The organism is Pseudomonas sp. NPDC087626 (genome assembly GCF_044743405.1).
GTDB lineage: Bacteria > Pseudomonadota > Gammaproteobacteria > Pseudomonadales > Pseudomonadaceae > Aquipseudomonas.
This window is the reverse complement of the sequence record NZ_JBIUWJ010000043.1, coordinates 1-48196: the sequence shown is the minus strand read 5'-3', so window position 1 is coordinate 48196 and position 48196 is coordinate 1. Positions and strand designations below refer to the sequence as shown.

General features: G+C 58.9%; 41 protein-coding genes and 2 pseudogenes. 16 read left to right on the top strand and 27 right to left on the bottom strand.

The window, feature by feature from the left end:
- Positions 1–269: 269 nt before the first annotated feature.
- The 4 genes from ACIOVD_RS25480 to ACIOVD_RS25465 form a co-directional block, all read right to left on the bottom strand.
- Entirely contained in the window at positions 270–1283 is a 1014-nt protein-coding gene (locus ACIOVD_RS25480) for an AI-2E family transporter (protein WP_095169528.1), read from the bottom strand.
- Positions 1284–1410: 127 nt separating this feature from the next.
- Positions 1411–1716 (bottom strand): PsiF family protein, encoded by a 306-nt coding sequence (locus ACIOVD_RS25475; protein WP_095169529.1) that lies wholly within the window; start codon positions 1714–1716, stop codon positions 1411–1413.
- Between the two features lie 134 nt (positions 1717–1850).
- A complete protein-coding gene (locus ACIOVD_RS25470; RefSeq protein ID WP_401130908.1) occupies positions 1851–6179 on the bottom strand; it encodes a dermonecrotic toxin domain-containing protein in 4329 nt (1442 codons plus the stop codon).
- A 247-nt stretch (positions 6180–6426) separates the two neighbouring features.
- Entirely contained in the window at positions 6427–7209 is a 783-nt protein-coding gene (locus ACIOVD_RS25465) for a helix-turn-helix transcriptional regulator (RefSeq protein WP_095169531.1), read from the bottom strand.
- A gap of 96 nt (positions 7210–7305) precedes the next feature.
- On the opposite strand from ACIOVD_RS25465, the gene ACIOVD_RS25460 reads away from it, so the two are divergent.
- A complete protein-coding gene (locus ACIOVD_RS25460) occupies positions 7306–8181 on the top strand; it encodes a DMT family transporter (RefSeq protein ID WP_320333528.1) in 876 nt (291 codons plus the stop codon).
- A 10-nt stretch (positions 8182–8191) separates the two neighbouring features.
- On the opposite strand, the gene ACIOVD_RS25455 is transcribed toward ACIOVD_RS25460, so the two are convergent.
- Entirely contained in the window at positions 8192–9082 is an 891-nt protein-coding gene (locus ACIOVD_RS25455; protein ID WP_159993477.1) for a triacylglycerol lipase, read from the bottom strand.
- Between the two features lie 238 nt (positions 9083–9320).
- Here ACIOVD_RS25455 and ACIOVD_RS25450 point away from each other — a divergent pair, with 238 nt between their 5' ends.
- Positions 9321–9851, top strand: a complete 531-nt coding sequence (locus ACIOVD_RS25450; RefSeq protein ID WP_320333527.1) for a ferritin-like domain-containing protein — start codon at positions 9321–9323, stop codon at positions 9849–9851.
- Positions 9852–9916: 65 nt separating this feature from the next.
- Here the strand turns inward: ACIOVD_RS25450 and ACIOVD_RS25445 are convergent, their stop codons facing one another.
- Entirely contained in the window at positions 9917–11986 is a 2070-nt protein-coding gene (locus tag ACIOVD_RS25445) for an AsmA family protein (RefSeq protein WP_401130905.1), read from the bottom strand.
- 388 nt (positions 11987–12374) lie between these two features.
- Here ACIOVD_RS25445 and ACIOVD_RS25440 point away from each other — a divergent pair, with 388 nt between their 5' ends.
- The 7 genes from ACIOVD_RS25440 to ACIOVD_RS25410 all read left to right on the top strand — a co-directional run bounded on the left by ACIOVD_RS25440 (position 12375) and on the right by ACIOVD_RS25410 (position 17414).
- Positions 12375–12716 (top strand): hypothetical protein, encoded by a 342-nt coding sequence (locus tag ACIOVD_RS25440; RefSeq protein WP_401130903.1) that lies wholly within the window; start codon positions 12375–12377, stop codon positions 12714–12716.
- 168 nt (positions 12717–12884) lie between these two features.
- Positions 12885–13517, top strand: coding sequence for a TetR family transcriptional regulator (locus ACIOVD_RS25435; protein WP_095169537.1), 633 nt, complete (start codon positions 12885–12887; stop codon positions 13515–13517).
- A gap of 201 nt (positions 13518–13718) precedes the next feature.
- Positions 13719–14219 carry an urease accessory protein UreE gene (gene ureE / locus ACIOVD_RS25430; protein ID WP_159993473.1) on the top strand — a complete coding sequence of 167 codons (501 nt, stop codon included), beginning with the start codon at positions 13719–13721 and terminating at the stop codon, positions 14217–14219.
- Entirely contained in the window at positions 14216–14890 is a 675-nt protein-coding gene (locus ACIOVD_RS25425; RefSeq protein WP_159993471.1) for an urease accessory protein UreF, read from the top strand. Before ureE ends, ACIOVD_RS25425 begins: the two co-directional genes overlap by 4 nt.
- Before the next feature lie 23 nt (positions 14891–14913).
- Positions 14914–15528: an urease accessory protein UreG gene (gene ureG, locus ACIOVD_RS25420; protein ID WP_095169540.1), complete on the top strand. Its 615-nt coding sequence runs from the start codon at positions 14914–14916 to the stop codon at positions 15526–15528.
- A 37-nt stretch (positions 15529–15565) separates the two neighbouring features.
- The gene (locus tag ACIOVD_RS25415) at positions 15566–16138 is read left to right on the top strand and encodes a HupE/UreJ family protein (RefSeq protein ID WP_095169541.1); all 573 of its coding nucleotides are present in this window, start codon (positions 15566–15568) and stop codon (positions 16136–16138) included.
- A gap of 142 nt (positions 16139–16280) precedes the next feature.
- Entirely contained in the window at positions 16281–17414 is a 1134-nt protein-coding gene (locus tag ACIOVD_RS25410) for an AGE family epimerase/isomerase (protein ID WP_401130900.1), read from the top strand.
- 36 nt (positions 17415–17450) lie between these two features.
- Here ACIOVD_RS25410 and ACIOVD_RS25405 read toward each other — a convergent pair whose 3' ends face one another.
- The 9 genes from ACIOVD_RS25405 to ACIOVD_RS25365 form a co-directional block, all read right to left on the bottom strand.
- Positions 17451–18359, bottom strand: a complete 909-nt coding sequence (locus ACIOVD_RS25405) for a cation diffusion facilitator family transporter (protein WP_401130898.1) — start codon at positions 18357–18359, stop codon at positions 17451–17453.
- Between the two features lie 98 nt (positions 18360–18457).
- On the bottom strand, positions 18458–19225 hold the full coding sequence (locus ACIOVD_RS25400) for an SDR family oxidoreductase (RefSeq protein ID WP_095169544.1): 768 nt from the start codon (positions 19223–19225) through the stop codon (positions 18458–18460).
- Between the two features lie 751 nt (positions 19226–19976).
- Positions 19977–20693, bottom strand: coding sequence for an ABC transporter ATP-binding protein (locus ACIOVD_RS25395; RefSeq protein ID WP_095169545.1), 717 nt, complete (start codon positions 20691–20693; stop codon positions 19977–19979).
- Positions 20690–21562 carry an ATP-binding cassette domain-containing protein gene (locus tag ACIOVD_RS25390; protein ID WP_320333522.1) on the bottom strand — a complete coding sequence of 291 codons (873 nt, stop codon included), beginning with the start codon at positions 21560–21562 and terminating at the stop codon, positions 20690–20692. The genes ACIOVD_RS25395 and ACIOVD_RS25390 overlap by 4 nt, the downstream gene beginning before the upstream one ends.
- Entirely contained in the window at positions 21555–22862 is a 1308-nt protein-coding gene (gene livM / locus ACIOVD_RS25385) for a high-affinity branched-chain amino acid ABC transporter permease LivM (RefSeq protein WP_095169547.1), read from the bottom strand. Before livM ends, ACIOVD_RS25390 begins: the two co-directional genes overlap by 8 nt.
- A 3-nt stretch (positions 22863–22865) precedes the next feature.
- A complete protein-coding gene (locus ACIOVD_RS25380; protein WP_095169548.1) occupies positions 22866–23780 on the bottom strand; it encodes an ABC transporter permease subunit in 915 nt (304 codons plus the stop codon).
- Positions 23781–24009: 229 nt separating this feature from the next.
- A complete protein-coding gene (locus tag ACIOVD_RS25375; RefSeq protein WP_095169549.1) occupies positions 24010–25143 on the bottom strand; it encodes a branched-chain amino acid ABC transporter substrate-binding protein in 1134 nt (377 codons plus the stop codon).
- A gap of 363 nt (positions 25144–25506) precedes the next feature.
- Positions 25507–26790: an FAD-binding oxidoreductase gene (locus ACIOVD_RS25370; protein WP_095169550.1), complete on the bottom strand. Its 1284-nt coding sequence runs from the start codon at positions 26788–26790 to the stop codon at positions 25507–25509.
- A gap of 89 nt (positions 26791–26879) precedes the next feature.
- Complete coding sequence (locus ACIOVD_RS25365) at positions 26880–28370, bottom strand: aldehyde dehydrogenase family protein (RefSeq protein WP_166589851.1); 1491 nt, start codon at positions 28368–28370, stop codon at positions 26880–26882.
- Positions 28371–28534: 164 nt separating this feature from the next.
- Between ACIOVD_RS25365 and ACIOVD_RS25360 the strand changes: the two genes are divergently transcribed.
- The 3 genes from ACIOVD_RS25360 (at position 28535) to nadE (ending at position 31628) form a co-directional block, all read left to right on the top strand.
- On the top strand, positions 28535–29440 hold the full coding sequence (locus ACIOVD_RS25360) for a LysR family transcriptional regulator (protein ID WP_159993467.1): 906 nt from the start codon (positions 28535–28537) through the stop codon (positions 29438–29440).
- Between the two features lie 129 nt (positions 29441–29569).
- Positions 29570–30796: a nicotinate phosphoribosyltransferase gene (pncB, locus tag ACIOVD_RS25355; RefSeq protein ID WP_095169553.1), complete on the top strand. Its 1227-nt coding sequence runs from the start codon at positions 29570–29572 to the stop codon at positions 30794–30796.
- Between the two features lie 4 nt (positions 30797–30800).
- Positions 30801–31628: an ammonia-dependent NAD(+) synthetase gene (nadE, locus tag ACIOVD_RS25350; RefSeq protein ID WP_320333520.1), complete on the top strand. Its 828-nt coding sequence runs from the start codon at positions 30801–30803 to the stop codon at positions 31626–31628.
- An 80-nt stretch (positions 31629–31708) separates the two neighbouring features.
- Here the strand turns inward: nadE and aepX are convergent, their stop codons facing one another.
- From aepX to ACIOVD_RS25315, 7 genes are all read right to left on the bottom strand, one after another.
- Positions 31709–32617, bottom strand: coding sequence for a phosphoenolpyruvate mutase (aepX, locus tag ACIOVD_RS25345; protein WP_401130892.1), 909 nt, complete (start codon positions 32615–32617; stop codon positions 31709–31711).
- Positions 32618–32649: 32 nt separating this feature from the next.
- The gene (locus ACIOVD_RS25340) at positions 32650–33531 is read right to left on the bottom strand and encodes a hypothetical protein (RefSeq protein ID WP_401130890.1); all 882 of its coding nucleotides are present in this window, start codon (positions 33529–33531) and stop codon (positions 32650–32652) included.
- 271 nt (positions 33532–33802) lie between these two features.
- On the bottom strand, positions 33803–34678 hold the full coding sequence (locus ACIOVD_RS25335) for a fumarylacetoacetate hydrolase family protein (RefSeq protein ID WP_401130888.1): 876 nt from the start codon (positions 34676–34678) through the stop codon (positions 33803–33805).
- A gap of 7 nt (positions 34679–34685) precedes the next feature.
- Complete coding sequence (locus tag ACIOVD_RS25330) at positions 34686–35564, bottom strand: NAD(P)-dependent oxidoreductase (protein WP_401130886.1); 879 nt, start codon at positions 35562–35564, stop codon at positions 34686–34688.
- 30 nt (positions 35565–35594) lie between these two features.
- Positions 35595–36164, bottom strand: coding sequence for a cupin domain-containing protein (locus tag ACIOVD_RS25325; protein ID WP_401130884.1), 570 nt, complete (start codon positions 36162–36164; stop codon positions 35595–35597).
- Positions 36161–36934, bottom strand: coding sequence for a hypothetical protein (locus ACIOVD_RS25320; RefSeq protein ID WP_401130882.1), 774 nt, complete (start codon positions 36932–36934; stop codon positions 36161–36163). The genes ACIOVD_RS25325 and ACIOVD_RS25320 overlap by 4 nt, the downstream gene beginning before the upstream one ends.
- A gap of 31 nt (positions 36935–36965) precedes the next feature.
- Positions 36966–38099 carry a hypothetical protein gene (locus ACIOVD_RS25315; protein WP_401130880.1) on the bottom strand — a complete coding sequence of 378 codons (1134 nt, stop codon included), beginning with the start codon at positions 38097–38099 and terminating at the stop codon, positions 36966–36968.
- 333 nt (positions 38100–38432) lie between these two features.
- On the opposite strand from ACIOVD_RS25315, the pseudogene ACIOVD_RS25310 reads away from it, so the two are divergent.
- A pseudogene (locus tag ACIOVD_RS25310) lies at positions 38433–38504 on the top strand (hypothetical protein); the annotation flags it as partial.
- An 85-nt stretch (positions 38505–38589) separates the two neighbouring features.
- Here ACIOVD_RS25310 and ACIOVD_RS25305 read toward each other — a convergent pair.
- Both ACIOVD_RS25305 and azu read right to left on the bottom strand, forming a co-directional pair.
- Positions 38590–39300, bottom strand: a pseudogene (locus tag ACIOVD_RS25305) (transposase); the annotation flags it as partial.
- Positions 39301–39420: 120 nt separating this feature from the next.
- Positions 39421–39867 (bottom strand): azurin, encoded by a 447-nt coding sequence (gene azu / locus ACIOVD_RS25300; RefSeq protein ID WP_095169555.1) that lies wholly within the window; start codon positions 39865–39867, stop codon positions 39421–39423.
- Positions 39868–40210: 343 nt separating this feature from the next.
- On the opposite strand from azu, the gene ACIOVD_RS25295 reads away from it, so the two are divergent.
- Both ACIOVD_RS25295 and ACIOVD_RS25290 read left to right on the top strand, forming a co-directional pair.
- Positions 40211–40798 carry a TIGR00730 family Rossman fold protein gene (locus tag ACIOVD_RS25295; protein ID WP_401130877.1) on the top strand — a complete coding sequence of 196 codons (588 nt, stop codon included), beginning with the start codon at positions 40211–40213 and terminating at the stop codon, positions 40796–40798.
- A gap of 68 nt (positions 40799–40866) precedes the next feature.
- Entirely contained in the window at positions 40867–41058 is a 192-nt protein-coding gene (locus tag ACIOVD_RS25290; RefSeq protein WP_095169557.1) for a hypothetical protein, read from the top strand.
- A 68-nt stretch (positions 41059–41126) separates the two neighbouring features.
- Here ACIOVD_RS25290 and ACIOVD_RS25285 read toward each other — a convergent pair whose 3' ends face one another.
- Genes ACIOVD_RS25285 through ACIOVD_RS25275 form a run of 3 tightly spaced genes read right to left on the bottom strand, consistent with a single transcriptional unit; the run spans position 41127 to position 47851 of the window.
- Positions 41127–42020, bottom strand: a complete 894-nt coding sequence (locus ACIOVD_RS25285) for a transglutaminase N-terminal domain-containing protein (protein ID WP_401130875.1) — start codon at positions 42018–42020, stop codon at positions 41127–41129.
- Entirely contained in the window at positions 42017–44503 is a 2487-nt protein-coding gene (locus ACIOVD_RS25280; RefSeq protein ID WP_401130873.1) for a circularly permuted type 2 ATP-grasp protein, read from the bottom strand. Before ACIOVD_RS25280 ends, ACIOVD_RS25285 begins: the two co-directional genes overlap by 4 nt.
- Positions 44504–44560: 57 nt before the next feature.
- Positions 44561–47851, bottom strand: a complete 3291-nt coding sequence (locus ACIOVD_RS25275) for a DUF2126 domain-containing protein (RefSeq protein WP_401130871.1) — start codon at positions 47849–47851, stop codon at positions 44561–44563.
- On the opposite strand from ACIOVD_RS25275, the gene ACIOVD_RS25270 reads away from it, so the two are divergent.
- A partial coding sequence (locus ACIOVD_RS25270) for a hypothetical protein (RefSeq protein ID WP_401130869.1) occupies positions 47833–48196 on the top strand: 364 nt, incomplete at its 3' end. The two genes, ACIOVD_RS25275 and ACIOVD_RS25270, sit on opposite strands and share 19 nt — an antisense overlap.

The following is a 48196-nucleotide window of genomic DNA, read 5'->3' as shown; positions in this document are numbered from 1 at the left end:
CGGCGGCCCCCCAAATCAATGTCGGAGTACGGGCATGCCGAGCCTAAGCGAGGCACCGAGTGGTGGGGTAAGAGCGTTTTGCTTACTTTTGCGCTTCTCAAAAGTGAGCCGCCGTCAGGCGGAACCATAGGAGGCCGTTACCGCAAAAATGGATATGTACTCGGTCTAATCCAGCACCCTGGTCGGCCCACAGGTGCAACGTCGCATCACAGCTGTGTAGATACCTATGCCAGCGATGAAGTCAGGTCAGGCAACCCACATCTCGCAGATCAAACCATCCCCGCCTGCTTCAACTCGCTCTTGAGATACGCGTAGTAAATCGGCCCTGCCACCACCCCCGGCAGGCCGAACGCAGCTTCGAATACCAGCATCGCCAGGAGCAACTCCCACGACTTGGCACTGATCTGCCCGCCGACGATCCGTGCGTTGAGGAAGTACTCCAGCTTGTGGATGAAAATCAGGTAGCCCAGCGCCGCCATCGCCACCCAGATCGACAGCGATAAGCCGACGATGGTGATCAGGGTGTTGGACATCAGGTTGCCAATCACCGGTAGCAAGCCCAGCAGGAAGGTCAACACGATCAGGGTCTTGGTCAGCGGCAGGTGAATCCCGAACATCGGCAGGATCACCGCCAGGAAGATCCCGGTGAAGAAGGTGTTGAGCAGGGAAATCTTGATCTGCGCAAAAACGATGTTGCGAAAGGCCTGGACCAGCAGGTGCAGGCGGTCGAACAGCGCGGCAGCCAGGGGTTTGCGCTTGGTCAGGTCCGGCACCCGCTGCAGGGCAATGATTGCCCCCAGCACCATACCGATCAGCAAGGTGACGAACATGTGCGCCGCGTCCTTGCCCACCAATTGCAGGTCGCTCAGGTGCTTGCTCAGCCATTCACCGATGGCCACGCGGAATTCGGCGGCACTGGCCGGCAAATAGGCGTCAACGAACGGCGGTAGCTGGCCGCGCGCCTTATCGACCACGCCCATGAATTTATCCAGCGACGCCCCGGGATTTTCCGCTTCATGCAACAGGAAGCTGAAGGCGCCGGCAAAGATCAGCGCCAGCACACTGACCACCAGGGTGCCCAGCAAGGCCACCGCCAACCAGCGCGCACGCCGCCCTTCGATCAGCCGTTGCAGTTGGGGGGTGAGCATGTTGACCAGTTCGTACACCAACAACCCGGCCAGCAGACTGGGCAACAGCCGCAAGGGCAGGACCAGCAGCAAACCACCAAAAATGATCACCCAACTGACTACCAGCAACACGTGACGCTGAGAAAACGTTGGCATACAGCCTCAAAACAAACGGCGTTAAAGGATTGGCAGTCTGCCAGCGTTCGGCCCTTGAAGCGAGCGGATGGCCGATATCGATCGGCACCACTGGCTTGAACGCTGGCCGCCAATTTGCCCTGGTAGTTTATTTTTTCTTCAGGCAATCACTCATGAAGGTTTTACGTGCCTCGCCGGTCAGCGCCTGGGTGGCTGCGGTGGCGTTGCAGGTTTTCATCTTCTCTTGTTGTGGGGTCAGGGCCTTGGCGTCATTGGCTGCCGGCTGCGCTTTGAGGCAATCGCTCATGAAGGCTTTGCGCTCGTCGCCCTTGAGGGCCTTGGTGGTGGCGTCGGCGTTGCAGGTGGTCATTTTGTTCTGTTGCGCCGTGGCGGCAAAACCCTGGGAGCAGAGCAGCAAGCCGACCATCAACAACGGGATACGCAGCATCTTCATGGAGACTTCTCCTGGTTGCTGCGCCGAGGGGCGCAGCTTGAACTGCAGTGTAGACAACAGCTGTTACAGGTTCATCCAGGAGCAGCAAACGTCAGGGCGCGATTAACCCACCCCGGTCCCGGCTTCGCAGCTCGTCAGACGGGGCCAATCGCCTGTACGTATTCCTCATAAGCCTTTATTCGGCGCTCAATGAGCGCGGCGCGAAAGCGTTCGAAAGACACCGGCTGCCCGCCCGGCTCACGATAGGTAGCGCCCAGTGCATTCGATGAGGTCCATTGGGCGTAAGAGCCTTTCTGATGCAACTTCGCAACCTTGATTGAACGCAAGGTCGAGTCATCGGTGCCCCGCGCGGGTAACGTTGGAGGACCTGGTGGCGTGTCATTGATAAAGCTGTACTCGGCAATCGCCGGCCCGGGCTCCAGGCTGATCACGGGATCAGGATCAAAGCCGAAGCAACCCTCCTGGGCCAGGTGTGCAGCGGGCAGTTCTGGCCAGGAGTCAGCGACCACCAACTCGGCGGGCTTGCTCAGGTCACCGATGAGCACGTATTGGTGGTCAAAATCGCTGGCCCTGACAATATGCACCGCAGCAGATCTTGGCTGGCTGGCCAGAATCGAAAAGGTCACCTTGGAGTTTTCCGAGCAGTTGCCGCCCATGATTTTTATCGCGGCCTGAGCTGCCTCGCCGATGGTCAGTTCGGCGGTGGCCTGGCCGGTCGCCAGGTCGATCTTCCTGAGGTTTTTCAGTTTGGCGATGGCCGAACCGCCTTTTTCCCAGATGCTCGGCCTTTGATTGCCGGACAGGGGCAGCAGCTCCTTGCTCCGGGCGACGGTTCGTTGTGCCAACTGCAGATTGGCCATGGTTGGCGCGTCCACTTCAATCACTCTGCCTGGCTGCACCGGCAGATCGAAAAGCTGCGCATAGCTAAACAGGTCTGCTGCGGTATCTGACCGAGCTCCCTCGGCCGTCGTCGACTGCGCCAGCGCATCGTACTCACTGGAACGCCCGGTTTGCTTCAGATAACGCGCGGTCATGGCCAACTCCCGCTGAGCAGTGGACAGTTCCCCTCGTTGCTCGCTGAACGCATTGTCCAACACGCTGGAAAACTGTTCAGGCGTCAACAGCCCGTTCAATTCGGGTAAAAGCTCGATACTTTGCCTGAGTCTTTCTATGGCCAAGGGGCTTTCGCGCGCGTAGTGGAACGCCCATTCAAGCTCCCTTAGCCCCCGCAGCGAATACTGCTCGTCGACAATCCGCAGTCCTTGATCGAAGTTGTCTGTGCTCGCTTGCCCGGCATCGTCATCGGCAATACCCGCCCGCTGCCTTAGGCGCACTTTAGTGCGCAGTAGGTCCTCAAGCGAGTCATCCACAGGGACGTCACCCGGCGCACCACCACGCAGTCGCAGCAAACGCGGGTCAATTGTCGGCGGCACTGGGGCCGGATCAGCGTCCAGGATCGCGGGCAGTTGCTCACGTGCCAGCAGGTGCTGGCTGATCGCCTGTTTCAGTTGCTGAACTTTTCCCCGGCCAAGATTCAAACCCTTGAGCTCGTCGTCCGGGAGTGCCTGGAGAATCGAAGCATAAAAATCAGCCCCGCAATGCAGGACCTGGCCCTGCTCGTCACAGACTTGAAAATCTCCATCGGCAAGCGCCACGATCGTGCGCTTGAGCCTGGCATCCGCGTTGCCGATGCTGTCCATGAGCCGGCCATCCACTTCGTAGCGGCGCACCTGTAGCTGCACATCAACCGGCCAGCCCGGCAGGTTTTCCAGGGAGTGCAGTACCACTTTATCGGTATCAAAGCTCTCGACCGCAGTCAGGTAGATACCTTCATAAGCGCGAGCGACCCTGACCTCTTCCAGCGCCGCTCGGGCCAGCCCATTGAGCCGTGCCGGCACACGCCGCTGGCTGAGCGCTTGCAGTTCCAGCGGGCTGGCAACACTCAGCAGCTCCTGGGCGACACTGCCTGGCAGCCCCGGAAATTGCTCGAGCAGGATTTGCACTTGGGCTGGCCAAGCCGACTCGCTGGCGGCGTAGCGCCGCTCGAACAACGTCGTACGCTGTGCGCTTGCACGTCGCTCGAGCTCGGCCCTGAGTACGCCGGCGTTCGCTTGCGGGGTGCTCACCGCAGCGCCGAGTTCCGACTCCATCAAGCGTCGGGTTTCGGCTTCATTCAGGTGCGACAACAGAGTCTGCAGCAGGTCGCCATTGATCAGGCGGTCCTCGTGGATCCGTGTCGCTGCCAGCGCCGCCGATCCGTTTTCCCAAAGCAGCGTGGTGCCGTCGCGAGCAATCAACTGCAGTCGCCGCTCCCCCGTCAGCAGCCCGTCCAGCAGTTGCAGTTGCATCAGGACATCGGCTTGCAAGTAGTCCGCGGGCAGGTCACTGCCGATCTGCTCAATGAACGTGTGTACCTCTTGATCAATCCGGAACCGGGTCGCCGTATCACTGAGCAGCGGCAATGCTGGCTCATTGTTCCGATACAGCCGCTGCAGGGCCTCTACCGGGGAGCAACTGACCATTTGCATGTCATCAAAGGAGTCTTCCAGGCCTTCGACCGAGGGCCCCAGGCGGGTCATGAGGGTGTGTTTATCCCATTCCTGAGGCCGCTCGCCCTCGATCACGAACGCCCCGCCACCATTGCTCTGCACCATCGGCTGATAGGCGTCCGCCCGGCTCGGGTGTGCTACCCGATGGCTGCCGGCCTGGGTATCCCTGACCAACTCGAAGTGGCGCGAATCCACCCGCAGGATCGACTTGCCCTGGTGCGAGTGCAACCACAGCTCATCCGGCCTGGAGTCCGCAGGCAGGCTCAAATTCTGTTGCTGGTAGGGCTCGAGGTTCTGCCCCCACAGACGTTTCTGACCATTGGCCAGAGTTACCTGACTGGAGCCCTCGATCATCGGCGAGAGTTTGGGAACAAGCTGTCCACCGACGACACCGGCAGCCCCGAAGGCCGCCAATTGCACCAGGCTCTCGGCGAAGCCAATCAGATGATCGGAGGCCTCCAGGTACTGCCCCTCGCTCAAGTCCACGACCCCTTCGATGATTTCGCTGGTCAACTGATACGCGGTGTACGCCAGCATCAGTTCCCCGAGAAACGGCACGAAGGGTGTCACCACCATCAACGCGACATTAAAAATGTCACTGAGCAATTTCTCCAGATGGGACAACGCCGCCCAGCGCGCCCTGCGGTCGGCATCCGCGGTGGAAACCGCCACTTCCCGCGCATCATTGAAGATCTTGTTCAACTGCTCCTCGTACAAGTAGAGCCAGACGTTAGTGCGATAGCGATGTTCGCTATCGTCTTTGAACGGCACGACGCCATAGTGCAGGCGCGGGTTTTGCACCGGTGTTTGCTCCCAACTGGGCAAATCCTCGCCGGGTACCTTGTGGTGCCACGTGGCGTGGGTCAGGCGCTGATTGAGATCTGCGAAGAAATAACTGCGCTGCTGGTGAGCGATGAAGCGACTGAAAAACTGCTGATAGGGTCTCTCGCGCAACTGACGGGTCAATTCGTTGAGCAGCTCCAGCGAGGAGGCATACTCCTTCAGCGGATGCTCAGGGTCATGGGGTACATAGGCAATCACTCCCTGGTCGGCACTGACAGGTACGATCAGCACGATGCCATGCAAGCGCGTGTCCATCATGGTCAAGTGGTAATAGTTGACGGCACTCTCAGATCGCGATTGGCCATTGAGCAGCCCCTGTACCAGCCGATAGGTGTCCACGCCAACATCGCCCTTGACCCGAGCAAGCTCCAGAGCGACGGACAGGCCGGCCTTCAGGCTGGTGATTACCCTGGACTCCAGTACGCCTTTGGCCAGGCCGTCGGCTGGATTTATATAGCCGTCGAGATAGGCAGCATAGCGGGCCCCCAGGTCCAGCTCCCGACAAAGCGCCTGGAACTGCGCGAGCGTCATTTTCTGGCCAGTGTCCTTGATCTGGAAGCGCCCCCGGTTATCGGGCCGGGTTATAAAGTCGGACCCGGACAGATACTCCTGTGAACTCGAGAAGTTGTGCAGCGCCGCATCCAGCAACGAAATCGTATGACTGCTCGCCCCCCCCGTGAAGTCATGGACCCAGGGTGGAATGCTCGCGGGTGAATACAGCCTCAGGAAAGTTTCCCTGACACTTTCCACAACGCCGTACTGTGCGTTCAATGCCTGAAGCAACAGGGGTTCGGCAAATTCGTAGGGGTCTTTCAAGCCGGCGAACATCCTGTCGACCCGGTTCTGCGCAGACCAGCTCTCAGCCATCACCCGCTTGAGGACCCGATGGTCGGCCGCCGAGGCATCCTTTGCCCAGTCCGGGAGGCGGGTAGGCGCGTCCCTCAATTCGCCCAGGCGCTGCGGCCTGGCTTTGGCCAGCCAGCCAGGGATCGCCTCGTTGATGAACGTGTGGTGCACGCTGGTCGGTGTCTCTGGCCCGGGTGAAGTGGTGGTTTGCGATGTCAGTTCCATCTGGCATTTCCTGAGTTCATTGCTGGATTGAAAGTCTGCGTTGAACAAAACAACAGGCGCGGCCGGCCAGCCCGATAGAACCCGACTCGCCAGGGAATCGCGCAGGTTGTTTATTCGTTCAGAGACGGGTTCAACGCAGCGTACAACTCATGCCGACGGGGAGATGGAGTACCGATCTTACATATGCGTATGAAACGTCTGGCTCGTGCGTAAAGACGAAATCTTGTAATCCCGCGCCATCGTAAAATCAAAATCCTTTGTTTCGACGATAGTGTTCCGGCGAACAACCGGCCTGGCGCTGAAACATCGCGGTAAAGGCCGAGGCCGTGCTGTAGCCCATATCGAAGGCGATTTCCTGGATGCTGCGTGAGCTGTCCAGAGCCTCGATCGAGGCCAGAAAACGCAGGCGCTGGCGCCACTCGCCGAAACCCATGCCCAGTTCCCGCAGGCATTGACGCGCCAGCGTCCGCTCGCTGATGTGCACGTGCGCGGCCCATTGCGCCTGCGTGCGGTTGTCACCCGGGGCCGCCTGCAAGGCTTCAAGCACTGCCGACAACGCCGCGCTGCGGGCGTAGGGCAGATAGCCGTTGTGAACCGGCGCCTGGTGCAGTTGATCTATCAGCACTTCGGCCAGGCGCTGATCGGCAGCCAAGGCGGGGATTTTCACATCGCGCGCGGCGAAGTCCTTGAGGATCGCCTTGAGAATGTCGCTGATCGCCAGCGTGCAGGCCTGCGCCGGCAACTCGCGACACACCTGGGGCGCCAGGCACACCGCGCGATAGTTGATTGGCTGATCGCTGTAGAAACTGTGCTCGGTCTGCGGCGGCACCCAGATCGCATACTGGGGCGGTGACATGAAGCGGCTGCCGCCAACTTCCATGTGCAGCACACCATGGGCCGAATACTCCAGCGTGCCCCATGGGTGGCGGTGAGCGGCGGCATACAGGTGCGCGTCGAAATCGGCATAACGAAAGTACACCGGGGCGGGCAGCTCGCTGAAATCCAGCAGATCAATGTGTTTACGGCTCATGCTGTCCGGATTCAAGGGCAGGTTGTCTGAATGCAAGTATAGGCCTTGATCCAGACAGGCGGATAATCCCCCCTCATTAATGCTCTGGTTGTCCTCATGCAATACGCTTATCCCCTGCTGGCCATTTTCATCTGGGCCGGCAACACCGTAATCACCAAAATGTCGGCCGGGGCGATCTCCCCCGCCGAGATCGGCTTTTATCGCTGGCTGCTTGCCGGCCTGCTGTTCACCCCGTTCATGCTCAAGCCAGTGCTGCAGCATTGGCCGCTCATCCGCCCGAACCTGGGCAAGATCTTTGTCCTCGGCGTACTCGGCATGGCGGTGTATCAAAGCCTGGCGTACTTCGCCGCAAGCCTGACCTCGGCCACCAACATGGGCATCATCCTGTCGCTGATGCCGCTGATGTCACTGGCCATGGCCATCATCAGCCTCGGTCAGCGCCTGACCGCCGGGGCGCTGGTCGGAGCGCTGCTGTCATTTTCCGGGGTGCTGGTGGTGGTGTCGTCCGGTAGCCTGGCGACGCTGCTGGAGCATGGACTCAACCTGGGGGATGCAATGATGCTGATCGCCACCCTCGCCTATGCGATCTACAGCACCCTGTTGAAAAAATGGCAACTGCGCCTGCCGCCCCTGGTGCTGCTCTACCTGCAAGTGCTGGTGGCGGTGGTGGTGCTGTTTCCGCTGTTCGTCGCCTCGCCGAAAACCGGCCTGACCCTCCACAATGTGCCCCTGGTGCTGTACGCCTGCCTGCTGGCCTCGATGGTTGCGCCGCTGGCCTGGATGCAGGCCGTGGTGCGCCTGGGGCCAAGCCGGACCACGCAGTTTTTCAACCTGCTGCCGTTGATCACCGCACTGATTGCCGCCGTGGTACTGCACGAACAACTGGCGCTGTACCACCTGGTGGGTGGGGCGCTGACCCTGGGCGGGGTGATTGTGTGCGAACGCTGGACCCGGGTGCTGGGCCGCAGATGATCGGCTGAGGCTAGACGCCCGCCGCCTTCAACCGCTGCGCATGTTCGACAAACAGGCGCACCGGGTCCGCACCCTTGCCCACCAGCCCGAGCGACTGGTTGACGATGTCGAAGTGATCCAGCGGGAAATCATCACCGATGACCGTGCCCAGGTGCGAGCTGTAGCGCCCGACCATGCCATCGCAGTGCCCGGCCTCGCGGACGAAGGTGCGGGCAAACAGCCGGCAACTACGGTTGGTGCCGTCGATCAGGTTGCCGCCACGATCGGTGATACCCGGCTGCAGGGTGCCGGACCACGAGTAATAACGCACACCATTGACCTCCTCGGGCCCCTGCCCGCCCCAAGTCTGCGGCAAGCCCTGTGGATAACATTGGTTGAACAGTGCCACCCCGGCGCTGGTCAGCGAGTTGTGGGAGGCGTGCACATCCACTGGCCATCGGCGCACGTGGTGGCCGGTCTCCAGCAATCCCATCAGCCAGGCGACGCCTTGTAACAGGGCACTCAGCAGCCGACCCTTGGCGCTCTCGGGCGGGTAGTGCTGGTGCAGGTAGTCCGCCAGCTCCGAGCCGTGGTTGGGACCGGCCACCGAGGTCACCGAGGCCACCAGGTCGGGGCGTTTGGCGGCGGCGTAGCGGGCGGTCAACGAGCCTTGGCTATGGCCGATCAGGTTGACCTTGCTGGCGCCGGTTTCCCGCAGGATCGCCTCGATCTGCAGCAACAACTCTTCGCCGCGCACCTCGTTGGAGTTGACCGGCGACACCTGCACCGCAATCACCTTGGCCCCGCCCCGCCGCAGCGCCGGGATGATCGCGTACCAGTACGGATACAGCACCAGGCGAACAAACCCGAGCATTCCCGGGACCAGCACCAAGGGGTAGCGAGTGGCAGTGTCTTGCGACATGGGCAAACATCCTTGTGATCGATGGGAAAGCCCGGGAGGGGATGCAAGACGTCGGCCATCACTATCGCCAGCCAGGATGACGCCTTCACGACCACTCTATGACATTCCCCCGCGCCCGCCTCAACCTCGTCATCGTGGCTCGCAACATCCGATAAAACTTTTCTCGCGGCCCATCACTCACACCTAAGGAGCACGCCAACAGAGCGTGATGCCGAGTGATCCGCCCGAGGAGATAGAGATGAGTGAGCAACAGTTGTCTGATATCAACACCCTGCGCCAGCGGGCGCGCACCCACGTCGAGAACGGCGCCGTGACCGAAGGCTATAGCGCCGACCGCGAGGAGGTGCTGCGCCTGCTCAATGAGTCGTTGGCCACTGAGTTGGTCTGCGTGCTGCGTTACAAACGTCACTACTTCATGGCCGATGGCCTGAAGGCTGCGGTGGCGGCCCAGGAGTTCCTCGAACACGCCACACAGGAAGCCGAGCACGCCGACAAACTTGCCGAGCGCATCGTGCAACTGGGGGGTGAACCGGAATTCAATCCGGACTTGCTATCGAAAAACTCCCATGCGCAATACGTCGCCGGCAATACCCTCAAGGAAATGGTCTACGAGGATTTGGTGGCCGAACGTATCGCCATCGACAGTTATCGCGAAATCATTCAGTACATCGGTGACAAGGACCCCACTACCCGCCGCCTGTTCGAAGATATCCTGGCCCAGGAAGAAGAACATGCCGACGACATGGCGGACTTGCTGAAGGACTTGTAGGCTCGCCTATTCAGCCTTGTTGTGCCGACTCACAACAAGGCTCCAACACTCGTCAAACCCGCAGATCAGTCCTTCACGGTCTTCGGCGCCTTGCCCGACTTCATCTGCTCCAGCAACGGTGCACACTGATTCGGTTCGCCACCACTGGGCGCCACCAGCGCCAGCAAACCGGCCGCCGGGCCGGCAATGACCCCCAGCGCCACCATCCCTGCGCCGCGCAGCATCAACGGCACGCCCTTGACCCCGGCATCCGGCTTGATGAACTTGCCGCGCACGTACAGCGGTGAACGCAAGGAGATCAACCGCCAGCCCTTGGACTCGGGGGTGATGGTCAGGTCCAGTTGTTCGCTGGCCATGTTCGCCGTGCCGTCGATGTAGATGATCGCGTTCTCCGTGTCGAACACAAACAGGCGCGTGGTCGCCAAACCGCTCTTGATCCCGAAGTCGGCAGCCGCACAGTTGATCTTCACTTCCTTGTCGCCAAAGATTTTGCCAACCAGGTAGTTGCCCACGTTCAACCCGGCCAGCTCCATCAGTTCACGGCTGATCGCGCCGTCGTTGATCAGCATCTTCAGATCGCCATTGGCGCTGCCCAGCAACGCCGCCACCGAGTTGCCACGCCCGGTTATGTCGGCATCGCCATTGAGTTCGCCGAAGCTGGTTTTCATCGGTTCAAAGGTCGGGAACAACTGCTTGAGCTTGAAACCCCGCGCGCTCAGTTTGGCCCGGCCTTCCAGCGGCGTGGTCTGGCCGTTGAGGCGGATCTGCGCGTCCAGCTTGCCGCCCGCCACGCCAAAACGCAGTGGCTGCAGGTTGAGCTGGCCGTCATTGAGGATCACGTGGGCATACAGGTCATTGAATGGCAGTTTCTCGCTGTGGACGATGCGCTTGCCGGTGAACTCGACATCAGCGTCCATATCGCGCCAGCGTTCAGTGCGGAACTCCTCCACTGGCAGCACCTTGTCGGCCGGCTGTTTGCTGTCGCCGCCGCGGGCTTTTTGCTTGGCGTTGGAGTCGGCGCCGATCAGGGGCGCGAGGTCGGCGAACAGCAGTTGATTGGAGACCAGTGCACCGCTGAGCTTGGGTCGTGGCTGGCTGGCCACGTAGGCCAGGTTGCCATGGATGTCGCTGCCGCCGATGGTGCCGTTGAAGTCTTCATAGCGGAACTTCGCCCCCTCCGGTGCCCGCAAGTTGGCGATCAAATGACCGTCGGTAGCATAGGGCGAGGAGTCCGGCAGGGTGATGCCGGTCAATGGGTAAAGGTTGCCCAGGCTGCTGCCCGCCAGTTTCAGGCGCAGGTCCAGCGCGCCGAGGTTAAGCGGATCGGTCAGGGTCCCGGCCAGTTCGACCCGAGTATCGGCAATCCGTACCTGGGCCTGCAGTGGAAAGGGTTTGGCGGCGTCCTGCAAGGCCAGCAGGCCGCCGATCTTGCCCTGGCCCGAAAGCGCCTGGCCGTGGTACTGGCCTTTGACCTGCAGGGCAAACGCATAATCCTGCGGCGCCGCCCCCTTGTCCTGGGCTTTTTTCGCGGTCTTGTCGCCGACGATATCGCTGAACGGAATTGGCTTGCCCAGTGGGTCGATCAGCAGGTCGAGACGGGTCTTGAGGCTTTGATCGTCCAGCGTCACGTGGCCCTTGTCGAAGCCGATCGCGCCGATATCCACCACCCAACTGGAAGGTTCGGCATTCGGGTCCTTGGGGTCGAAGGTGAAGGTCCAGTTGGCGCGCCCATCCGCCAGGCGCTGCAGCTGGGCATTGGGCTCGGTCAGGTCGATGCGCGGAATCACCACGCGCTGCGCCAGCAGGGCCAGCGGCGAGATCCGCAGCTCGACGCGTTTGAGGCTGACCATCTGCGGTTGTTTGGACCAGTCCGGGTTACCCAGGCTCAGGTCCTCGGCCACCACATGCGGCCATGGCACCCAGGCGCGCCAGCCACCCTCGTCGAGTTCGCGCTGCCACACCACCGACAGGTTGCCATTGATCGCAAAGGGCCGATGCAACTCCTCCGAGACCTTGGCATTGAGCGCCGGCTTGATCCGGTTCCAGTCGAAGAACGCGATGACCAACACCAACACGGCGATCAACAACACGAGGCTGGCAAAGACCCAGGCGAGAATTTTACGGGTGCGCGTCATTGCACAAAGCTCCTGATGACTGCTCGGCGCCCGGACCGCGACGCTCGATAAAAATCCTAGGCCATAAATCGACCACTATGAAAACTACGACTGGCAAATGGCCCGCAGGTTTAACCAAAAACCCGATTCAGCGCTAAATAGCCGCTTTTTTCCTGACCGAGTCGCCAGAATCCTGTTACCTGGGTCGCACTTTGACGGCGCACAAGCGGGTCGAAAATACCCAATCCGCTGCTGAAACGTTCCCCGCAAACCCGCGTTCTAGAGGCGCTCGGCAGAACAATCAATTCTGTTGATTATTACCATTGTCTTTATGAACTTTTATATCGACTTATCGAGAGTAGCATTGGCTCCGTACCCACTTTATCGCCCCCACACGGAGCAACCGACCATGAAACGCCAATTACTGCTGAGCCTGACCCTTTCCCTCCTCGCCGCTAACGCTTTTGCATTGCCAGCGGCCGAGCAAGCCACACCACAAGCCAAAACCGAACACTCGGTGTTCAGCCAGACCGTTGCCGAAGGTGGTTCCGACCGTCTGCTGGAACGCAACAAAATCGCCGCCGATGGCTACGACCGCACCCCACAAGGCCAGACCGTTGCCGAAGGCGGCCGTGATCGCCTGGAAGAGAAAGGCCTGGTTGAAGATGGCTACGACCGTACCCCACAAGGCCAAGTTGTTGCCGAAGGTGGTGGTGACCGTGTCATCGAACGCAACAGCGCAGTGAGCTGAGCCCATGGTGGCCCTGAAAAAAGCCCGACTCCCTGGAGTCGGGCTTTGACTTTGCGTCAACCGCAACGCCCCGCTACGCCCTTGCTGTCTCCTGCCACTGAAGTTCGACGCCAGCAAAGCTGATTTGCTAGAGTGCGCCGCTGTCCCTGATTAGAAGTCAGCCGCCTGATGCTGCCCCGCGCCGAACAGAAACAACAGACCCGCAATGCCCTGATGGACGCTGCCCGCCACCTGATGGAGTGCGGCCGAGGATTCGGCAGCCTGAGCCTGCGCGAAGTAGCAAAAACCGCCGGCATAGTCCCCACCGGCTTCTATCGGCATTTTGCCGATATGGACCAACTGGGCCTGGTGCTGGTCAGCGAAGTTGGCCAGACCTTCCGCGAGACCATTCGCCTGGTGCGCCACAACGAGTTCGTCATGGGCGGGATCATCGATGCCTCGGTGCGTATCTTCCTCGACGTGGTGGCCGCCAACCGCTCGCAATTCCTGTTCCTGGCCCGCGAGCAGTACGGTGGCTCCCTGCCGGTGCGCCTGGCCATTGGCCAATTGCGCGAGAACATCAGTGCCGACCTGGCAGCGGACCTGGCCTTGATGCCCAAGCTGCAACACCTGGACCTGGCCGGCCTGTCGGTGATGGCGGACCTGATCGTCAAGAGTGTATTCGCCACCCTGCCCGACATTATCGATCCCCCCCTCGAAGCGCTGCCCGAGCATCTGACCCCGCAGGCGAAGATCACCCAACAATTGCGCTTCATCTTTATCGGCCTCAAGCATTGGCAGGGGCTGGGCAGCACCGAATAAGCCCTCCGGCCCCCGTCGCCTGATCGCGCGACAAAAAGGTGCGTCCGCACGCCCTCGCGCACCAAACCACGCCACACCATCCCCCCTGGCCCCGCACCACTTTCTAGCATTCACAGGCTAGCCGAGGAAATTTCCTGCAACCATTCCTGTTGGCAAGCCCCTTGCTCTAAACCCTGCATTGTCCTTTGCCGGAAGTTTGCCATGCTGGTGATTCATCGCAGAATCGACCCTCAACCCCTCTGGGCCGCCGAGTTACACCTGAACTTCGAGGCCCGCAGCAAAAGCCGCCTGCGCTGTTTCAGTGCCGCGGGGGAAGATGTCGGATTGTTTCTGGAGCGCGGCCAGCCCCCCCTGTTCAACGGTGAATGCCTGGAGGCCGAGGACGGTCGCATCGTGCGGGTCTGCGCCCGCCCTGAACAACTGCTGCACGTCACCTGCGCCAACGCCTTTGAACTGACCCGCGCGGCCTATCACCTGGGCAATCGCCACGTCGCCCTGCAAGTCGGCGATGGCTGGCTGCGCCTGCTCGACGACTATGTGCTCAAGGCCATGCTCGAGCAGTTGGGCGCCCGCACCGTCAGTATCGAGGCGCCGTTCCAGCCGGAGCACGGTGCCTACGGTGGCGGCCATCACCATTCGCGCCACGGCGACGAAGACTTCAACTACGCCCCCAAACTGCATCAGTTCGGCGTACGCCTGTGAATCCCGCCTGGGCGCTGCTACGCCTGGCCAGTCCACAGTTGCCGATTGGCGGCTACAGCTATTCCCAAGGCCTGGAAATGGCGGTGGACAACGGCCGCGTCAGCGACCCGTCGACCGCCAGGCGCTGGATCAGCGACCAGTTGCTGCTCAACCTCGCACGCTTTGAGGCGCCCTTGCTGCTCGCCCACTGCAACGCTGCCGCCAGCGCAGACTGGCCGCAGTTGTCGAGCCTCTGTGAGCAGCACCGCGCCAGCCGCGAAACCCGCGAGCTGCACCAGGAAAGCCGGCAGATGGGCTACTCCCTGCAACAACTGCTCAGCGGCTTGCCGGAGTTGGACCCACCTGCCCGAGCATTTCTCGAGCGCTGCCACGAGCCCCATCTGGCCCTGTGCTGGGCGCTGGCCGCCCGCGCTTGGCACATCACACCGCAGGACGCCCTGGCGGCCTGGCTGTGGAGCTGGCTGGAAAACCAGCTGGCGGTGCTGATGAAAACCCTGCCGCTGGGCCAGCAAGCGGCGCAGCGCCTGACCAGCCAATTGCTGCCGCTGCTGCAACAGGCGCAGCAGGACGCCAGCCGAATCAATCCCGAACACCTCGGCAGCGCCGCGTTCGGTCTATCCCTGGCGTGCATGGCCCATGAGCGCCAGTACAGCCGCCTGTTCCGTTCCTAGGGCCGGTCATTTTGGAGAATCACATGAACACACAACCTCTGCGTGTCGGTATCGGCGGCCCGGTCGGCTCCGGCAAAACCGCCCTGACCCTGGCCCTGTGCCTGGCGCTGCGTGAGCGCTACAACCTGGCGGTGGTGACCAACGACATCTATACCCGCGAAGACGCCGATTTCCTGGTGCGCAACCAAGCGCTGGCCCCGGAGCGGATCATTGGCGTGGAGACCGGTGGCTGCCCGCACACGGCGATTCGCGAAGACGCCTCGATCAACCTCGAGGCGGTCGATCAACTGAACCGGCGTTTTCCGGGACTGGACCTGATCCTGGTGGAGTCCGGCGGCGACAACCTGTCGGCGACCTTCAGCCCCGAGCTGTCCGACCTGACCATCTACGTGATCGATGTTTCGGCGGGTGACAAGCTGCCGCGCAAGGGCGGGCCGGGGATCTGCAAGTCCGACCTGCTGGTGATCAACAAGATCGACCTGGCCCCACTGGTGGGCGCCTCTTTGAGCCTGATGGACAGCGACACCCAGCGCATGCGCAACGGCAAACCCTTTGTCTTCAGCAATCAGAAAACCGGCCAGGGCCTGGAACAGATCATTGCCTTCATTGAACGCCAGGGCCTGCTGACCGCGGCCTGACAGTTATCCACAAGACACTCGCAAAGGAAGCCTATCCATGACACTCAAACGCCTATTTGCCGCCGCGGCCCTGCTGCTCACCCCGGCCCTCGCTTTCGCTCACCCGGGCCATGGCGACAATGGCTTACTGGCCGGCATCAGCCATCCCATCGGCGGCCTCGATCACCTGCTGGCGATGCTCGCCGTCGGTTTGTGGGCTGCGCAACAACAAGGTGCCGCACGCTGGGCACTGCCCTGCACGTTCGTCGGCACCATGCTGCTGGGTGGGTTTCTTGGGTTCGAGGGCTTGAGCCTGCCGGCCCTGGAAAGCGGCATTGCGGCCTCGGTGCTGGCGCTGGGCCTGGCGGTGGCGCTCGCGGTGCGACCAGCCCTGAGCCTGGCCGTTGGCGCGACCGCCCTGTTTGCCCTGTTCCACGGCGTGGCCCACGGCCTGGAGCTACCCGAGATGTCCAGCCCGTGGACCTACGCCGGCGGCTTCGTCATTGCCACCGCCAGCCTGCATGCTGCCGGGTACGCCCTGGTGCGCGTGTTGCCACAAGCCGCCGCGCCGCTGGTACGCCTGGCCGGTGCAGCATCGGCGGCGACCGGGGCCTGGCTGCTCGCGGGATAGAGGATGCAAGCTGCGAGCTGCGAGCTGCGAGCTACAAGCAGATCTGCTTTTGCTTGCAGCTCGAAGCTCGAAGCTCGAAGCTCGCAGCTCGCAGTCCTGCTACCATGTCGCGCAAACACTCCTGCCGTGACGACGCCAGCCAATGCCCGATGCTCCCCGCTCCGCCTCCCAGCCTGAACTGACCGCTCTGTTTGCCACTGTGCAGCAGCATTTTCGCGGCGTGATCGTGCCTCTGTGGCAGGGTCCGGGCTGGAATGCGCAGATGGCATTGCCCTACGAAGCCCTGGATGCCCGGCACCAGCCATTGCCGCCCCAGCGCTATCGGGCCATGGCCTGCGCGCGCCAGTTGTACCTGTTCGCCAGCCTGATCGGTGAAGTGCCGGCGGCCGAGGAGCGGGCTGCGGCGCTGTTCCGTTCGTTGCAACAGCACTTTCATGATAGCGAGCATGGCGGCTGGTTCTACAGCATCGACCCCCAGGGTGCACCGCTGGATCAGCGCAAGGACCTCTACACCCACGCCTTCATCCTCTTCGCCTGCGCCCATTACTGGGCCAAGGTGCGTGAGCCGCTGGTGGAGTCGGTGCTCAACGCCGCCCTGCAGGTGCTGGCCCAGCACTTCGCCACTGGCAACGGCCTGTACGAAGCGAGCCTGGACCGCGACTGGTCGTCACTCGGCGCAGGCCCCCTGCAAAACCCGCTGATGCACCTGGCCGAAGCCTTCCTGGCCACCCTGGCGGTGCGCGAGGACCTGGCCGTCGAGGCGGCACTCAAGGCGTTGTGCGCCGCCATGCAGCAGCACTTCATCGACCCGCAGCACGGGGTGATGATGGAGAAACCGCTGGGGGCTGTGGATAACTGGTTTGAGCCGGGGCATCAGTTCGAATGGTTTTTCCTGCTGGACGCTTCGCCGACCCTGCGCGGCTCGGCGCTGCATGCTTCGCTGGACCGCGCCTTCGCCTTCACCGAACAACGGGGGGTGGAGCCGCAGACTGGGGCCGTCGTCGCCATACTCGACCTGGTGGAGGGTCAACAGCCGCGCGATGCCACCCAGCGCATCTGGGCCCAGGCCGAATACCTGCGTGCCCTGACCTTGCGCCCGGCCAGCCAGGCGGCGCTGTTGCACCAGTTACAAGCCTTGCAGCAACGTTTCCTGCACGCCGGCGGCTGGCACGAATGCCTGGACGCCAGCGGTACCGTCAGCCGCCAGGATATGCCGTCGACCACGCCCTACCACCTGGCGACCTGTTATCGCGGGTTGGCTGAGTATCTGGGTTGAGCTAAACACCGCTTTCGCGACAAAGCGCTTCGGTCGTCAGCCAGCAATCCACTTCGGATCAGCGGTAAAGCTGATGGTCAGCCATCGCGCGGCATCCGGCTTGCCCAATTGCGCCGAAATCTGCTCACGCAGGGCATCCAGCGTCGCCACGCCCTCCAGCCGGTAATCCACCGGCAACACCACGTGAATCTCGATAAACCGCGCCCGCCCGTGTTTCTGCACGTAGCTGACGTAGTCGGCAAAACCGTGCTCGGCCTTGGCCGCGTCCATTACCTGGCGCACCTTGTCATCCAGTTGATCGGGGGCGATGCCCAGCACATCGCGCAGCGCCGGGCGCAGGATCTTCCAGGCCGGCGCCAGCATGCTCAAGGCCAGCAGGATCAGGATCAGCGGGTCGACGTACAGCGCCCACTGGCCATACCCCTGGGTCTTGAGCAGCAGCGCCGTGAGAAAGCTCACCAGCAAGCCCACCGACAGCATTGCATCCACCAGCCAGCTGATGTTGTCGAACTGGATCAACGTGGACTTGAGCGCGCGATTGCGCTGACGGATGTAGAAGAAATAGGCGAACTCGACAACGGTAAACACCGCCGCATAGATGATCACCAACCCCAACTCGATCTCGCGGCCACCGTTGATGATGCCGAACACACCGTTGAGAAAGGCGTAGATCGCAATCAGCAGCAGGAAGCTGCCTTCAATCAACAGCACCATGGGCTCCAGGTGCCAGAAACCGAACTGGAAACGCTGATTGCTTTGCTTGGCGATCAGCTTGGCGGTGATCAACATCAGGACCTTGATGAAGGTCGCGATCAACGAAAAGAAACCATCGAACAGGATGGATTGGGACCCGGAAACAAAACCCGTGACGATCCCGGCGATCGCCACGGCCAACATCAGGACGGTCGATTGCTTGAGCAGTGCCTGCTCACCTCGGTTACTCACATGGCCTCCTTGTGAACCCGGACAACCGCGACATGCGGTGGGGGTTTCAACAAGGAGTGTACCTTATGCCCTGTTTTGGCCGAATCGGCGCCTGCGTCTTACCCCTTGGCGTTACGATCAATCGCAAAGCCACCCCAGGTCTGGCTCACGGGCATCAGTTCCAGGCGGTTGATGTTGATGTGCGCCGGCGCGTTGAGCACCCAGAAGATGGTGTCGGCAATGTCTTGCGGCTGGATCGGCTCAGCCCCGGCATAGGTCGCGTCGTAGCGCGCCTGGTCGCCAGCAAAGCGCACCAGCGAGAACTCGCTTTCGCACAGGCCCGGCTCGATGTTGCTGACACGCACGCCAGTGCCCTGCAGATCGCACCGCAGGTTCAACGAGAACTGTTTGACGAAAGCCTTGCTCGCGCCATACACGTGGCTGCCCGGGTACGGGTAGTTGCCGGCGATGGAGCCCAGGTTGATGATCCCGGCGCCACGACCGTGGGCGATCAGGCGGGGCAACAACAGACGCGTGCTGTACATCAGGCCCTTGATGTTGGTGTCGACCATGGTGTCCCAATCGTCGAGGTCGCACTTGGGTGCCGGGTCCACGCCCAGGGCGAGGCCGGCGTTGTTGATCAGCCCGCGCAGCGTGGCAAAGGACGGCGGCAGGTTGGCAATGGCCGCTTCCATCGCCTGGCGATCCCGCACATCGAGCACCAGGCCATGGACCTCGGTCTGCTTCGACAATTCGGCGCACAGGGCATTCAGACGCTCTTCACGACGCCCCGTCAGCACCAGTTTCCAGCCAGCCTCGGCAAAACGACGGGCGCAGGCTTCACCAAAACCGGATGTGGCGCCGGTAATAAACAGGGTGTTGGACATCGTGCTCTCCTGGATTGGGCTGATCCACAGCCTTGAAATCGATTAACTAGCGGCAGCATGCCCGGCCACGTTCCGAGGGGCAACCTCGGGTTTTCTGGACAAAAAACAACCAACTCGGCCGAGCCCTTGTGGACCGTGGCCCGCAGCCAACTGCACGCACCTTATCCACAGCCCCGTCCACAATCTTTGGGGGCAAGTACAAAAGCCTGGGCACCGCTATCCACAAGGCTTTGCGGGCAGATTGAAAAGTTTTTTGCTTGACCGAGGCCGCCCCACGTGTCGCCCTCCCGGGTTGAGCCCGACCGGCCGGTCAAATTGGCGATGGCTTCAAGCCAGCAAATTCGCTGCTTTGCGAAGTCTTTCCAGAGTTTAACCACAGACTTATCCACAGGCTGCGAGGGCGATTTTCACCTGCATCCGGCGGCCAATAAAAAGGTTGACAATCCAGGCTCAGGGCCATGCAAAAGCCGCTGTGCAAAAATCAACCACAAGCTTGCAAGCCACGTAAACAAAGGCCCGCAGCGAGTTGCACCCACGTTACCCACAGCCAGCTCCACAGCAAACGGGGACAAGTCAAAACTGTGGAAAAACAGCCATTTGCAGCGTCTTTATGTCGCGCTTTGACAGCTGTTGAATATTGTTTTCCACATTTTCCGTTTCACCCCGAAAATCCACGATCAAGCCTCCATAACAACAAAAAAAACGCCCTGAGGGCCGGAGCCGTCAGGGCGTTGGTTTGCCGCTTGCCGGTCTAGTGACCGCCAAGGTAAGCGTTGCGCACCTCTTCGTTCACCAGCAGCTCCTTGCCGGTACCGGTCAGGCGGATCTGCCCGTTGACCATCACATAGGCGCGGTCCGACAGGCGCAGGGCATGGTTGGCGTTCTGCTCGACCAGGAAAATGGTCATGCCGGTCTTGGCCAGCTCGCGCAAGGTGGCGAAGATCTGCTTCACCACGATCGGCGCCAGCCCCAGGCTCGGCTCATCGAGCAACAACAGCTTGGGCCGGCTCATCAAGGCACGCGCAATGGCGAGCATCTGCTGCTCGCCACCGGACATGGTCATGGCCCGCTGGGTCCGACGTTCCTTGAGTCGCGGGAACAGCTCGAACATGCGCTGCATGTCTTCACTGGCGTACTTGTCGCCGATGGGAATGGTGCCCATCAGCAGGTTTTCCTCGACGGTCATGTCGGGGAATACCCGCCGTCCTTCCGGCGACTGCGCGATGCCGTTGGAGGCGATGTAGTGGGACGACTTGTGGGTGATATCCACCCCCTGGTAGATGATCTGCCCGTCAGCGGCCCGGGGCTGGCCGAAGATCGACATCAGCAGGGTCGATTTACCGGCACCGTTGGAGCCGATCAGGCTGACGGTTTCGCCTTCGTTGATGTGCAGCGAGACTTTTTTCAGGGCCTGGATTGGCCCGTAGAACACGTCCAGCTCCTTGAGTTCGAGAATCGGTTGGCTCATACCAGCTCCTCTTCATCGGCACCCAGGTAGGCGGCGATCACTTTCGGGTCGTTGCGAATGGCTTCGGGTCCGCCCTCGGCGATCACGTTGCCGTGGTCCAGCACCACGATGTGGTCGGAAATGCTCATTACCATGCCCATGTCGTGTTCAATCAGCACCACGGTCAGATCGTGCTCGTCGCGCAGCAGCCGGATCATCGCGCTCAGCGCTTCGGTTTCCTGAGGGTTGAGACCGGCGGCCGGTTCGTCGAGGCAGATGATCTGCGGCCGCGTGCACATGGCCCGGGCGATTTCCAGGCGGCGCTGCTGGCCGTAGGACAGTTCACCGGCCAAGCGGTTGGCGCAGTCCACCAGGTCAACCACTTCCAGCCAATAGAACGCGCAGTCCAGCGCATCGCTTTCGGCCTTGCGGTAGCCCTTGGTGTTGAGGATCCCAGCCAGCAGGCTGCGGTTGACCCACATGTGCTGGGCCACCAGCAGGTTTTCCAGCACCGACATTTCCTTGAACAGGCGAATGTTCTGGAACGTGCGCGCCAAGCCGGCGCGGTTCACCAGGTGAGTGCCACCGAACATTTTGTAGTACAGCCGGCTGACGAAGTTTTTCGGCGAGACGAAATCGCTGGCCTTGAAGGACTCGCCCAGCAACTGGATGACGTTGGTAGCCTGGCCACGGGTATTGAGTTCGATCTTGCCGCCGGAGGCCTTGTAGAAGCCGGTCAGGCAGTTGAACACGGTGGTCTTGCCGGCACCGTTGGGGCCGATCAGGGCAAAGATCGAATTGCGATGGACCTTGAGGCTGACGTCACTGAGGGCCTTGATGCCGCCGAAGTGCATCATCAGTTTTTCTACCGAGAGTACGACTTCACTCATGGCGCTGCCCTCTTTCATACGCAATGGCACCTTTACGTGGAGTCACACCGGTACGGCTGATCCGAATCAGGCCGCGCGGTCGCCAGATCATCATCAACACCATCAGGATGCCGAACAGCAGCACCCGGTACTCGGCGAAGCCGCGCAGCAGCTCCGGGGCCACGGTCAGCACGAACGCGGCGATCACCACGCCGATGGTCGAACCCATGCCGCCGAGCACCACGATCGCCAGGATCAGTGCCGACTCAAAGAAGGTGAACGAGGTCGGGTTGACGAAGCCCTGGTAGGTGGCAAAGAACACCCCGGCCAGGCCCGCGGTCGAGGCACCGATGGTGAACGCCGAGAGCTTCACCAGCACGTGGTTCAGGCCCATGGAACGGCAGGCGATTTCATCTTCGCGCAAGGCCTCCCAGGCGCGGCCGACCGGCATGCGGGTCAGGCGATGCTTGATGTACAGCACTGCCAGCACCACCAGGAACAGCACCGCGTAGATGAAGTAGTACTTCACGTCCGGGTTGTAGGCAATGCCGAAGAACTCATGGAACGGCACCCCGCCCTCTTTGGCGCGCTTGCCGAACTCCAGGCCGAAGAAGGTTGGCAGCGGTGCAGCCATGCCGTTCGGACCGCCCGTCAGCGACAGCCAGTTGTTGAGGATCAGGCGGATGATTTCACCAAAGCCCAGGGTCACGATGGCCAGGTAGTCACCGTGCAGGCGCAGCACCGGGAAACCGAGGATGCAACCGGCCAGCGCGGCCGTGATCGCCGCCAGTGGCAGCACCGTCCAGAAACCCAGCCCCAGGTATTGATAACCCAGCGCCAGGCCATAGGCACCGATGGCGTAGAAGGCCACGTAGCCCAGGTCGAGCAGCCCTGCCAGGCCCACCACAATGTTCAGGCCCAAGCCCAGCAGCACGTAGATCAGGCCCAGGATCACTACGCCCAGCAAGTAGGAGTTGGAGAAGAACGGGAAGACCACCGCGATGACGATCAGCAGCGGGATGATCCAGCGCAGCCGCGACTTGTAGTCCGGCGCCAGCACGTGCACGCCGGAGCCAGTGGACTCGAAACCTTCGAGGATCCGCCGACCCTTGGGCGACTGCAGGAACAGGCTCAGGGCGAAACGTCCGGCCATGACCACGGCAATGATCCAGGCAACGCGCTTGGGTTCCAGGTTGAAGCTGTAGCCATCCAGCACGACCCCGACAATGGGGCCAAAGACGATCAGGGCAATCAGGCCGGCAAGAATCGCGTCGACCACACTTTCTTTGACATCAATGGATTTTTTATGGGTTGAAGACATCGCTTACACCTTCGACACAAGAGGACGGCCGAGCAGGCCTTGGGGCCGAAAGACCAGAACAAGTACCAGCAGCGAGAAGCTGAAGACGTCCTTGTAGTCCGAGTTGACCAGACCGGAGAACAACGACTCGGAAATGCCCAGGATGATTCCGCCGAGCATCGCCCCGGGCAGTGAGCCGATACCGCCCAGGACCGCTGCGGTGAAGGCCTTGATGCCGATGACGAAGCCTGCGTAGAAGTCGAAGGTGCCGTAGTTCATGGTGATCAGCACGCCGGCCAGGGCCGCCATCGCTGCACCGATGATGAACACGTAGGAAATCACCCGGTCGGTGTTGATCCCCAGGATCGAGGCCATCTTGCGGTCTTGCTGGGTGGCACGGCACATGCGGCCGAGCTTGGTGTACTTGATGACGTAGGTCAGCAGCGCCATGCCGGCGAATGCCGCGACCAGGATGAAGATCTTGGTGTAGGTCAGTTGCACGAACCCGTCACCGATGTCCACGCGCCAGGCACCGGTCAGCAGTGTCGGAACCCCTTGTTGGCGAGCGCCCTGGCTGATTTGTGCATAGTTTTGCAGGATCAGGGAAATACCGATGGCACTGATCAGCGGTGCCAGGCGGGTCGAGTTGCGCAGCGGTTTGTAGGCGACACGCTCGATGACCCAGCCATACACCCCAGTAACGATGATGGTGAAGATCAACGTGCCGAGCATCAACAGCGGGAAGGATTCGATACCGAAGTAAGCCAGCAGTGCCAGACTGATTGCCGCGAGGTAAGCGGAAATCATGTAAACCTCGCCGTGGGCGAAGTTGATCATGCCAATGATGCCATAGACCATTGTGTAGCCGATGGCGATCAGTCCATAGACCGACCCGAGGGTCAGGCCATTGACCAGTTGCTGCAGGAAAATACCATCCATAACGCTATCTCACGCAGTGAGAACCCGCACCCTTGTCGGGGTGCGGTTCTTCTAAGGAAAATACAGATTTACGTCGCAGTAATGTCAGACAGGCCACCGCAGCCCCCTTGTGGGAGCTGGCTTGCCAGCGATAGCGGTAGATCATTCAACAGAGTTGTCGACTGTCAGGCCGTCATCGCGGGCAAGCCCGCTCCCACAGGGAATGTGGCGTCCGCTTGATCAAGTGCCGTTATTTCTGTTTTTCCAGCTGGTGGTATTTACCGTCCTTGTCCCACTGGTAGACCACGTAGTCGGAGACTTTCAGGTCGCCCTTGGCGTCCCAGGTCTTCTCGCCCATCACGGTCTTGACCGGGTTGGCCTTGAGCCACTTGGCGGCGTCTTCGCCTTTGTTCGACTTGGCGCCGTTGAAGCCTGCCGCCAGGGCCTGGACCGAAGCGTAGGCGTACAGGGTGTAGCCTTCAGGCTCGGTGCCAGCCTTGCGGAAGGCATCCACGACCGTCTTGCTCTCTGGCAACATGCGTGGGTCGGCGCCGAAGGTCATCAGCACGCCGTCGACGTATTGCGGGCCACCAGCGGTGGTGACCAACTCGTCGGTGACGATGCCGTCATCGGACATGAACTTGACGTCTTTCAGGCCTTCGGTACGCAGTTGCTTGACCAGTGGACCGGCTTCCGGGTGCAGGCCGCCGAAATACACCACGTCGGCACCGGCCGCGCGGATCTTGGTGACCACGGCGCTGAAGTCTTTTTCGCCGCGGGTCAGGCCTTCATACAGCACCGGCGTTACGCCGCGCTTTACCAACTGGGCCTTGGTTGCGTCCGCCAGGCCCTGGCCGTAGGTGTCCTTGTCGTGCAGCACTACGACTTTTTTGCCCTTGAGCACATCGACGATGTAGTCGCCGGCCACGATGCCTTGCTGGTCGTCACGCCCGCACATACGGAACATGGCGCTCAGCCCGCGCTCGGTGACCTGTGGGTTGGTGGAACCCGGGGTGATCGCGATGATCCCGGCTTCGTCGTAGATTTCCGAGGCTGGAATGGTCGAGGAGGAGCAGAAGTGACCGACCACGCCGGCAACTTTCTGGTTGGTGAGGTCCTTGGCGACCGTCACTGCCTGTTTTGGCTCGCAGGCGTCATCGCCCTTGACCAGCACGATCTTCTCGCCATTCACGCCGCCTGCGGCGTTCACGGCGTCGGCCGCTGCCTGTGCACCCTTCATGTACTGCTCGCCAAATGCCGCGTTGGCGCCCGTCATCGGACCCGCTACACCGATCTTGAGGTCGGCCTGAGCAAACGCAGAAACACCCAACGCAGCAGCCACTGCGAGGGCCAGAAAGCCTTTCTTGTAAAACGTCTGGGACATGAGGTGGTGCTCCAAGGTTTTTTTTAGTTGGCACTGCAACTTCACTGAATGCTCAGAGCAAGGGCCGTGCCATCGGTTTTTTATTCTTGAGCAAGTCGCTGCCTTATTGTTTTTTCGACAGTTTTGGGCCCATTTTCATTGGGCGTGCAACCGTCTAGATCGCAGAAGGTGAAACCGTTATTTTTTAAGGGTGAAACCTTCGCGTGCCACCATTGCAACCGTCAGCAGAAACGACGTGCAACCAACCTGTAACAGCCCGCGTCACCGAACTGCACACTGCTGGTGCGGGACTGCTACAACCCGCACCATTACAGGCTAGACGTTACCGCCGAAAGTGCCGCGCCCAAGGGCAAATTCCCTTGTTTAAATGACAATCCGCAGGCACTGGCCCGCGTGATAGAGGGAGAACCCGGTTTCGTACAGGCAACTGCGCAAACCCACGCCCAGCACTGGCTGCATGGGTGCGAAGGGAATCGGCAAGGCTTGCGGATCACCGTGGCACAGGTAGTCGGCGAAGGCTTTGCCGACCACGGTACCGGTGGTCACTCCACGGCCGTTGTAGCCAGTGACGGCGACCAGGCCGGGCGCTGGCTCGAACAGGCGCATCAGGTGATCGGGGGTAAAGGCGATGCAGCCGGTCCAGGTGCACTCCCAGTCCACCGGCTTGAGGTAGGGGAAATAGTGTTGCTGCACCCGATCGGCCCAGGCCTTGAGGAACCAGGCGGGCTTGCGGTTGCCATTGCCCAGGCTGCCGAGCAACAGGCGACCGTCCTGGTCACGGCGAATGCTGCTCAGGACCTGGCGGGTGTCCCAGGAGCCCTGGCCGCCTGGCAGGATCTGCTGCGCGGCTTCTTCGGTCAGGGGCGCCGAGGCGACCTGGTAGTAGTAACCCGGGAAAAAGTTACGCCGCAGCTCGGTCCAGTCGCCCTCGGTGTAGGCGTTGGAAGCGATCACTACCTGTTCGGCGAGAACCGCGCCCTCGGCGGTGTGTACTGCCCACAGCTGGCCCTGGCGCTCCAGCCGGGTCACCGCTGAGTGGTCGAACAACTGGCCTCCCAGGTCGGCGGCGGCCTTGGCCAGGCCACTGGTGTAGGCCATTGGATTGAGTGTGCCAGCGCGGCGATCAAGCAGCGCGGCGGCGATTTTCCTGGTCCCGGTGGCTTGCTCGCAGGCCGCTCCGGTCAACAGTTCGACCGGGGCGCCGCGACGTTTCCATTGCGCTTCGCGGCTGCGCAGATCGGTTTCGCCAGTACGGTTGTGGGCCATGTGCAGCGTGCCCTCACGGCGCAACTGGCAGTCGATGCGGTACTTGTCGATCAGGCTGAACACCAGCGCGGGGGCCGCGCCGAGCATACGATTGAGCTGGCTGCCGACGACTTCGCCAAAACCCTCTTCAATCTCGTCCGGGGGAATCCACATGCCGGCGTTCACCAGCCCGACGTTGCGCCCCGAACCGCCCTGGCCGCAGCGCTGAGCCTCAAGTACACAGACGCTCTTGCCCTGTTCCAGCAAATGCACGGCCGCCGATAAGCCGGTGAAGCCGGCGCCGATCACGCAGACATCGGCCCGCACCTCGCCCTTGAGCGCCGCCCGGTCAGGCCGTTGCGGCGTCAGTTTTTCCCATAAGCATTCTTCGCGTAACGGCATTGCAAGCTCCTGTCGGAGCAGCTACGAGCCGCAAGCTACAAGCCGCAAGCCAGTTTGCTTGAAGCTCGCAGCTTGTAGCTGGCCGCTGCTTAATCGAACGTAATGCCCTGGGCCAACGGCAGTTCCAGCGAGTAGTTGACGGTGTTGGTCTGGCGTCGCATGTAACCGCGCCACGCATCGGAGCCCGACTCGCGACCGCCGCCGGTTTCTTTCTCGCCGCCAAACGCGCCGCCGATTTCCGCACCGCTCGGGCCGATGTTGACGTTGGCGATCCCGCAGTCGCTGCCCACCGCCGACATGAACTGCTCGGCTTCACGTACGTCAGTGGTGAAGATGCACGACGACAGGCCTTGCGGTACAGCGTTGTTGAGGCGCAGCGCTTCGGCGAAGTCGTTATAGCCAACCACGTAGAGGATCGGCGCGAAGGTTTCGCTGCACACCACGTCGCTTTGCTCGGGCATTTCGACGATGGCTGGCGAGACGTAGTAGGCGTTGGGGAACTGCGACTCGAGCTGGCGCTTACCGCCGAATACTCGGCCGCCTTCACTCAGGGCCTGCTCCAGGGCGTCCTGCATGTTGTCGAAACTGTGTTTGTCGATCAGTGGCCCGACCAGGTTGCCTTCCAGCGGATGGCCAATGCGCACCTTGGAATAGGCGGCCTTGAGACGGGTGACGATCTCTTCCTTGACCGATTCGTGGGCAATCAGCCGGCGCAAGGTGGTGCAGCGCTGGCCAGCAGTGCCGACGGCACTGAACAGGATGGCCCGGACCGCCATGTCCAGGTCGGCGCTTGGGCCGAGGATCATCGCGTTGTTGCCACCGAGTTCGAGAATGCTGCGGGCGAAACGGGCGGCGATCTTCGGCGCCACTTCGCGGCCCATGCGGGTACTGCCGGTGGCACTGATCAGGGCTACGCGCGGGTCGTCCACCAGCGCTTCACCGGCATCGCGGCCGCCGATGATCACCTGGCTGAGGTAGGGCGGTGCATCACTGAAATTCTTCAGCACTCGTTCGAACAGCGCCTGGCAGGCCAGTGCGGTGAGTGGGGTTTTCTCCGACGGCTTCCAGATCACCGGGTTGCCGCACACCAGCGCCAACGTGGTGTTCCAGGCCCAGACCGCGACCGGGAAGTTGAACGCACTGATCACCCCGACCACGCCCAGCGGATGCCAGGTTTCACGCATGTGGTGGCCCGGGCGCTCGGAGGCGATGGTCAAGCCATAAAGTTGGCGGGACAAACCGACGGCGAAGTCGCAGATGTCGATCATTTCCTGCACTTCACCCAGACCTTCCTGAGTGATCTTGCCGGCTTCCCAGGACACCAGCTCGCCCAGGTCGGCCTTGTATTCACGCAGGACCTCACCGAACTGGCGCACCAGCTCACCGCGGCGCGGCGCTGGCACCTTGCGCCACAATTCGAATGCATGCTCGGCACGACTGACCTGCTGCTCGACTTCGGCGGCACCTTCCCAGTTCACCGAGGCAATCTGGCTGCCATCGACTGGTGAATGCACGGGCTGTTTGCCATTCTGGTACAGGGCCGGGTTTACCCCCAAACGATCAAGCAATGCGGCAACCATGGGTCACTCCTCAAGCAAAAAACGGAAAGTTCGCAGCCGCAGCAAGTCGGCTGATCAGGCCTGTAGTTGTAGCGCTACACAGACGAGCCAACAAACGACGATTAGGCGAGATATCATTCCGTTTATTCATGCAACGCGTTGCAACAAGAACAAAGGGACCACCCATGCTGAATAAACGCCATTTGCCATCGATCACTGCCCTGCAGTGCTTTGAAGCGGTCACCCGCCACCTGAGCTTCACCCGCGCCGCCGAAGAGTTGAACCTGACTCAGAGCGCAGTGAGCAAACAGGTGGCGCAACTGGAAGAGCTGTTGCAGCACCTGCTGTTTCGCCGGGTCCGGCGGCGCCTGCAAATGACCCCGGCTGGGGATCTGTACCTGGTTGAAGTCCGAAAAATCCTTACCCAGGTCGAAATGTCGACCCACTACCTGCGCTCCTACGGTGGCGAGACAGAAGTCTTGCGGGTGTCCACCCCGCCTACTTTTGGTGCCCGCTGGCTGGTGCCTCGCCTCAAGGGTTGGCGCCTGCGCCATCCGCAGATTCATCTGGACCTGTGCAGCGAACAGGAAGCCGACGACCTGCTGCAAGGCCGTGCCGACCTGGCGTTCTACTTCGGCCAGGGCTCTCGACCGGGCACTGAGTGCCTGAAACTGTTCGGCGAAGAACTGGTCCCGGTGTGTGCGCCCGGCAGCCTGCCGGAGCACCCCTTCACGGACCCGACCCAGCTCACCGACCTGGTGTTGCTGCAAAATGCCTCGCGGCCCCAGGCCTGGCACGACTGGTTCGACAGCCAGGGTTACCAGACCGAACACAGCTACCACGGGCCACGCTTCGAGACTTTCTACATGTGCATCCGCGCCGCGCAAGTCGGCTGTGGCGTGGCCCTGTTGCCGCGTTTCCTGGTGGAAGAAGAACTGGCGGACGGCAAGCTGGTCATTCCCTGGCAGCATGCAATGCCCAGCAGTGACGCCTATTACCTGGCCTACCCGGAACACTCGGCGGAGGTGCCCAAGGTCCGGGATTTTGTGAAGTGGATGCTGGAGCAGATCGATACCCCGGCAGCCAACTGATGAGGGCCGCTCCAACAATGGATAGGCGTCGTCCAAAAAATCACTGGCAATCACCACTGCCGATATGCGCCACTACGCCCACTCAATGAAACTGCGTTAAAGGCTGCGGCCAGCCTGGAGATCCCCGTTATGAGCGAGAGTGTGTTTGCCGATCGCATCGTGCAGAACCTGCTCGACACCGACTTCTACAAGCTGACCATGATGCAGGCGGTGCTGCACAACTACCCTAACGTTGAAGTCGAATGGGAGTTTCGCTGCCGCAACAGCGAAGACCTGCGCCCTTACCTGGCGGAAATCCGTTTTCAGATCGAGCGCCTGGCCGAGTTGAGCCTGAGTGCCGACCAGTTGGGTTTCCTGGAGCGCATCAGCTTCATGAAGCCGGACTTCCTGCGTTTTCTCGGGCTGTTCCGCTTCAATCTGCGCTACATCCACACCGGCATCGAACAGGGCGAATTGTTCATCCGCCTGCGCGGGCCATGGCTGCATGTGATTTTGTTCGAGGTGCCATTGCTGGCGATTGTCAGCGAGGTGCGCAACCGCTATCGCTACCGCGAAGTGGTGCTCGAGCAAGCCCGCGAGCAGCTGTATCGCAAGTTCGACTGGCTGAGTGCCAACGCCAGCAGCGAGGAGTTGTCCGAGTTGCAGGTCGCGGATTTCGGCACCCGTCGCCGGTTTTCCTACCGGGTCCAGGAAGAAGTGGTCAACGTGCTCAAGCACGACTTCCCGGGGCGCTTCGTCGGCACCAGCAACGTGCACCTGTCCCGGGAAATCGACATGAAACCGCTGGGCACCATGGCCCACGAGTGGATCATGGCCCACCAGCAACTCGGCCCAAGGCTGATCGACAGCCAGAGCGCCGCCCTCGATTGCTGGGTCCGCGAATACCGTGGCCTGCTCGGCATTGCCCTGACCGACTGCATCACCACCGATGCATTCCTCAACGATTTCGACCTGTACTTCGCCAAGCTGTTCGACGGCCTGCGCCACGACTCCGGGGACCCGATCCTGTGGGCGGAAAAAGCCATCGCCCACTATCACAAGCTCGGCATCGAGCCGATGAGCAAGACCCTGGTGTTCTCCGACAGCCTGACGCTGCCCCGCTCGCTGGAGATCTTCCGGGCGTTGCGCGGGCGGATCAATGTCAGCTTTGGCATCGGAACCAACCTGACCTGTGACATTCCCGGTGTCGAACCCATGAGCATCGTGCTTAAAATGGCCGCCTGCAACGGCCAGCCCGTCGCCAAGATTTCCGACGAGCCTGGCAAGACCCACTGCAAGGATCCGAATTTCGTCGCCTATTTGCGACATGTGTTTCAAGTACCTGCCGCCCTATCTGGCAATTCAAGCAAGGAGTGAATTCATGCAAGCCGTACAGCGTGAGATTGCTGAACAGCTCAAGGTCCAACCGCCCTTCGCCGACCAGGCTGCCCTGGAAGCGGAAATCGTGCGGCGGATCGCTTTCATCCAGGACTGCCTGGTCAATTCCGGGCTCAAGAGCCTGGTGCTGGGCATCAGTGGTGGCGTCGACTCGCTGACCGCAGGCCTGCTGGCCCAACGCGCCATGCGTGAACTGCGCGAGCGCAGCGGTGATGCGGGCTACAAATTCATCGCCGTGCGCCTGCCGTACGAAACCCAGTTCGATGAACACGAAGCCCAGGCGTCGGTGGACTTCATCGCGCCCGATGAGCGCCACACGGTCAACATCGGGCCGGCGGTCAAGGCACTGGCCAGTGAGGTCGCGGCCTTTGAAGGCAAACATGCGGTGTCGGTGGATTTCGTGCTGGGCAATACCAAGGCGCGCATGCGCATGGTTGCCCAATACACCATCGCCGGCGCCGCCCACGGCCTGGTGATTGGCACTGACCACGCCGCCGAAGCGGTGATGGGCTTTTTCACCAAGTTCGGTGACGGCGCCTGTGACCTCGCGCCCCTCAGCGGCCTGGTGAAAAACCAGGTACGGGCCATCGCCCGACACTTCGGCGCGCCTGAGTCACTGGTGGAAAAAGTCCCTACCGCCGACCTCGAGGACCTGTCGCCGGGTAAACCGGACGAAGCCTCCCATGGCGTCACCTACACCGAGATCGATGCCTTCCTGCACGGTGAGCCGGTGCGTGAAGAAGCATTCCGGATCATTTGCGACACCTATAGAAAGACCCATCACAAGCGGGTGATGCCGTTTGCTCCTTAAGCAGCTGCCATCACCTCGGCAGCGGTAAGCTGCCCATTTCATTAACCCGGCTTGATAGGCCGGGTTTTTCTGAGAAATGTTTACCGTGTTCCAGGAACAAGGTTCAAAATATCTTTTATTGCTAAACAGTGCTTTTCAATCTCGGCAGTGCATCCCTTTTTTAGTATCTCAGATGCCACAAAATGCATTGCTGGATAAGCGGCACGAAGCAAGTGGTTCGCATAAATCACGACATTAAAACCACCTTCAACCAAAGTATCATAATGAATATCGTTAAACGTAGTAGGCACACAAACCAAAGGAATGTCGCAGTGATAGGTTCTGAATATACGAGCAAACTCTAGAACTTGGAGAGGTGATGACTCACGACTGTGAATCATAATCCCATCCGCGCCGGCCTCAACATAGGCAAGTGCACGACATATTGCATCATTCATCCCCACTTCTAACACTAAACTTTCGACCCTGGCTATTAGAAGAAACTCGGACGCAGGTTGACTTTTCTTGACCGCCGAGATCTTTTCTGAAAACTCAATTACCGTTGCCTGGTCTTGATGCACTTCATTGCCGAGCAAGGAGTTTTTTTTCAAACCTGTTTTATCCTCAATAATGAATGCAGAAATACCTAGCCTTTCGGCAGTCCGAACATGATGAGAAAGATGCTCTGGAAGCCCACCAGTATCCGCATCAAAAATCATCGGTTTCGTCGTCACCTCAAAAATATCTGACACGCTGGATAACCGATCAGAAAACCCAATCAATTCAATATCTGGTTTCCCTAATACCGTTGAACTGGTAAGAGAACTAGACCAAAAAGCATCAAATTCTGTCCGAGCGCCATTTTCGACATGAAAAATCTTTTCAACTAACAATGCACACAAAGGACTATGAACTTCCATGACCCGCACGCAAGCACTAGAACTCAATAATCTTTTTAATGCCGCACATCGACTTTCCGCTGATACATTTTTAAGTATTTGATCAACCATGGCACCCTCCGCCGTCAGCGCAAAAATAAAATTCAACTATCCATTTTATGAAAGTCCTTTGAAAACAAATAAAAGCACGACAGAGACAATGCAACAAAGCAGCAGAAAAGTGAAACAACCGTCTCCACCGACAAAACAAAAACAACAGCAACCAACAACACTACAGACACCACAAGAATATATAATCCAGATTGAATCCCGAACAACAACAGTTTAATCCTTGGATTCCGCCCCAGCATCAAGAACAATATTGGCTGAATTAAAATATTCGACAAAAACATAACAACCATTATAAAAACGAAAATAAAATTACGACCAAACAACATCACCCAGAGACCGCACCCCAACGCAATCAATTGAAAAAAATAACCCAGATTCACTCTAAACCTTACAGAAATACTCTGACAACACCTTAATACCAGCCACCCCAAGAAAAACCATAGACACAGCACTATCAAATAAAATAACACTATAGGAAAGTCAGTATAACTACGAGCCATCACCATAGGGACAATCATCAAAGCCAAAAAGAAACAGACATTTATAACTATAAGGCTTACACAACCCACTACACCCGACCTGGAGTCTAGAGCATCATCGAGCAAAATTGAATCTTCAGCACCAACACGCGTATCACTCAATAAAAACATGATCACAGTGACTGCATATATAAACGATGCACAAATAGCCGATGCTGATCGCTGATTCAACACCAAAACTGCAAATAACGCGGGTATTATTAGAGGGAGGGTTGCGAGGGCCAAACTCAGGACAGATAAATCTTTATGCGCATGATTACTTTTTTCTGAAGATACAAGCATTGCTCTGCCCAAGATAACAGTGCACCCACTCACCCCACCCCAAAGAAATCTCAACAACAAACCGAACCATTCATGAAAAACATGCTCACCCATTGCAAGAACAAAGCAGATGCAAAAAGCAAAAAGCATACAACGTAAAAAAAACTCCGAGATGCTACTTTTTTGTTTACTGCACTTATGACCCCTACAAAACAGCACCCTAAAGACAAACCCATCAAATAAGAAATCAGAGGACGGTATGCTGACAGCCCTTCCGTCTCATACCTTATCGCATGGTCAACCCAGACCATCAATCCAGACGATCCTAAGATGTTAGCTGCACTCAAAAGAATGCTAAAGTGCACAGCGACAATCTTATTTAACCTCATCGCACGACTACTTTATTTTCTAAAGTACCGAATAGAGACTTTGGATGATACTTACCAAATTCATCCAATACAAAAAAATCAATACTGACGACATCCCCTACTTTCAAAAAATCCACGTCAGACATGTCGTGATCCATTTTCACACGCCTTTGTTTTTCGGCTATACAAGCATCGCCATGACCGTATGTAGAGATAGCCCCTGAAGTGATAATAGTACCTGCGGGCAACTCACGAGTTTTCGCGCAATATGCGACAAGCTCTGGAAAGCCATATAACATGTCCACTGTTGACACTTCGCAAAAAAACTCACCATTCACAGTTACTTTTACCCCAAGAATCGGCTGCCCATTGTTCCACATCGCCTTATTAGCACTGGGCAACACACCAAAGGCACAAAAACTAGTCAGTGGCTTAGACTGGACAAAACCAAACCCCGACTCTCTATCTGAGCGTGCAAGCTTTCTATACGTAAAATCATTACACGCGGTCAATAATCTTATGTAATTCGCTGCTTCCGCTTTTGAAACCCCTGCGGGTACGGCGTCAGTAATGACCGCCAACTCAGCCTCAAAGGCTAGATCCAAACCCTCTACAACTTTTATCTCTTCACCTGGCCCCAAAAAGAAGTCACTCGCTCCTTGATAAATTCTTATCGGCTGTTTTTTACCTTCGCCCCACTCATCAATACGACCTTTGGGATTAGGAAAAGCGCTTCCATAGAATATTTGTGGCGCCTGCCTAACTATTGGCATTGTTAAACTAGGCAAGCGCACTTTACCGGCATCCGTTCCAGCATATTGCTTAGCCTCTGACAAGGCAAAAAAATCATACTTTTTGTTAAACTCATCATAAATTGAAAAAAAACGCTTCATCTAAAACCTAACCTTTAGTTCTACCAGACAAATAACCAAAACAGTCCATCTGATCTAGAGCGACGGAGCTAGAAAATAACGTACTCTCATACAACTCAAGCGCGCCGTCATAAAATCTGCTCTGGACATTCAGATCACAGAACAACTCACCGGAAAGTTTAAGATCCTTGATTCTTATTTCCAGCGGAACCGTTATGCCATGACCCGCACTCATGTACCACTTTAACAAAAGTTCAAGATACATAGATCGCCCTCTGCCCAAACCTAACGAGCCTGCAATTACCTCTTTAGAAACACCGTACGCCTCCGCCAGGAGTAGTGCTTCTGCAGCAACAGCCAAATTAATCGCTTCGCAATAGTTATTAATGACCTTCATCGCTTGAGCATCTTGGTTAGACTGCATCAAGCAGCGAGCTTTAAGCAGCGCTCGCAATACACAATCAAAGTCCGACTTTAAGCATTCTGGACTTTTACCAAGATAACCAATGAGCCCCCCTGAAAGCGCACCTTCAACGCCTCCTGAAACAGGTAACTCTATGTAGTCTACGTTGACACTTTTAAAAAAAACCTCCAATCTCGCGGACGCTTTCGGTCCAACCGTACTGGTGTTAATCATTAAAAACTTGTGACGCTTTAATGCCTCAATTATCTTATTACTTGAGAAAACCTCACGAATACTACTTTCATCTCGCAAACACAATAACCATATCCTCTTCTCGCGAACAAAAGCCTTATCAAGATCATCAATCGAGCGAGCCCCACTAAATATTAATTCTTCTAGCTTGCACCTAGTGCGATTATAAACCCAGACATTAAATCCACATTCCAACAAGCGTATAACCAAGGCCGAACCGAGAACACCTGCACCTATCACAGAGACATTCATCATACTCACCTCGCTGGCATACAATGAAAATCAAGACAAGCAGTAGTTAAATGCAAGTATTTCTGAAGCCTCTTCAAGCGCAATAAAACTATGCGGCACATTGGGACTTAAATAAATTGAATCACCCTTATTTAAAACCTCAGTTCGCCGCCCTGCTTCCGCACTACTCCCCCAATCAACTCGAACCACTCCTTCAAGTATGTAAACAACCTCTCGAGAGGAATGCCCTTCATTCAACACGATATTTTCCAAGCAACCACAGTGCAATGCAACTTTCAGGGCCATCAACTCTGGAGCACTGTTTGAAGTAGCAAGATGTTGGTATGTATAATACTCATTCCCCCCTCTATTACTCACCTTACAAAACCCTTCATCTCGCCTGAGAATCTTCACGCCGTCTGTTAAATCGGTGCACACCCCTCGGAGTACCTCGGACATTGGCATTATTAAAATATCAGCCAATTTTTGTAGCTCGCTCGTAGACTCAATCTCAACATAATCACCGCGCTTTGTACTTACCGCACTTATAACTTCCTCTACAGACATTTTCCTACTGGCGGCCAACTGCTCAATCCTTGAAACACTAATTTTTACACTCATCTTTTCTCTCCTGATTCAGGCATCCAATTCGACTGTGCCTTGTAAAGTTTAGATATTCTGATTAGCTCATCCGCTGCGTCGCTCACGCATGGAACCGTTTCATGCTTAGCAATAAGAGTTTTAAGCTCTGAAATATCAAATAGCACTTCCCCCCTACGTACCACTTCATCCTTTTTAATAAATGTCAACCCAGCACCTAGTTGAATCCACGTATGAGCATCACTACCACTCAGTTGGCCTTTTGAATATCTACTCGCAAGCTCTAAATAGCTATTCATGAAAGTTGCTTGCTTGCCAGGCACTTCAATTGCATCTACAAGATCTATGACCTGTTCAAAATCCACCCACCACTTACCATTTAAAAGTAGGTGATGCGCCACCGAAACATAATCACTTCCGCGCGCATTCAAAGAATTAACAAGCTCCAAAGGACTATATTCGTTCCTCCTCCAATCCAAACCCATAACTGAGTTCAGATCAGCGTGAACACCCATATCACCGCCCCCAAATAAAGAAACCTCAGCCCCAGGACTGATGACAACGCCAGACGCTAACTGTATTACCCCACTGGGTTCGACCCGACCTCCAAATCTGTTCTCACTAAATATTTCTATAAATAATTCCTCATATCCTACAGCGTCTCTATGTTCCGTAAGGCACAGTACGTCGATATTTTTTTCGCTGGCAACGTGGAATACATAAGAAATTTCATCCCAGTTAGGCCTTGATGTCTTTGATGCTAACAAGTGAACATGGGTATCTATCAACATAAAAAGCCATCCCTTCTACGCACTAGATTTTTTATTTGAGCAAGGCTCCATTTCTAACCACCGCCACAATACCCAAAAGCTCCTCATCACTTAGCCCTCTCTCTATCTCCATGGATAATGCGCGCGTCAAGCGCAAGCACTCACCCAACTCACTCTCCGTAGATTGAACTCCCAACTTCTTAAGAACATAATCGATAGCTGCGCGCCCAGAGTGCTTACCAATTACAATGCGACGAACACCACCAATAAGCTCTGGCGCAAATGGTTCAAAGCTAGTACTATTTTTTAAGGTGCCACTTGCATGTATACCTGACTCATGCGCGAATACATTCCTCCCAACAATAGGTTGCCATGGATGACACAGAACACGGGCGGCCTGAGCAACAACTTGACTTAGGGCTATAAGTTTAGTTTCGTCAACACCTAAATCTATATTATATAAAACTCTCAATGCCAACACGCATTGCGCGAGATCCGGCATTCCAGCGCGCTCACCAATTCCATTCACTGTTGCATGAAAGAACGTTGCCCCGGCTTGAATTCCCGCTAACGTATTTGCTGTGGCAAGACCGAAATCATTATGCGCATGACATTGCACTGCTAAACCTGAAGCATGCCTAACATGGCTTACAATGTTAGCGTATCGTTCAGGGGTTAATATCCCGACTGTATCAGAAAGTCGAATTCTATCGGCTCCAGCCTCGGCAACGTGAACAGCGTACTCCTCAACGAAACTTAGCTCTGACCGGCCTACATCTTCAGCACTGATTGATACAAAAACGCCCCTATCCTTTGCTAATTTAATTAAATCAGAGGACGTTCTCAGCAACCACGCTCTGTCTTTTTCCAGGCTCGCACCCAAGTGGATATTAGACGTGGGAAGACCAATATGAACAGCGTCAAATCCGAGATTCAGTGATTGAACAACATCCTCTTTCCCCCCCCGATTCCAAGCAACTAACGTCGCTTCATCCTTCCGTTCAAGCAAAGTTTTTATTGTGTCTAGTTCATCACCACCCATCGCAGGAATACCAACCTCTAACCACTTAACCCCCGCATCAACCAAGGAAGAAAATATGGCAATCTTCCTTTGTTTTGAAAATGCCAAGCCTGGCGATTGCTCGCCGTCACGCAATGTAGTGTCTTCTAGAATTACGGTGTTCATTTTTTCAACCCCATTTATTTATTGGCTGCCAAAATCCCACTCACCGACAAGATTAAACTCACACTAAGAAAACTAGAGCACTCGGTTAATTCAACTTAACCTGAAGACTAACAGCACGATACAAAAAATCAATTTTCTTCCAGTAGGAGCAATCACACTGAACTGTAGGAGCTTTCCTTTCATTTCAATGCACCCCCCTACAACCAACTAAACTTTTGATTTCTCACAACTTATTTCAATGTACAATCTTCATAAATTGATATTTTCATGGGTCAATATCGCGTTGAGATTACGTTTAGCAAACCACGGGAGCGACTTTAGGCATGGGTTAAAGAAATCGACGCCTTCCTGCACGGCGAGCCGGTGTGTGAAGAGGAGTTCCGGATCATTTGTGACACGTCTTAAAAGACTCATCACAAGCGCGTGATACCCCTTGCCCCGTGATTGATCAGAGCCTGTAGCGCGGCCATCGCGAGCCTGCTCGCTCCCACGGACCGTTGTGCTTTCGCATCATTCGGGTGTTGCTTTCATGCGTATTGAATTGCTCAAGCTCCAACGACTTCATCAGTGCCTGGCACGTCAGGTTATTGGAGTGCCTGACTTCAAGTTGCGCAAAGGCAGTCTTGACTGCGCCGCGATCATCACCTCATCGGCTTCAATTTATCCGCCTCATCCAGCTCGGCCAGGTATTGGGCAATGCGCTTATCCAGCTTCTGCTCCTGGTGCTTGAGCCGCTTCAAACTCATATGACGCCGCGACGAAGCAACCGCTTGAAACTTACTGCCATCAATGGCCACCAGTTCGTCCGCGATGAGACCCTCCGTGCGGCAAAACTGGACTAGAGCGCGACAGGTCGCGATAAAGGCAGCTTTGTTGTTTTTACGAGAGTCGGCGATGGTCTTGAAGTCGGGTTTGAGCCGGTTGATCAGCCACATCACTTCGATATTGCGCTGGCACTCGGCTTCGAGCCGCCGGGATGAGCGAATCCGCTGGAAGCAACCATAAAGGAACAGCTTGAGCTGATCGGCGGGATCGTAAGAGGGCGCCCGGTGCCTTTTGGTAAGGCTTTATCGAAATCCAAGCGCACAAGATCAAGCTTGGCGACGTAGGTGTCGATCACACGAACGAGGTGATCCTCGGGGATCAACTCTTCCAGCGAGACCGGGAACGGGTTGGTCTGGCTGCGGGACTCAGCATGGATTTAGGCCATAACGAAAAATGCTCCGTATCTTCCGATACGGAGCATTTTCTTTGAGCGCTGCGCAGATTGCTAGGTTTTCACATAGCCTGCACTGGGACGCTTTTTATAGCCGTAAAAGGCTTACTTCAGGGTAATGGTGCCTTTCATCATCGAGATGTGGCCAGGGAACGAGCAGAAGAAGCCGTATTTTTGCGCAGCGTCGAGTTTCGACACGTCAAAGGTCACGGAGTCTTTCTCGCCAGCACCGATGATCTTGGTGTGGGCGATCACGCGGGTATCGCCTTCCTTGAGGTAGTTCTTGTCGATGCCGGCTGCCAGGCCATCGGTGGCGATCGGCTGCATGTCAGCTTCAGTGCTGATCACCAGGTTGTGGCCCATGACGTTCTTCGGCAGGCTGCCGGAGTGGGTCAGCTCGACGGTGAATGTTTTGCAGCTCTTGTCGATTTCAATGGCCTTGGTGTTGAAGGACATCTGGTCAGTGGAATCAACGGTGACCTTGCATTCGGCAGCCATCAGTTGGCTGCTAGCCAGTGTCAGCAGGGATACCGCAACAAGTTTGGCAAACATGGTGAATCTCCAAGGCAGGGTTAAAAAATCCATATCTTGTAAAGACTGCCTGAAATTTCCGGAAGTTCCTATGACCTGAATCAAGAATTGTATACAACTTTCGAGCTATGACACTCATCGAAACAATCTACCAGCCAGACAGCCCGCGCCAGCCTAAGATCGGCCCATTGTTCCCGCCAATGGAGTGTCCGTCATGTCCCTCAATAGCCTGTTGTGCAGTTTGCTCGCCGCCTACGCCTGTGGTGCCAGTGGCACATTTGATGAGGCCCGCCGCGCGGATTAATCTTGGAGCAACCCGGTGCCAGCCATTACTCTGCGCTCGTCACTGATCACGGAGGAAGGCATGTCTTTAACATCTGTTTGTGTGTTTTGCGGCGCCAGCACCGGTACCGACCCGGCCTATCGAGAGGCCGCGATTGCCCTGGGCCAGGAACTGGCTCGGCGCAAGCTGACGCTGGTGTACGGCGGTGGCGCGGTCGGCTTGATGGGGATTGTTGCCGACGCCGCACTGGCGGCCGGTGGCGAAGTGATCGGAATCATTCCCGAAAGCCTGAAAAACAAGGAAATCGGCCACAACGGCCTGACTCGCCTGGAAGTGGTCGACGGCATGCACGCCCGCAAGGCGCGCATGGCAGAACTGAGCGACGCCTTTATCGCCCTGCCCGGCGGCCTGGGCACCTTCGAGGAACTGTTCGAAGTCTGGACCTGGGGCCAGCTCGGCTACCACGGCAAACCGCTGGGTCTGCTGGAAGTGAATGGTTTCTACAGCAAACTCACTGCATTTCTTGATCATGTCGTCGGTGAAGGCTTCGTTCGCGGCCAGCACCGTGACATGCTGCAAACGAGCGAATCGCCGCAGGATCTGCTGGATGCACTGGATGCCTGGCAGCCGGTGGCCAGCCCCAAATGGGACGGGCAAAAACCCGATTAACCCTTGGTCCCGGTTTAAAGGCAGAATACGCGCCGCTCAACCTCACCTTCGACCCCAGAGGATCGCCCATGGCTAAACCTAATTACTCCTTCGCCAAGCGTCAAAGAGACTTGGCCAAAGAGCAGAAGAAAGAGGAAAAGTTGCAACGCAAGAAAGCGGCTGCCGATGAAGAGGCCGGCGCACTGAACCAGGATGCAGAAGGCGAAGTGACTGCCGAAGACGCTGTAGAAACACCGAAAGAGCAGGCGCCAGACGCCTGAGCCCCACCGGACAGTGTCCCGCCTATCTTCTGTAGGAGCTGGCCAGCCAGCTCCTACGGCGGACCGCGCTAGTCCATCGGCAAGACCGTCACCCGCACTTCCGGGTCATGGCTGCCGCCCCCCAGAATCACCCCACGCAACGGCGACACATCGGAAAAATCCCGGCCCCAGGCCAGGGTGATGTGCTCCAGCGCTGGCTGGACATTGTTGGTCGGATCAAAATCCACCCACCCCACTACCGGACAGAACACCGACACCCAGGCATGGGACGCATCGGCGCCGATCAGCCGCGCCTGCCCGGGAGGTGGTTGCGTCAGCAGGTAGCCACTGACGTAACGCGCGGCCAATCCCCTGGAACGCACACACGCCAGCATCAGGTGCGCAAAGTCCTGGCACACCCCCCGCCGCCGCTCCAGCACCTCCACCAGCGGAGTTGCGACCTGCGTGGCCTCGGCGTCGAAGGTGAACTCGTTGAAGATCTTCTGCATCAACGCCTGTACCCCCAGCATCAGCGGCCGCCCCGGCGCAAAACAGCTTTCGGAGAATTCGACGAAGGGGCTCTTCAAGTGCACATACGGCGACTCGAAGCGATAACGACACGCCTGCAGCACCTGGTCGGCGACTGACTGGCCACTGTAGGTCAGCGCACTGCGGGTCGCCTCCCAGGCCGGCGACTGCTGGAAGTCGGGCAATGCCCGGGCCAGCACCTCGACCGTCAGCCGGGCATTAACCTGCAACTCATCGTGGGGTCGCTCGAATGCCAGGCGGGTCAGCGGGTTGCCGAACACGTCCAGCTCATCGCGACGGGTCGTCGGTGATGGGCTGATCAGCAACTGCTGCTCGGTGCAGCGCTGCCAGGTACAGGGCCGCGGCCACAAATGGGCCAACTGCTGGGCCAGGGAAACCGGGCTGTCGTAGCGATAATGGGTGTCGTGGAGAATCTGATAGCGGGCACTTTTCACACGGACACCGTACGTTGGCTGACATCGTCGACATGGGCGAAATGCCGCAAGGCCAGGCGATCGGACACCTGGTTGCTGACATCGGCGACCTCCTGCAGCAAGTCCGCCAGGCCATCGAGGGCGGCGCGCACACTGCTGTCACCGAAAAGCGGGTTTTCCAGGCAGCCAAGGTCAAACCCGGCCAGGCGCTCCACCAACAGTGGCAAGGCCGCCTCGGCAGGCGCAGCGAAGTCGTGGTTCAAGCGCTTCAGGGAGCGGCTCACCAGTTTCAACTGGAACAACACCGCATGGGGGTTCTGTTCATCGAGCAACAACAGGTCCAGTACCGGGATCAACTGCGCCACGGCCAGGTAACGGGAGCGGTAGGTGATGCTGCTGTTACCCAATTCGAGCAACCATTCCAGGCCCGCCTGATCGAACGCCCCGGCGCCACGCAGAAAGCCCGCAAGGCTGCTGCTCAAGAACTGCAAACGCTCGATGCGCCGGCCGATCATCAAGAAGCGCCAGCCTTCGTCGCGGGTCATGTCGTCCAGGGCAAACCCTGACAACGCGGCCAGCGACATCACCAGTCGGTTGAGAAAATCCAGCAACTCGCCAAAATCCGCGGCCTCGGTCGAAAGCGCCATGGCTTCGCGCTGCAACTCCACCAACGCCTGCCAGTTCTCGCGCGACAGCTTGCCGCGCACCTGGGACGCTGCCCACTGCAAGCGCTGCAGGTTGGCGCGCAGGCTGAACGACCAGTCGGCACCGAGCAAGGCGGCGAGCAGGCGCTCGGGCAATTCGCCCTCCTCGGGCAGCAGCATCAGGCTTTCCCCCAGCTCGACAGCCGCTTGCAGGGCCTGCGGATCGTCGCCGTCGACATAACGCGCAAGCATGATGCGCAGCAAACGCGCGCTGTCATCGCAGCGCTCGCAATAACGGCCGAACCAGAACAGGTTTTCCACCACCCGCGACGGCAGGTACGGATCGCGCCGCACCAGGTCGTGCACGCCGAGGGTTCGCTGGGCTTTCCATTGTTCGCCGACGGGGGCTCGCTCGCCCAGCACCCAGGTGTCTTTGCTCGCACCGCCACGCTGCATCGAGACCACTTCGGCATCCGCCTCGGCGGCCACCCGGGTCAGGCCACCGGGCAATACCCGATAGCCGTCGCGACTGGCCACCGCATACACCCGCATGCCGATGGCCCGTGGCTGCAACTGACCGGTTTCGGCCTGCCACACTGGCGCCTGGGACAGCTGGGCCAGTTCTTGCGCCACATAGGCATAGGGTCGCGCACGGATGCGCTGTATCAGATCAACGCGCTGTTTTTCACTCAAGTCGCGGCCAAACACCGGGATAAAACTCTGCGAGGGGAAAGCCGGCTTGATCAGCAACTCGGGAAGCTTCTCCAAGGCTTGCTCCAGCACCGGTGGTTCGCCGCACCACCAGGTGGCAATGGACGGCAGGAGCAGTTCCTCACCGAACAGGTATTGATTGATCTTCGGTAGAAACCCCAACAGGCCTGGCGATTCCAAAACACCGCTGCCCAGGGCGTTGGCCACCAGCACCCGGCCCTGGCGCACCGCATCGAGCAATCCTGGAACGCCGAGGGCCGAGTCGGTGCGCAGCTCCAACGGGTCGCAGAAGTCATCATCGAGCCGGCGCATGATCGCGTGGACCCGGCGCAGGCCACTCAGGGTCTTGAGGTAGACGGTGGCATCCCGCACCGTCAGGTCACCGCCCTCGACCAGCGGATAACCCAGTTGGCGGGCCAGGTACAGGTGCTCGAAATAGCTCTCGTTGAATCGCCCGGGGGTCAACAGCACCACCAGCGGCACTTCCTCGGCGCTGGGTGCCTGGCGGGCCAGGGTTTCCTGCAGGGTCCGGAAGAACCCCGCCAGGTGTTGCACTTGCAGGTCGCGATAGAGTTCGGGAAACGCGCGGGACACGATGGTGCGGTTTTCCAGCGCATAACCGGCGCCAGACGGTGCCTGGGTGCGGTCCGCGGTGACCCACCAGCGCCCGTCGGGGGTGCGCGCCAGGTCCACTGCATACAGGTGCAGGAAGGTGCCGGCAGGCGGCTGGATCCCCTGGCACGGCCACAGGAAATTGTTATGGCCAAACACCAGTTCCGCCGGCAGCAGGCCCTCGGCAATCAGGCGCTGCGGGCCATACAGATCCGCCAGCACCGCGTTGAGCAGCCGCGCACGCTGGGCGATACCGGCCGACAGGTGCTGCCACTCCTCGGCGGCGATCACGTGGGGCAACAGGTCCAGCTCCCAGGGGCGGTCGGCGCCCTTGGGGTCGGCGTAGACATTGTAAGTGACGCCGTTTTCCTGGATCTGTCGCGCCAGCAACGCCTGACGCTGTACCAATTGTGCAGGCGAACTGCGCTGCACCTGCTCGAACAGGCGCCGCCAATGCGTGCGCACGGCACCGCTGTCGTCGAGCAGTTCGTGGTAGGTGCCCGCCGTGAGCGGGTAACGGTCTAGCAGGTCAGGCATGGAACGCTCGGCAGGCTCAGGAAAAAATCAGGTTAGCGCATAACTATGGCAGGTCTGTTATTGGCTGGTCTGCGCAAACCGGCGCAAATCCAGGGTCATGGGCAACTCATCATTGATAGTCAGGGTCGGGACCTGAAGGGGTCCCGGGCTGTGGCCAAGCCGGAAAAACCGCGCCATGCGCCGGCTCTCGGCTTCGTTGGCGTTGACCGGCAGGCTGTCGTAGTTGCGCCCTCCCGGATGGGCAACGTGGTATTGGCAGCCCCCCAGGGAGCGCTGCATCCAGGTGTCGAGCAGGTCGAACACCAAGGGCGCATGCACCCCGATAGTTGGCTGCAGGCAGTTGGCGGGCTGCCAGGCGCGGAACCGCACGCCGGCGACAAACTCGCCGACCCGACCGGTCGGCTGCAGCGGTACCGCAACCCCATTGCAGGTCAGCACATAGCGCTGCGGTGCCAGCCCCGAGAGCTTGACCTGCAGGCGCTCCAGGGACGAGTCGACATAACGCACCGTACCTCCCGTTGCGCCCTCCTCGCCCAGTACATGCCAGGGCTCCAGCGCCTGGCGCAGCTCCAGCTCGATGCCGCTGACCGCATAATCGCCGACCTTGGGAAAACGGAACTCCAGGTGGGCGGCGAACCATTCGGCGCGCAACGCATACCCGGCGGCGTTGAGATCCACCAGCACATCGGCAAAGTCCTGCTCGATAAAGTGCGGCAGCAGGAACCGGTCATGCAGCTCCGTCCCCCAGCGCGCCAGCTTGGCGGGCGCATAGGGCTCGCGCCAGAAGCGCGCCACCAGGGCCCGCAGCAACAGTTGCTGGACCAGGCTCATACGCGCATGGGGCGGCATCTCGAAGGCCCGCAACTCCAGCAGGCCCAGGCGTCCGGTCGCACCGTCCGGCGAATAGAGTTTGTCGATACAGAACTCGGCGCGGTGGGTGTTGCCGGTGACATCGATCAACAGGTTGCGCAGCAGGCGATCCACCAGCCAGGGGGCACAGGCCTCACCCGGTGGCGGCATTTGTGCGAAGGCGATTTCCAGCTCGTACAAGGCATCGTTGCGCGCCTCGTCGACCCGTGGCGCCTGGGACGTCGGGCCGATGAACAGGCCGGAAAACAGGTAGGACAAGGACGGGTGGTTGTGCCAGTAGCTGATCAGGCTGCGCAGCAGGTCCGGACGCCGCAGAAAGGGTGAGTCAGCCGGAGTCGCGCCACCCAGTACAAAATGGTTACCGCCGCCGGTGCCGGTGTGGCGGCCGTCGATCATGAATTTTTCGCTGGTCAGGCGGGTCTGGCGGGCTTCCTCGTAAAGGAACTCGGTGCGCTCCACCAGCTCATCCCAAGTGGCGGACGGCTGCACGTTGACCTCGATCACGCCTGGGTCCGGGGTCACCCGGAAATTGCTCAGGCGCGGATCACTGGGCGGCTCATAACCCTCCAGCAACACTGGGCAATGCAGTTCCTGGGCGGTGGCCTCAATGGCGCTGACCAGCTCCAGGTAATCCTCGAGCCGCGCAAGCGGCGGCATGAACAGGTACAAGCGCCCTTCCCGGGCCTCGGCGCAGAACGCGGTGCGGGTCAGCCAGTCGGCCGACTCGTCGAGTGCCGGCACGCGCTCCTCGGCCTCTGCGGGCGTAGCGTGGACCGCCAGTTGCGCGGTGCCCGGCAGTGCTGGGAAGTCCTGGTTGGGGTCCTGCGGGTGAATGAACGGATACTCCGCGGCTTTTACCCAAGGCTGGGAACCCAGTGGCAATCGATAGCCCAGGGGGGAATCGCCGGGAATCAACCGGCAATGCTCATCGCGCAGGTACCAGCGCCCGCTTTGCCACTGGTCGCCCTGGGCGGTGCGCGCCAGCGGCAGGACCTGGCCAATCACTTTGTCCAGGCCCTGGCTGAAGACCTTGCGCAGCCGCGCACGCTCCAGCGGCTCGTCCAGACGCGGGTCTTCGGCGCTGACGTTCAGCGGCAAGTTGCCTTCGCGCCACAGGTAATAGAAATGATCTTCGTAAGCCGGGAACACAAAACGCGCAGGCAATTTCAAGCGCTCGGCGACACTCGCCAGAAAACGCCCGGCCAGCGCACCATCCGCGCCGTAGTCCTGCTGCTCATCGGCGATCAACGCACTGTTGTGCCAGACCGGTACGCCATCACGCCGCCAGTAGCAGTTCAGCGACCAGCGCGGCAGTTGTTCGCCGGGGTACCACTTGCCCTGGCCGAAATGCACCAGGCCTTTGGGCGCGTAATGCTTGCGCAGGCGCTGGAACAGCTCGGCAGATAGCCGACGTTTGTCCGGGCCGAGCGCGGCGGTGTTCCATTCGGCGCCATCCGGGTCGTCGATCGAAACGAAGGTCGGCTCGCCGCCCATGGTCAGCCGCACATCGCCGGCCTGCAGGTCGCCGTCGATCTGCCGGCCCAGGGTCTGGATGGCCTGCCACTGCTCCTCGGTGTAGGGCTTGGTGACCCGGGGCGCTTCCCAGATCCGCTCCACCGACATTTCATGGCTGAACTCACACTCACAGGGTTCAACCAAGCCGCTGATTGGGGCCGCAGAGGACGGATCGGGACTACAGGCCAACGGAATATGTCCTTCACCGGCAAACAGCCCAGAGGTGGCGTCCAGGCCGATCCAGCCCGCACCCGGCAGGTAGACCTCGCACCAGGCGTGCAAGTCGGTGAAATCCACTTCGGTGCCGGATGGCCCGTCGAGGCTCTTCACGTCCGCCGTGAGCTGGATCAGGTAACCCGAGACAAAACGCGCTGCCAGCCCGAGGTTGCGCAGCAGCTGCACCAGCAACCAGGCCGAGTCGCGGCATGAACCGGATGCGTGCTCCAGGGTGTATTCCGGGGTCTGGACCCCGGGCTCCATGCGGATCAGGTAACCGATGTCTTCGCTCAGGCGCTGGTTGAGGGCCACCAGGAAATCCACGGCCGGCAGCGGTGTGCGCTCGATACCCTGCAGATAAGCCTTGAGCCTGGGGGTCAGCGGCAGGGTTTCGAGGTACGGCGCCAGTTCCTTGCGTTCATCCGCGGCGTAGGCGAACGGGATGTGCTCGGCGTAGGGCTCGAGGAAAAAATCGAACGGGTTGAACACCGCCATTTCGGCCAGCAAGTCGACTTCGATGCGCAGTTGCTCAGTCTTTTCCGGGAACACCAAGCGCGCCAGGTAGTTGCCCTGGGGGTCTTGCTGCCAGTTGATGAAGTGCTGCTCGGGCAACACTTTCAGCGAATAAGAGAGGATCCGCGTGCGGCTATGGGCCGCCGGGCGCAGGCGCACGATCTGCGGGCCGAGTTCGACGGCGCGGTCGTAGCGGTAGTGCGTGACGTGGTGCAATGCGACATGAATCGACACGGCGTGCCTCCTGCGAGCCTAAAGCGTACCGGGCACCGCGCAAGACTTATGCCATACAGCAGCGCTGGCGCTTTCTCCGGTTGCTTGAGGCAGTACAGCACCAAAATCGGGCGCTGCAGGAAAATGGTTTGGCGCAGGTGCACGTAAATGTGGCGATCCGTCAGAAATTGGTTGGCAGTTCCGGCCTCTTCGCGGGCAAGCCCGCTCCCACAAGGATCGCTGCGAATGCAATAAAGCAGACAACCTCCAACACTAATGAAATGGTTACCCCCGCCGCCCCCAGTGATAGCCCACTAAGCTTTCACTGGGGGCTCACCGGAGACCATTGTCATGAACAAAGTAGCT

Excerpts from the sequence above, each read along its gene's own strand:
- ACIOVD_RS25475 (WP_095169529.1), bottom strand. The coding sequence starts at position 1,716 with ATGAAGATGCTGCGTATCCCGTTGTTGATGGTCGGCTTGCTGCTCTGC.
- azu (WP_095169555.1), bottom strand. The coding sequence starts at position 39,867 with ATGTTTGCCAAACTTGTTGCGGTATCCCTGCTGACACTGGCTAGCAGC.
- ACIOVD_RS25375 (WP_095169549.1), bottom strand. The coding sequence starts at position 25,143 with ATGTCCCAGACGTTTTACAAGAAAGGCTTTCTGGCCCTCGCAGTGGCT.
- ACIOVD_RS25455 (WP_159993477.1), bottom strand. The coding sequence starts at position 9,082 with ATGTCGCAAGACACTGCCACTCGCTACCCCTTGGTGCTGGTCCCGGGA.
- ACIOVD_RS25460 (WP_320333528.1), top strand. The coding sequence starts at position 7,306 with ATGCAATACGCTTATCCCCTGCTGGCCATTTTCATCTGGGCCGGCAAC.
- ACIOVD_RS25415 (WP_095169541.1), top strand. The coding sequence starts at position 15,566 with ATGACACTCAAACGCCTATTTGCCGCCGCGGCCCTGCTGCTCACCCCG.
- nadE (WP_320333520.1), top strand. The coding sequence starts at position 30,801 with ATGCAAGCCGTACAGCGTGAGATTGCTGAACAGCTCAAGGTCCAACCG.
- ureE (WP_159993473.1), top strand. The coding sequence starts at position 13,719 with ATGCTGGTGATTCATCGCAGAATCGACCCTCAACCCCTCTGGGCCGCC.
- ACIOVD_RS25365 (WP_166589851.1), bottom strand. The coding sequence starts at position 28,370 with ATGGTTGCCGCATTGCTTGATCGTTTGGGGGTAAACCCGGCCCTGTAC.
- ACIOVD_RS25370 (WP_095169550.1), bottom strand. The coding sequence starts at position 26,790 with ATGCCGTTACGCGAAGAATGCTTATGGGAAAAACTGACGCCGCAACGG.
- ACIOVD_RS25480 (WP_095169528.1), bottom strand. The coding sequence starts at position 1,283 with ATGCCAACGTTTTCTCAGCGTCACGTGTTGCTGGTAGTCAGTTGGGTG.
- ACIOVD_RS25445 (WP_401130905.1), bottom strand. The coding sequence starts at position 11,986 with ATGACGCGCACCCGTAAAATTCTCGCCTGGGTCTTTGCCAGCCTCGTG.
- ACIOVD_RS25320 (WP_401130882.1), bottom strand. The coding sequence starts at position 36,934 with ATGTTGATAGATACCCATGTTCACTTGTTAGCATCAAAGACATCAAGG.
- aepX (WP_401130892.1), bottom strand. The coding sequence starts at position 32,617 with ATGGTTGATCAAATACTTAAAAATGTATCAGCGGAAAGTCGATGTGCG.
- ureG (WP_095169540.1), top strand. The coding sequence starts at position 14,914 with ATGAACACACAACCTCTGCGTGTCGGTATCGGCGGCCCGGTCGGCTCC.
- ACIOVD_RS25380 (WP_095169548.1), bottom strand. The coding sequence starts at position 23,780 with ATGGATGGTATTTTCCTGCAGCAACTGGTCAATGGCCTGACCCTCGGG.
- ACIOVD_RS25395 (WP_095169545.1), bottom strand. The coding sequence starts at position 20,693 with ATGAGCCAACCGATTCTCGAACTCAAGGAGCTGGACGTGTTCTACGGG.
- ACIOVD_RS25335 (WP_401130888.1), bottom strand. The coding sequence starts at position 34,678 with ATGAAGCGTTTTTTTTCAATTTATGATGAGTTTAACAAAAAGTATGAT.
- ACIOVD_RS25400 (WP_095169544.1), bottom strand. The coding sequence starts at position 19,225 with ATGTCCAACACCCTGTTTATTACCGGCGCCACATCCGGTTTTGGTGAA.
- livM (WP_095169547.1), bottom strand. The coding sequence starts at position 22,862 with ATGTCTTCAACCCATAAAAAATCCATTGATGTCAAAGAAAGTGTGGTC.
- ACIOVD_RS25450 (WP_320333527.1), top strand. The coding sequence starts at position 9,321 with ATGAGTGAGCAACAGTTGTCTGATATCAACACCCTGCGCCAGCGGGCG.
- ACIOVD_RS25325 (WP_401130884.1), bottom strand. The coding sequence starts at position 36,164 with ATGAGTGTAAAAATTAGTGTTTCAAGGATTGAGCAGTTGGCCGCCAGT.
- ACIOVD_RS25340 (WP_401130890.1), bottom strand. The coding sequence starts at position 33,531 with ATGGGTGAGCATGTTTTTCATGAATGGTTCGGTTTGTTGTTGAGATTT.
- pncB (WP_095169553.1), top strand. The coding sequence starts at position 29,570 with ATGAGCGAGAGTGTGTTTGCCGATCGCATCGTGCAGAACCTGCTCGAC.
- ACIOVD_RS25295 (WP_401130877.1), top strand. The coding sequence starts at position 40,211 with ATGTCTTTAACATCTGTTTGTGTGTTTTGCGGCGCCAGCACCGGTACC.
- ACIOVD_RS25470 (WP_401130908.1), bottom strand. The coding sequence starts at position 6,179 with ATGGAACTGACATCGCAAACCACCACTTCACCCGGGCCAGAGACACCG.
- ACIOVD_RS25465 (WP_095169531.1), bottom strand. The coding sequence starts at position 7,209 with ATGAGCCGTAAACACATTGATCTGCTGGATTTCAGCGAGCTGCCCGCC.
- ACIOVD_RS25315 (WP_401130880.1), bottom strand. The coding sequence starts at position 38,099 with ATGAACACCGTAATTCTAGAAGACACTACATTGCGTGACGGCGAGCAA.
- ACIOVD_RS25330 (WP_401130886.1), bottom strand. The coding sequence starts at position 35,564 with ATGAATGTCTCTGTGATAGGTGCAGGTGTTCTCGGTTCGGCCTTGGTT.
- ACIOVD_RS25435 (WP_095169537.1), top strand. The coding sequence starts at position 12,885 with ATGCTGCCCCGCGCCGAACAGAAACAACAGACCCGCAATGCCCTGATG.
- ACIOVD_RS25440 (WP_401130903.1), top strand. The coding sequence starts at position 12,375 with ATGAAACGCCAATTACTGCTGAGCCTGACCCTTTCCCTCCTCGCCGCT.
- ACIOVD_RS25280 (WP_401130873.1), bottom strand. The coding sequence starts at position 44,503 with ATGCCTGACCTGCTAGACCGTTACCCGCTCACGGCGGGCACCTACCAC.
- ACIOVD_RS25360 (WP_159993467.1), top strand. The coding sequence starts at position 28,535 with ATGCTGAATAAACGCCATTTGCCATCGATCACTGCCCTGCAGTGCTTT.
- ACIOVD_RS25410 (WP_401130900.1), top strand. The coding sequence starts at position 16,281 with ATGCCCGATGCTCCCCGCTCCGCCTCCCAGCCTGAACTGACCGCTCTG.
- ACIOVD_RS25290 (WP_095169557.1), top strand. The coding sequence starts at position 40,867 with ATGGCTAAACCTAATTACTCCTTCGCCAAGCGTCAAAGAGACTTGGCC.
- ACIOVD_RS25390 (WP_320333522.1), bottom strand. The coding sequence starts at position 21,562 with ATGAGTGAAGTCGTACTCTCGGTAGAAAAACTGATGATGCACTTCGGC.